Below are 57671 nucleotides of genomic sequence, written 5' to 3'. Positions count from 1 at the left end.
GTCGACCAGGCGCTGGCCGATCTTCACGTCCATCAGCATCGACTTGTGAGCGATCTGCAGCATCAGGGTCTGGCCCTTGACGTCCTCCAGACGCAGAGCACCGGTGCTGGACAGGATGGGCTTCATCGTCCACTGGCGCTTGCCGAAGCTGACGTCGATGTAGCCGTCGTACTTCGGGTTCATCGCCACCTTGACGGTCTGGTTGAACTCGCAGCCGTAGTCGCCGAACAGGGTCATCGCGGCGGCGGCGTTCTGCTCGCCGGTGGCGGCGGGCAGGGGCACCTCGACCGGGGCGGGCGGGGCCTTCTTGCGGACCGGTGCCTTGGCGGCTGGCTTGGCAGCCGGTTTGGCGGGGCTTGCGCCGGGCTGGGCCGCAGCGGCCACGGGGAGCAGGGCGGCCAGGCAGGCCACGGCAGACACAACGACGTACTTCTTCATGGATCGATGGGCAACGATGATGGGGCTGGATTGTCCTCTGCCAGGCTCCGATGCGGTGTCCGGACGTTTCCGGAGTCGCCCGGGCCGCTCAGGTGGTGACAAAGAAGCGCTGCACCACGTCCGGGGACAGGGCGGCGCCAGTGCGGTGGGCGCGCTGCATCACCTGCCAGAAGTAACGGAAGCTCGCACGATCATGCAACTGCTCACGTCCGCCGTGGCGGTGGCGGATGGGCGCCCAGTCGGCGTCCTGGGCGGCCAGGATGATCTCGATGGCCTGCTCGATCTCGTCAGCGGCGGGCGAAAAGGCCTCGACGATGGGGCGGATCTGGTCAGGGTGGATGCTCCACATGCGGCTGTAGCCCAGTTCGCGCGCCGCGCGCCGGGCGGCCTGACGCAGACCGTCCAGGTCCTTGAATTCGGTCACCACGCAGTGCGACGGCACCTTGCCCGCGGCGTGGCAGGCGGCGGCGATCTCCAGCTTGGCGCGCAGCACCAGCGGGTGCTCGAACTGGCCGCGCACGCCCATGGCTGATTGCGGGATCGCGCCGCGGTGCGCCGAGACGAAGTCCATCAGCCCGAAGGACAGGCTCTCCAGCCGGGGGTGCTCGGCCAGCGCCCGCACATCGCGCAGCGCGCCATGCGTTTCCACCAGCGCCTGCAGCGGCAGCGGCCGGCTGAAGCCGCTGCGCGCCAGCGTGGCGTCCACCGCGCGCGCGGCGGCGTCCAGATCGGCGGCGTTGCGCGGCTTGGGGATCATCAGGTAGGCCAGGCGCGCGCCGGCGCGCGGCAGCAGGGCGTCAAGCATGGGCTGGAAGGCTGGGTGATCCACCGGCACCACGCGGGCGCCGACGCGGCCGTGCGCATTCAACGGCGAGTTCACCAACTCGGCGATCAGGTGGGCGTGCTCCACCTCGCCGCCCACGGGCGCGCCATCCTCACCGTCCAGCGTGACATCGAACACCGGGCCCAGCTCGGCCTGCAACTGCAGGCTCTTGCGCATGCGCGCTTCGACGCCGCAGTAGTGGTCGCACACAGGCAGCTCGGGGACGGCATCGCCTTCCTCGAACAGAACGTCGGCGGGGTGGCGCAGGGTGCTCATCGTGACGGGGGACGGGCCAGGACAAAGAAAAAAGCCGGCGGCCTGGAAGGCGCGCCGGCTGTCGAGCTTAACCGCAGGCCGCGGTCAGCCAGGCGACATCACAGCAGGTGCTTGACGCCGTCCTTCTCGCCCTCGAGCTCGGCCAGGGTCTTGTTGATGCATTCCTGGCTGAAGGCGTCGATCGGCAGGCCTTCGACGATCTTGTACTCGCCGCCTTCGCAGGTGACGGGGTAGCCGAACATGGTCTCGGCCGGGATGCCGTACTCACCCTTGGACGGGATGCCCATCGTGACCCACTGGCCATTGGTGCCCAGGGCCCAGTCGCGCAAGTGGTCGATCGCGGCGTTGGCGGCCGAGGCGGCCGACGACAGGCCGCGCGCGGCGATGATGGCGGCGCCACGCTTGCCCACGGTGGGCAAGAAGGTGTTGGCGTTCCAGTCGTGGTCGTTGATCGTGTCCTTGACGCTCTTGCCGTTCACGGTGGCGAAGCGGTAGTCGGCGTACATGGTGGGCGAGTGGTTGCCCCAGACGCACAGCTTCTGGATGTCGCCGACGGCGCAGCCGATCTTGGCGGCGATCTGCGAGGCAGCGCGGTTGTGGTCCAGGCGCAGCATGGCGGTGAAGTTCTTGGCCGGCAGATCCGGGGCCGACTTCATCGCGATGTAGGCGTTGGTGTTGGCCGGGTTGCCGACCACCAGCACCTTGACGTTGCGCGAGGCCACCGCGTTCAGGGCCTTGCCCTGGGCGGTGAAGATCTGGGCGTTGGCGGCCAGCAGGTCGGCGCGCTCCATGCCGGGGCCGCGCGGACGGGCACCCACCAGCAGGGCGTAGTCGGTGTCCTTGAAGGCGGTCATCGGGTCGCTGTGGGCCTCGATGCCGGCCAGCAGCGGGAAGGCGCAGTCTTCCAGCTCCATGATCACGCCCTTGAGCGCGTTCTGGGCCTTCTCGTCGGGAATTTCCAGCAGTTGCAGGATGACGGGCTGGTCCTTGCCCAGCATCTCGCCAGAGGCGATGCGGAACAGCAGCGCGTAGCCGATCTGGCCAGCGGCGCCGGTGACGGCCACGCGAACGGGGGTCTTGCTCATGAGGGGGCTCCGGGAAAAGAGGAGGGAGGTTGCGTTAACCGGCTGACGCGGGCCTGTCGCGCCGGTGGCCGAGCGGGCTTCCGGGCGGGCGCAGGCCGCGCGTAGAGCCGCTGAGTCTAGGGGGGAACCCTGGGTGCGTCAAGATTCATATGTCTTATATAAGACATCAGTTGGTTATTCATGGACGCCCGGGGGGCGCCTGTGCTGCAATCGCCGCCCTATGTCCGCGCAACTGCCTGCCGATCCGCCCGACGCCGACGTCCTGCCGGTGGCTGAAGGTCCTGCCTTCAGCCCGCTGTACCAGCAGATCAAGGCCTTGCTGGTGCGCAGCCTGCAAGATGGCGAGTGGAAGCCCGCCGAGGCGATCCCCAGCGAGACCGACCTGGCCCAGCGCTACAAGGTCAGCCAGGGCACGGTGCGCAAGGCGATCGACGAGCTGGCGGCCGAGAACCTGGTGGTGCGCCGCCAGGGCAAGGGCACCTTCGTGGCCACCCATGCTGAAGAGAACATCCAGTACCGCTTCCTGCGCCTGACGCCCGATGACGGCCCGTCCACTGGCATGGCGCGGCGCTTTCTGGACTGCAGGCGCATGCGCGCACCGGCCGAGGTGGCCAAGGCCCTGGCGCTCAAGCCGGGCGACAGCGCGGTGCTGGTGCGCCGCACGCTCAGCCGCGATGACCATCCGGTGGTGCTCGACGAGATCTGGCTGCCTGCCGGCCCGTTCAAGGGCCTGAGCGCCGAGCGCCTGTCGCAGTACGCCGGCCCGATGTACGGTCTCTTCGAGACCGAATTCGGCGTGCGCATGATCCGCGCCGAGGAAAAGATCCGCGCCGTGGCCGCCGATGCCGCGACGGCCGAGCTGCTGGAAGTGCCGGTCGGCACGCCGCTGCTGAGCGTCGAGCGCCTGGCCCACACTTATGGCGACCGGCCGGTGGAGCTGCGCCGCGGCCTGTACAACACCGCGGCCCACTTCTACCGCAATGAGCTCAACTGAGTCGCGCCATGCCTGTGCGTGTCCGCAATCGCGACGCTGGCAAGGCCACTGAAAGCTTGCTGCAGTGCAATAGAATCTTCGGGTTTCACCGTGGGAACACAGTGAACCGGTAGCCCCCTCCCGACTCCGATCCTTTCCAGAGCGACCACAACAAGGACACCCCTCATGGCCGACACGCTCAAGCAACGCCCGGAGTTCCGCAACATCAATGCGTTGACGGACCTTCGCAACTACCGGCTCCCGCCGGCGGGCATCGTCTCCATCCTGCACCGTATCAGCGGCATGGTCATGTTCCTGCTGCTGCCGCTGGTGATCTGGCTGTTCGACACCAGCGTCACCTCCGAGGTGAGCTTCGACACTTTTCGCAGTGCCTTCGAGGCCGGCCTGGGTCCTGTCCCCGGCGTGCTGGTCAAGCTGGTCGTGCTGGGCCTGATCTGGGCCTACCTGCACCACTTCACGGCCGGCGTGCGACACCTGCTGATGGACGCCACCCACAGCGTCAGCAAGGAGCAGGGCAAGAGCTCGGCCATCATCACGCTGGCCGTGAGCCTGCTGCTGACCGCCGCGCTGGGCGCCAAGCTTTTCGGCCTGTACTGAGCCAACAAGGACAACACGACATGGCAATCGAACACGGTTCCAAGCGGCTGGTCGTCGGCGCCAGCTACGGCCTGCGCGACTGGCTGGCCCAGCGCATCACCGCGCTGCTGATGGCGCTCTTCACCGTCGTCCTGCTGGTGCAGGTGCTGATGCCCGGTGAGATGGGCTACGACAAGTGGGCCGGCATCTTTGCCGCCCAGTGGATGAAGTTCCTGACCTTCTCGGTCATCGTCGCGCTGGCCTGGCATGCCTGGGTGGGCGTGCGCGACATCTGGATGGACTACGTCAAGCCGGTGGGCATCCGCCTGGCGCTGCACGTCTTCACCATCGTCTGGCTGGTCGGCTGCGCCGGCTGGGCCATCCAAGTGCTGTGGCGCCTCTGAGCACGCGCACCCGACTGAGAAGAGACACACCATGACTCAAGTTTCCAAGCGCAAGTTCGACGTCGTCATCGTCGGCGCCGGTGGCTCCGGCATGCGCGCTTCGCTGCAACTGTCGCTGGCCGGCCTCAACGTGGCCGTGCTGTCCAAGGTCTTCCCCACCCGCTCGCACACCGTGGCGGCGCAGGGCGGCATCGGTGCCTCGCTGGGCAACATGTCGGAAGACAACTGGCACTACCACTTCTTCGACACCGTCAAGGGCTCCGACTGGCTCGGCGACCAGGACGCGATCGAGTTCATGTGCCGTGAAGCACCCAAGGTCGTTTACGAGCTTGAGCACTTCGGCATGCCGTTCGACCGCAACCCCGACGGCACGATCTACCAGCGCCCCTTCGGCGGCCACACCGCCAACTACGGCGAGAAGCCGGTGCAGCGCGCCTGCGCCGCCGCCGACCGCACCGGCCACGCGCTGCTGCACACGCTGTACCAGCAGAACGTCAAGGCCCGCACCAACTTCTTCGTCGAGTGGATGGCCCTCGACCTGATCCGTGACGCCGATGGCGACGTGGTCGGCGTCACCGCGCTGGAAATGGAAACCGGCGACATCCACATCCTGGAAGCCAAGACCGTGCTGCTGGCCACCGGCGGTGCCGGCCGCATCTTCGCCGCCTCGACCAACGCCTTCATCAACACCGGCGACGGCCTGGGCATGGCCGCGCGTGCCGGCCTGCCGCTGCAGGACATGGAGTTCTGGCAGTTCCACCCCACCGGCGTGGCCGGCGCGGGCGTGCTGCTGACCGAAGGCTGCCGCGGCGAAGGCGCGATCCTGCGCAACGCCAACGGCGAGCGCTTCATGGAGCGCTACGCGCCCACGCTCAAGGACCTGGCGCCGCGCGACTTCGTCTCGCGCTCAATGGACCAGGAAATCAAGGAAGGTCGCGGCTGCGGTCCCAACAAGGACTACGTGCTGCTCGACATGACCCACCTGGGCGCCGAGACCATCCTCAAGCGCCTGCCCTCGGTGTTCGAGATCGGCCACAACTTCGCCAACGTCGACATCACCAAGGAGCCGATCCCGGTGGTGCCGACCATCCACTACCAGATGGGTGGCATCCCGACCAACGTCAACGGCCAGGTCGTGGTCCCGAAGAACGGCGACCCGCGCTCGGTGGTGAACGGCCTGTACGCGGTGGGCGAATGCTCCTGCGTGTCGGTGCACGGCGCCAACCGCCTGGGCACCAACTCGCTGCTCGACCTGGTGGTCTTCGGCCGCGCCGCTGGCAACCACATCGTGGCCAGCGCGCTCAAGCAGAAGAACCACAAGCCGCTGCCGGCCGATGCGGCCGACGCCACGCTGGCCCGTCTGGCCCGCCTGGACAGCGCCAAGAACGGCGAGTACGCCCAGGACGTGGCCAACGACATCCGCTCGACGATGCAGAAGCACGCTGGTGTGTTCCGCACCCAGAAGTCGATGGACGAGGGCGTCACCGCCATTGCCGCGGTGGCCGAGCGCGTCAAGGCCATCGGCCTGAAGGACAACTCCAAGGTCTTCAACACCGCGCGCATCGAGGCGCTGGAAGTCGACAACCTGATCGAGGCTGCCAAGGCCACGATGATCTCGGCCGCCGCGCGTCCCGAAAGCCGTGGCGCCCACGCCCACGACGACTACCCGACCCGCGATGACGCGAACTGGATGAAGCACACGCTGTGGTACTCCGAAGGCAATCGCCTGGACTACAAGCCGGTGAACCTGCAGCCGCTGACCGTCGAATCCGTGCCGCCCAAGGCCCGTACCTTCTGATCGCCACGAGAGGACAAGCACATCATGGCTGACAAGCGCACGTTTCAGATTTATCGCTACGACCCGGACAAGGACGCCAAGCCCTACATGCAGACCATCGAGATCGAACTCGATGGCAATGAGCGCATGCTGCTGGACGCCCTGGTCAAGCTCAAGGCCGTCGACCCCACGCTGAGCTTCCGCCGCTCCTGCCGCGAAGGCGTCTGCGGTTCGGACGCCATGAACATCAACGGCAAGAACGGCCTGGCCTGCCTGACCAACATGCGCACGCTGCCGCAGACCGTGGTGCTGCGTCCGCTGCCGGGCCTGCCGGTCATCCGCGACCTGATCGTGGACATGACCCAGTTCTTCAAGCAGTACCACTCGATCAAGCCCTACCTGGTCAACGACACGCTGCCGCCCGAGAAAGAGCGCCTGCAGTCGCCCGAGCAGCGCGAGGAGCTCGACGGCCTGTACGAGTGCATCCTGTGCGCCAGCTGCTCCACCAGCTGCCCCAGCTTCTGGTGGAACCCGGACAAGTTCGTCGGCCCGGCCGGTCTGCTGCAGGCCTACCGCTTCATCGCCGACAGCCGCGACCAGGACACCAGCGCCCGCCTCGACAACCTCGAGGACCCGTACCGCCTGTTCCGCTGCCACACCATCATGAATTGCGTCGACGTCTGCCCCAAGGGGCTGAACCCGACCAAGGCGATTGGCAAGATCAAGGAGCTGATGGTCCGCCGCGCCGTCTGACGGCACGCCTGACCACGGTCAAGTTCGAGCAAGCATGGGCATGGACACTGCACCACTGACCCCCACCGACATCAGTCGCCTCAAGTGGCGGTGTCGGCGCGGCCTGCTCGAGAACGACCTGTTCGTGGAGCGCTTCTTCCGCCGCTACGAGAGCACACTCACGCTGCGGCAGGTGGAAGGCCTCCAGACCCTGATGGACCTGGCCGATAACGACCTGCTCGACCTCCTGCTGGCACGCAAGGAGCCGACGGGCGAACTGGACCGACCTGAGGTGCAGGATGTTCTGGTGCAGCTGCGCCAGCCCGGTTGACGCACGATTTGTTTGAAAGGACCCGACGATGACCCCGTCCGACGTGAAAGCCACCCTGTCGTTCTCCGATGGCAGCCCCAGCATGGACCTGCCGATCTACAAGGGCACCATCGGGCCCGACGTGATCGACATCCGCAAGCTCTACGGCCAGACCGGCAAGTTCACCTATGACCCGGGCTTCCTGAGCACCGCGTCGTGCAACTCGACGATCACCTACATCGACGGCGACAAGGGCGAGCTGCTGTACCGCGGCTACCCGATCGAGCAGCTCGCGGTGAACTGCGACTACCTCGACACCTGCTACCTGCTGCTCTACGGAGAGCTGCCCAACACCGAGCAGCGCGGCACGTTCCACTCGCGTGTGATCAACCACACGATGGTCAACGAGCAGATGCAGTTCTTCCTGCGTGGCTTCCGCCGTGATGCCCACCCGATGGCCGTGCTGACCGGCCTGGTGGGCGCGCTGTCGGCCTTCTACCACGACAGCACCGACATCAATAACCCCGAGCACCGCGAGATTGCGGCGATCCGCCTGATCGCCAAGATGCCCACGCTGGTGGCCATGGCCTACAAGTACACCGTCGGCCAGCCCTACATCTACCCGAAGAACGATCTGTCCTACGCCGGCAACTTCATGCGCATGATGTTTGCCACCCCGTGCGAGGAGTACAAGGTCAACCCGGTCATCGAGCGCGCGCTCGACCGCATCTTCATCCTGCACGCCGACCACGAGCAGAACGCCTCCACCTCCACGGTCCGCCTGTGCGGTTCGTCGGGCACCAACCCGTTCGCCGCCATCGCGGCCGGCGTGGCCTGCCTGTGGGGCCCGTCGCACGGCGGCGCCAACGAGGCCTGCCTGAACATGCTGGGCGACATCCAGAAGATGGGTGGCGTGGCCAAGGTCGGCGAGTTCATGAGCCAGGTGAAGGACAAGAACTCCGGCGTCAAGCTGATGGGCTTCGGTCACCGTGTGTACAAGAACTACGACCCGCGTGCCAAGCTGATGCGCGAGACCTGCCACGAGGTCCTGGGCGAACTCGGCCTGCACAACGACCCGCTGTTCAAGCTGGCCATGGAGCTGGAAAAGATCGCGCTGGAAGACGACTACTTCGTCGCCCGCAAGCTCTACCCGAACGTCGACTTCTACTCGGGCATCGTGCAGCGCGCCATCGGCATCCCGGTCTCGCTGTTCACCGCCATCTTCGCGCTGGCCCGCACAGTGGGCTGGATCGCCCAGCTCAACGAGATGATCGCCGACCCCGAGTACAAGATCGGCCGTCCGCGCCAGCTGTTCGTCGGCGCCGAGAAGCGCGACGTCAAGCCGCTGGCTGAGCGCTGATCGACTGACCGGGCGCGCTGGCGTCGGGTCCACGCGGGCCGCCCACCTGGGCGGCCCTTTTTCATGGGCGAGTCGGTGCACAAAGCGGCTGGGGCGTGCGTTGTGTCACACCATCAGTCCCGGTAAGGCCTTGATTCCGGTCGCTTTTCGGCCGACAGCGCAGCGCCCGGGCCCGGCACGATGGGGGTATCTCATTCATGGGGATTCCCTGTGCCGACCACGCCTGCCGTCCGCGACACCGACCAATGGGTCGGTCTGGCGCTGACCGACGCCGACTACGCCCTGGCCGAAGTGCGCCAGATGGCGGGTGAGCGCCCGCGTGTGTTGCGCATGGCGACCGGCCCCCGGCCGCAGAGCTGGAGCCACTGGCAGGCCCTGCGCCGGCGCCATGAACTGGGCGCCGTCCCGGTGGTGTTGGTGCTGCCTGTGGCCGCCTACCGACTGCTGGGCGCCGACGCTCCCGAGCTGCCCCGCGCCGACTGGCCTGATGCGATGCGTTGGCGCATCAAGGATGCGGTGGATTTTCCGGTGGAGGACGCTGCCATCGACGTGCTGGCCGTGCCGCCAGCCGACCCGTCGGCACCGGTGCGCAGCGCCTGGGTGGCCGCGGCGCCAGCCGCCACGATCAAGCCGCTGGCCGAAGACTGCCAGACCGCCCGTGTGCCGCTGGAGGCGATCGACATTGTCGAGACCGCGTTGCGCAATCTGTGCGCGCTGGATGGCGACGCCGATCGTGCCCGTGCCCTGCTGTGGGTCGGCCCGCAGCAGGCCATCCTGGTGGTGACGTTGCGTGGCGAGCTGCTGCTGTCCCGCCGCATCGACATCACAGCCGACCTGCTGGCACATGACGATGCCGGCCTGCGCCAGCAGGCGGCGGACCGCCTGGCGCTGGAACTGCAGCGCACGCTGGACCTGTGCGAGCGCCAGTTCAGCCACGCCAATGTGGCCGGCCTGGCGCTGCTGCCCGGGCCGGCCGCCCAGAGCCTGTGTGACGAGCTGGGTCAGGTGTTGTATGTGCCGGTGAGCCTGATGCCACTGGACGAGCGCCTGGACCTCAGCAGCGTGACCGGCCAGGCACTGCCTGAGCTGCTGGCGCGCCATCTGGTGGCGCTGGGCGCCGCGCTGCGTCAGACGACGGAGGCCCCGGCGTGAGCCGCCAGCAGATCAATCTGTACCGTGGGGCCCTGAGGCCCCAGCGCGTCGGTGTCGGTCTGGATCGGGCGCTGTGGATCTGGGCAGGCACCGTGCTGGTGCTGCTGTCGCTCAGCGCTTGGCTGGCCTGGATGCAGCGCCACCAGCACCAGGCACAGGCCGATACGCTGCGCAGCAGCCAGGCAGCACAGATCCAGGCCTTGAAGTCCGAGCTGGAACAGCGCCGCCGCGGCGTCGACGCCGAGCTCTCGCGCGTGCGTGCGATCGAGCAGGCCATGGCCAAGGTGCAGGCCAGTCTGCGCGGCTCGGCCGACGCCGCGTCGGCGCCGGCCTACTCCGCCTTTTTCGAGGCTCTGGCCAACCAGGCGCACGGCGCCTTGTGGATCACCGGCTTCAGCGTGTCGCCCGACGGCCAGTCGCTGGAGCTGCGCGGTCGGGCATTGGACGCCTCGGCGGTGCCCGACTACCTGGCCCGCCTGAATGCCGAACCGGTGTTCCGCGGGCGCCAGTTCGCTCAGCTGAGCGTGAACACCGTGGGCAATGAGGCCGGCGCCGATGCCGGGGCGGTGCTGACCGAGTTCGTGCTGCGCAGCGGCCTGCCCGGTACCGAGCCCAAGGAGGCACGATGAACCGACGCACCGAGGCCTTGCGCCAGGCCCTTGCCGAGGCCCGGGACCGCTGGCCCGAGCTGACCCGCCGTTTCGATGCGCGCAGCCCGCGCGAACGCTGGGCGCTGATCGCCTGCGGCGTGGCGCTGCTGTGGGCGCTGGCCGACACCCTGTTCCTGGGGCGCCAGCTGCAGCAGTGGCAACGCCAGAGCGCCGAGCAGCGCAGCCAGGCCGTGCAGCGCCAGGCGGCCGATGCCGAGGCCCAGGCGCTGGCACGCGAGATCCGCCAGCTCGCCGAGACCCAGCAGCAGCAGATCGACGCCGCGCGCCGGCATGCCGCAGCCGTCCAGCAAAGCCTGTTGGGCGGACCCAATGGCCTGGTCAGCGCGCAGCAGATGCTGCCGCTGCTGCAGCAGATGCTGCGCCAGCAGGCCTGCGGCGGCGCCACCACCTGCGCTGGCCGGCTGCGGGTGCGCAGCGTGAAGTCACTGTCGGCGGCCGCGTTGGCCACCTCTGCGGCGGCCTCAGGGGCCGGCGGCGAGCTGCCCGGTCTGTGGAAGCAGGGCGTGGAGATCGTGCTGGAGGGCAGCTTCGTCGACCTGGCGACCTATGTGCAGGGCCTGGAACAGCTGCCGCAACGCCTCTTGCCAGGCGGCATGAACTTCGTCGTCGAGCGCCATCCGCGCGCCTCGCTGACCCTGCGGCTCTACACGCTGAGCCTGGACAAGAACTGGATGGAGATCTGACATGACCCGTCGATCCTGCGTCCCCCGCGCCGCCACCCTGGCGGTCGTGCTCGGTCTGGTCCCCGGCCTGTGCTGCGCGGGCATGACCGACCCCACCCGGCCGCTGGGTGGCCTGGCCAGTGGCGACGCCGCCGCCGTGGCGCCTGGCAGTGTCCGAGGCCCTGTGCCCGCGGCGGCCCCGGCAGCCCCGCCGGCCGAGCCGCAGCTGCAGTCCCTGCAATTGCCGCGGGACGGCGTGGCCAGTGCGCTGGTCGACGGCCAGCTGCTGCGTGCCGGCCAGCGCTGGAACGCCTTCGAGATCGTGGCCATTGACGCGCAAGGCGTGCTGGCCAAGGGCCCCGGCGGACCGCAGCGCTGGACCCTGGTTGGCGTGCAGTACCTGGACCCCAAGGCCCGTGCGCGCCTGCCGGCGCCGGTGCCTGCTGCGCCGGTGGCTGCCGCGGTGGCCAGTGCCGTGAGCCTGGCGCCCACCAGCCGTGCTGCGCCGACACCGACCACCAGCCTGCACACGGCGCAGTGGCAGTACACACCCGTCACCTCCAGCGCCCCAGCGCTGCCGCCGGTGACCCGCCTGAGCTGGGCCGATCTGGTCGCGCCCGCCCCGCGGACATCGCCCCCGAAGAAAACGGCAGCGACTGCCGTGCCACGCCCCGTGGCCGCGCAGCGTGTGCCCACAGCCCAGGTGCCAGCCATGCTCGTGGCAGCCGGACCATCGCGGCCGGCACTGTCCCAGGCCCTGGCCAAGGCCCCATCGGGCGAGACGGCGCGCTGGCGCGGCCTGCGTTTCGAGTGGCCGGCCCAGGCGAGCGCGCCAAGCCTGGCGCTCACGCACACATCGGTCCTGCGGCGCACCAAGCAGCGGTCACCCCGCCCGGCGCCTGCGCGGGTCTGGGCCCACCAGACACCGATCCCGCACCACGCGCCGTCCTACGCGCTGCGCTCGCCGCTGACGCGGACCCCGACCCGCCACGCGGGTCCGCACCTGGTGGGCGTGGTCGCCCTGAACAAGGAGACGCCATGATCATCCGCCCCCTCCTGCTGGCCGCCAGCCTGGCGTGCGCCGGCCTGGCCAGCGCCGCGCCGCTGCCCGGGTCCGCACCGGCGGCCATTGCCGACGCGGCCGAGGGGCCGCGCTTCGACGTGGCGATGAACAATGCCCCGGCCTCGGCCGTGTTCGCGCAGCTGGCGGTCAACAGCCGCTTCAACATGCTGGTCTCGCCCGATGTGACCGGCAGCGTGTCGCTGACGCTCAAGGACACCACGCTGATGGAGGCGTTGGCGGCCCTGCGAGACCTCTACGGCTACGAATTCAAGGTCCAGGGCAACCGCATCACCGTCTACTCGAACACCGTGCAGACGCGGCTGTTCCGCATCAACTACCTGCCCGGTCGGCGCCAGGGCGCCTCTGACATCCGAGTCTCGTCCAGCTCCATCACCCAGGCCGGCACCAGTGGTGGCAGCGCGGCCACCAGCGGCGGCGCAAGCAGCACCGGCAGCACTGTCGGCGGTCGGGCGGAAGACTCGGCCCATGTCCGCACCACCTCGGACGCCGATTTCTGGCGCGAGGTGCAGAGCTCACTCAATGCGCTGGTCGGCACCGCCGCCGATCGCCGCGTGGTGCTCAACCCGGCCGCCGGCGTGGTGGTCGTGCGGGCCTCGCCGGCCGAGCTGCGCCAGGTCGAGCAGTACCTGGGTGCGGTGCAGATCAACATCGAGCGCCAGGTGATGATCGAGGCCAAGATCGTCGATGTCGTGCTGGACCAGGAATCGCAGCAGGGCATCAACTGGAGCAGCTTCGGCAAGTTCCTGGGCAAGGGCAAGCTCAGTGTGGGCATGCTGCAGCCCGGTGCCACGATCGGCAACACCGGTGATCTGGTCGACGGCAGCGGCAACCTGGCCACGCCGGGCAGCGCGATGGTGGCCAACGCACTGGGCGGCGGCATGTACGGCATCGCCTTCCAGGCCGGCACCTTTGCCGCCATGCTGAACTTCCTGCAGACGCAGGGCGACGTGCAGGTGCTGTCCAGCCCGCGCATTGCCACGCTGAACAACCAGAAGGCGGTGCTCAAGGTGGGCACCGACGAGCTCTATGTCACCGGCGTGGCCAGCACCAGCACCAGCACCGCCACCAGCTCCAGCAGCACGCCCACGGTGACGCTGCAGCCCTTCTTCTCGGGCATCGCGCTGGACGTGACGCCGCAGATCGACGAGCGCGGCAATGTGATGCTGCATGTGCACCCCAGCATCAGCGTGGTCAGCGAGCGGCAGAAGAACGTCGACCTGGGCTCACTGGGCAGCTACAAGCTGCCGCTGGCGACCAGCGCCGTCAACGAGACCGACTCGATCGTGCGCGTGGCCGACGGCCAGATCGTCGCCATCGGCGGCCTGATGACGCAGAGCCAGACGCTGGACAAGTCGGGCCTGCCGGTGCTGGGCGACATGCCCCTGGTGGGCAAGCTGTTCAGCCAGAAGAACGCGGTGAGCCGCAAGCGCGAGCTGGTGATCCTGATGAAGCCCACGGTGATCCAGGACGGCCGCTGGCCCGAATCGGCCGAGGACGCCCGCGCCCGCCAGGTCAGCCAGCTTGAGGCCCCGGCTCGCTGAGCCACCGGTTGAGCGATGGCCCGTCCTGAACGCGTCCGCCTGGGTGACCTCCTGATCAAGGAGGGCCTGCTCGCGCCCGAACAACTCGAGCGCGCGCTGGAAGAGCAGCGCCGCACCGGTCGCAAGCTCGGCCGCACCTTTGTCGACAATGGCTGGGTCACCGAGGAACAGGTGGCGCGCCTGATCGCGCGCCAGCTGGGCATGCCCTTCGTCGAGCTGCAGCCGCAGTCGCTGCGTCCCGAGCTGATCAAGCTGCTGCCCGAGGTGCAGGCGCGCCGCCTGCGTGCGGTGGTGCTGTCCGAAGAGGGGGCATCGCTGCGCGTGGGCATGGCCGACCCCACCGACATCGGCGCCTACGACGAACTGGGCCGCCTGCTGCGCCGCCCGATCGAGGTCTCGGTGGTCACCGAGGGCGCGTTCCTGGCCGCCATCGAGCGCAGCTACCAGCGCAGCGACGAGATCGCTGGCCTGGCGCGCGAGCTGACCAGCGAGCTGGGCGCCGCCGACACCCGCCTGGCCGACGTGCTGGGCCTGGGCAACCTGGGCGCCGAGGACGCGCCGGTGGTGCGCCTGCTGACCAGCGTCTTCGAGGAGGCGCTGCGCGTGCGCGCCTCAGACATCCACATCGAGCCGCAGGAGCGGCAGCTGCGCATCCGCTTTCGCATCGACGGCCTGCTGCGCGTGCAGACCGAGACCGACGCCAAGATCGCCGGCGCGGTGGCGCTGCGCCTGAAGCTGATGAGCGGCCTGGACATCTCCGAAAAGCGCCTGCCGCAGGACGGCCGCTTCGCCGTCAAGCTGGCCGGTGGCACGGTGGACGTGCGCATCTCCACCTTGCCCACGCAGCATGGCGAATCGGTGGTGATGCGCCTGCTGAACCAGAATGCCGGCCTGCTGGAGCTGGACCGCCTGCACATGCCCGAGCGCGTGCTGGCTGCGCTGCGCCGCGCGATCGCCCGGCCCAGCGGCATGGTGCTGGTCACCGGCCCCACCGGCTCGGGCAAGACCACCACGCTGTACGCCGCGCTGAACCAGCTCAACAGCACCGACCGCAAGATCCTCACCGCTGAAGATCCGGTGGAGTACCGCCTGCCTGGCCTGAACCAGGTGCAGGTGCAGGAGAAGATCGACCTCAGCTTCGAGCGCGTGCTGCGCGCCGCGTTGCGCCAGGACCCGGACGTGGTGCTGATCGGCGAAATGCGCGATCAGGAAACCGCCGAGATCGGCATGCGCGCGGCCATCACCGGCCACCTGGTGCTGTCCACGCTGCACACCAACGATGCGCTGTCCACGCCGGTGCGCCTGCTCGACATGGGCGTGCCACGCTACATGGTGGCGCTGTCGCTGCAGATGGTGCTGGCGCAGCGCCTGGTGCGGGTGATCTGTCCCTCGTGCAAGGCACCCGCCGAGCCCACGCCGGCAGAGGCGCAGTTCATCGAGTCCGAGCTGGGCGACCGTGCGGCTGACACCCCGTTCTGGCGCGGGCGTGGCTGCGCGCTGTGCAACCACACCGGCTACAGCGGCCGCACCGGCATCTACGAGTTCGTCGAGATGACCCAGGAGCTGGTCGAGGCGCTGAACCACGGTGAGGCCCAGGCCTTCACCCAGGCCGCGCGCCGCCAGATGGGCGGCCACACGCTGCGCCGTGACGCGGTGCGCCTGGCCATCGATGGCCGCAGCACGCTGGAAGAGGCGATGCGCGCCACCAACCAGGTGGATGAAGGCTGAGATGGCCGAGTTCGCTTACACCGGCCATGGTCCCGGCGGTGCCGTCTCCGGCACGCTGGAGGCGCCCAGCGCCGGCGCGGTGGCCGAGCAACTGCAGTCGCGAGGCATCACGCCGCTGCGCATCCAGGCCGCCGTGGCGGCACGCAGCCCAGCGCTGCCGCTCCGCCTGCGCCTGCCGGCCTGGCGCCAGCCGCGCGTGGCCACGGTGGACCTGCTGCTGTTTTCGCGCCAGCTCAATACCCTGCTGCGGGCCGGCGTGCCCATCCTGCGCGCGCTGGGCGGGCTGATCGAATCGGCCGCCAATCCGGCGATGCGCGCCACGCTGGCCGCGGTGCGCCAGACGCTGGAGTCCGGCCGCGAACTGTCGCAGGCGCTGGCCTCGCACCCCGCGGTGTTCGACGCCTTCTACATCGCGATGGTTCGCGTGGGCGAGGCCACCGGGCGCCTGGACGAGGTCTTCCTGCGGCTGTTCAAGCACCTGGAGTTCGAGCAGTTCATGCGCCAGCAGGTGCGCTCGGCGCTGCGCTACCCCAGCTTCGTGATCGCCGCGATGGTGGTGGCGGTGGGGGTGATCAACCTCTTCGTGATCCCGGCCTTCGACCAGGTGTTCCGCAACTTTGGTGCCGAGTTGCCGTGGATGACCCGCGTGCTGATGGCCACCTCGGCCTTCACCGTGCAGTTCGGCTGGCTGCTGGCGCTGGGCGCCGTGGCTGGCTTCGTGGGCTTTCGGCGCTGGGCAGCGACGCCCGCCGGCCGCCTGATCTGGGACCGCACCAAGCTGCGCCTGCCGGTGGCCGGCAAGATCGTTCACAAGGCGACGCTGTCGCGCTTTGCCCGCAGCTTTGCCCTGTCATTGCGCTCTGGCGTGCCGGTGGCGCAGGCGCTGGCGGTGGTCTCGCAGACGGTGGACAACCGCTGGATTGGCCAGCGCGTGGAAGGTATCCGCGACAGCGTCGAGCGCGGCGAGACCATTCTGCGCGCGGCCGCACTGGCCGGCATCTTCACGCCGGTGGTGCTGCAGATGATCGCGGTGGGCGAGGAGACTGGCGCGGTCGACGAGCTGATGGACGAGGTGGCCGACCTGTATGCGCGCGACGTCGAGTACGAGCTCAAGACCTTGTCGCAGCAGATCGAGCCGATCCTGATCGTCTTCCTGGGCATCCTGGTGCTGATCCTGGCGCTGGGTGTCTTCCTGCCGGTCTGGGACCTGGGCCGCGCGGCCTTCAAGAAATGAAGCCGCTGCGTCGAACCCACCGCGCGCCGGGCTTCAGCCTGCTGGAGCTGGCCGTGGTCATCGTGATCATCGCCTCGCTGCTGGCGGTGGCGCTGCCGCGCTACCGCGATGCCCAGCGCTACGCGCGCACCGCCACGCTGGACAACATGGCGCTGCTGATGATCCAGGCCGTCGATCAGTTCCACTGGCAATGCCTGGCCGCCCAGGCCCGTGATCGGCGCGAGGACTGCCGTGAGGTGCGCGTCGGCCTGTGGCTGGTGCGCGGCGAGACGGGCTACCCGCAGGCCGGGCTGGACGGCATTGGCCGGCTGGTCGGCCTGGTGCCCGGCGAGCCCGCGGCCGATCAATTCCGAGTGGAGAGCGTCCGGCTGCATGGACAGGCCGGGCTCAAGGTGTCGCTGCGACATGCCGAAAACGGGACGTGCGAGCTGGTCTATCTCGCCCCCGCCGGCGTGGGGCAGCGGCCGGAGATCACCGTCCTGCAGTCCACCTGTTCCTGACCCACCCCGCCTCGAAGGAGATTCCGATGAGATCCACCAAAGGCTTCACGTTGATCGAGCTGATCGTCGTGATCGTCATCCTGGGCATCCTGGCCGCCACGGCCCTGCCCAAGTTCATGGACTTGCGCGGCGACGCCTACGCATCCGCCGCGCAAGGCGTGGCTGGCGCCGGTGCCGCGGCCATGAACCTGAACTACAGCGGCTGCATGCTGACCAACAACACCGTGACCGCCAACAAGTGCGTCAAGGTGGACAACTGCTCCGACGTGGCCAGCCTGCTGCAGGCCGGCCTGCCCAGCGGCTACAGCGTGGCGGCGTCGGGCACCGACCTGGGCACCACCAATGGCGCCACGGGCGACTGCAATGTGTTCTACACCGGCTACCAGGCCGGTGCGCTGGCGAGCTTCAAGGGCGTCGCCGCCGGCAATTGAGTCCCACCGCCCTGCCTGCGCAAGGAGCATGCGATGAAATCCACCCTGCAACGCGGCTTCACGCTGATCGAACTGATCGTCGTGATCGTCATCCTCGGCATCCTGGCGGCCGCCGCCCTGCCCAAGTTCATGGACCTGCGTGACGACGCCTACGACGGCACGGCCGCCGGTGTGGCCGGCGCCGCCGCCGCGGCCATGAACAACAACTACGCCGGCTGCATGTTGACCAACAACGCAGTCACCGCGGACAAGTGCGTCAAGGTCGACGAGTGCTCGGATGTCTCGGGCCTGCTGCAAGGCGGTCTGCCCAGCGGTTACAGCGTGGCCGCATCGGGCTCCGAACCCGGCACGACCAACGGCACCACGGCCGATTGCACCGTCAGCGTGAGCAACAGCAGCGCCAGCTTCAAGGGCATCGCCGCCGGCAACTGATCCGTCCTTCGGGGGCGGCAGCGCAGAAGGGCCAGGCTGAGCCGGTCCCGCCATCGCGGTGGGGTCGGTTCAGCCTGGCCTTTGGGCGTCTTTTCAGCGGTTTGGCGGCGCGGCCGCTTCGCAGAATCGACGCATGTCGAAGTTCGTGCGACTGCTGCTGCATGCCTGGCTCGCCGTCCTGGCGCTGGCCAGCGCACCTGCGTGGTCGGCCACGTACACGGCGGCCAGCTCGACCTACAGCTGGGACACGGTCTCGACCAGCGCTGGCGTGGTGGGTGACGATGTCGCCTCGGCCGCGATCAACCTGCCGTTCACGGTCACCGTGGGCGGTGTCTCGCTGACCAAGGTCTACGTGTCGTCCAACGGGCTGGTGGCCTTCAGCGCGGCCAACACCGCCTATGCCAACACCGCGCTGCCCTCTGGCACCGCGCCGCTGCTGCTGCCGTACTGGGACGACCTGCGCACCGATGTGCTTGGGGCCTCGGTCACCTACGGCACGCTGGGCACCGCGCCGAACCGGCGCTTCGTGATCAGCTGGAACAGCGTGTCGCCCTACAACAACCTGTTGCTGCGGCTGACCTTCCAGGTGGCGATCTACGAGTACGGCAACGTCGAGTTCCGCTATGGCTCGATGGGCGATTCCGGCAGCAGCGCCACCATCGGTGTGCAGCTCAGTGGCACCGATGTCGCCCAGTGGGGTCTGAACAACAACGGCAAAGCCAATTCCTTCAGTGCGGTGACCTTCACGGCGGGTGAGGGCAGCGCGCCGGGTGGCGTCAGTGGCCATGTCTGGTGGGGTCGGGCGGGCACGATCGGCCTGGCAGACGGTGCGGCCATCGGCACCTGGCTCAACAGCGCCAGCTTCGCACGCAACCTGAACGGCAGCACCACGGCGCCGGTCTACCGCAACACCAACGCGCGCAACATCAATTTCAATCCGACGGTGGAGTTCACCAGCACCACCGCCACCGCGGCCGGGGCGCAGTACTTCACCGGGCCCAGTTTCCTGGGAACCGCCACCTGGACCAAGGCTCACTATGTGGCGGTGGGCTATGCCTCGTCCAGCAACGAGTACAACTGGCTGTTCTTTGAGGACACCGCGACACCAGCGGGTTACGTGGATGGCCGTCTGTCGGTTCATTTTCCGTGGAGTCCCCACGTCTATTGGGACGCCGGCAACTGCTGCACCACCAATCGGATGTTCTACACGTCGTCGAAGTTGGTGGACGCGCCGTCGATTTACCTGTTTTCGCTGGATGTCACCTCGACCGGCGCCCCGGGCAGCGGCAAGCAGGGCATCCGCCAGGATGGTGCCGCGGTCATTGCAGCCGGCGACGGCACCTTGAACAATCAGATCGCCTTCACCGGCAACAACGGCGCGTTCCGCGTGGGCTGGCCCGGCTGGGACGGCACCTTCCAGGGCTACCTGGCCGAAGGCATGCTGTTCCTGGGCACGACGATGACGCCCACACTGGCCAGCCAGCTGGAGAGCTACCTGGCGATCAAGTACGGCGTCACGCTGGGCGGCAACGGTGCCGGCAGCACCAGCTACCTGCACAGCGGCGGCGGCACGACCTGGGCGGCCGGCAGCGGCCACCACCACAACGTGGTCGGCGTGGGTCGCGACGACACCAGCAGGCTGGACCAGCGCATCTCGCGCTCGTCCAACAGCGGCCACCAGATCACGCTCACCACCAGCGCCAGCATCCCGGCCACCAGCAGCACGATCGCACCCACCACCGGCACCGCCTTCTCGGCTGACCGCTCCTTCGTGATCGCTGGCGACAACAACGGCACCGTTGAGACCACGGTGTCGATCGGCAGCGGCACGCTGGCGGGGCGGGCCCGCAGCGGCCGGCTGTGGCGCCTGCAGACCACGGGCACCGTGCCCACGCAGTTGACGGTGTGCATTCCGGACGCGCTGATCCCGGCCGGCTTCCTGACAGGCACGCTGAGCGACCTGCAACTCAACCTGGCCAGCGACAGCGGGCTGAGCACCAACGTGGCGTCGGTGGTGATGGCCGCCGCCAACTGTCCGGGCACGGGTGTTGGCGTGACCACCTCGGTGGCGGGCCGCTCGGCCACGCTGTCTGCGGCACAGCTGAGCGCGGTGGGCGGCAGCGGCTACTTCAGCGTCACGCGGCGCCAGCTGGACCACATCGAGGTGACCACCGATGCCACCAGCTCGGTCACCTGTCAGCCCACCACCTACACCATCCGCGCCTGTGCCGATGCGGCCTGCTCGGGCTACTACGTGGGGGGGCTGAGCGGCAACCTGGCGATCACCGGCACCGGTGTAACGGTGACCTATCCGTCAGGTGCCGCCTGGAGCATTGCCGCCGGTTCGTCGACCACCACGATTCAAGCGCAGGTCACATCCACCACCACCGCCACCATCGGCCTGACGGGCCTGTCGGTCACGCCCGGCAATGCCAAGCCGGTGTTTTGCGGGCTCGGCGTGGCCGCCACATCGACCAGCAGCTGCAGCTTCACGCCGGCCAGCAGCGGCTTTCTGTTCGATGTGCCCTCGCACCGCTCGGGCGAGTCGCAGACGGTCTCGATCACCGCGGTCAAGAACAGCGGCGGCAGCTGCGGCGCGGCGTTCAGCGGCAGCAAGAGCGTGACGCTCAAGTGCAGCTACCAGAATCCCAGCACCGGTACCAAGCCCGTGCTGGTCAACCTGGCCGCCCTCAACGCCACGGGCAATTACGGCGGGGCCTGCGACGGCAGCGGCAAGTCCTTCAGTTTGAGCTTCAACACCAGTGGCGTGGCCAACGTCAGCGTGCAGTACCGCGATGTCGGCCAGATGGTGCTGTCGGCCAGCTATGTGGGCAGTGGTGCCGATGCCGGCCTCACGCTCAACGGCAGCGACAGTTTCGTCGCAGCGCCCTACGACTACACCTTCAGTGGCTACCCGACCAGCGTCAAGGCCGGTGATCCGTTCTCGGTGACCGTGACAGCGGTCAACGCGCTGGGGGTGGCGACGCCGAACTACGGCCTCGAGAGCACGCCGCTGAAGCCCGCGATCAGCTTCTACCGCGCCAAGCCCGGCGGCAGCGGCGCGGTGGATGGCAGCTTCACGGTCGGCAACGCCGGCAGCGCCAGCGGCGGCAGCATCACGTTCAGCGGCAATGCCTGGAGCGAGGTGGGCCGGCTGGAGGCCACGGCCCGGCTGGCCAGCAGCAACTACCTGGGCAGCGGCCTCTCGGTGGCCGGGACCACCGGCGCCTGGACCTACTGCGCGCACGAACGCAGCGACTGCACCATCCCGTCGGGCATGACGGCCACTGTGCGCTACATCTCGCGCGGCAAGTTCTACCATGCGCACGGGTTGAGCGGCACCGTGGCGTGCAACAACACGGTCTTCGGTGATCCGGACTACGGCTACGAGAAAGACTGCTACTACGCCATTCAGACCGGCAGCCAGACCACCGATGCCGGCAGTATCGGCGTCATTCCGCACCACCTGGATGTGCAGACCAGCGCCGCCTGTGGCAGCTTCAGCTACGCTGGCCAGCCCTTCGGTGTGACGGTGACGGCACGCAACGCCACCAGCGCCGTCACGCTCAACTACGACGGCAGCGTGGCCACCAGCCCCAACCAGGCCCAGGCGATCGGCTTCAGCGAGACCAGCGGCAACACCACCGGCAGCTTGAGCGGTGCACTGGCGGCCAGCGCCTTCAGTGCAGGCATTGGCAGCGGCACCGGGCCGGTGTTCAGCTTCAGCAACAAGCTCACTGCCGAACAGTCCATCGGTCTGCGCGCGGTCGACGCCAACGGCGTCAGCTCGCTGGGCTACACCGAGGGCAGCATGACCTTGCGCAGCGGGCGGCTGGTGGTGTCCAACGCCTTCGGTACCGACAAGTCCAGCCTGCAGTTGCCGCTGCAGGTGCAGGCATGGAGCGGCCGCAGCTGGGTGCTCAACAGCGATGACAGCTGCACCAGCCTCCCGACCAGCGCCGTGGTGCGGCCCAGTGCCGTCAACCACAACGGCACCGCGGCCAGCTGGACCAGCGCGGTCAGCGCGGTGACGCTGTCGGCCGGGCAGGGCAGCATCACGCTGGCACCGCCCAGCCCCTCGGGCACGGGCAGCGTCGACGTGGCAGTGAACCTGGGCAGCGGCACGGCCGCTGACCAGAGCTGCCTGACCAGCCACGCCAGTTCGGCTGGCGCCGGCCTGGCGTGGCTGCGTTCGCGCAACGGCTCGTGTGCCGCCACCTGGGACCGCGATCCGTCAGCGCGCGCGACCTTTGGCGTCTATGCACCCGAAACGCGCAAGCAGATCCACCTGCGGGAGCTGTTCTGATGCGCCGCGTCCGGGGCTTTACGCTGGTCGAGCTGGTGGTGGTGATCATTCTGCTGGGCGTGCTGGCGGCGGTGGCCTTGCCGCGGCTGGAGGCGGCCAGCGGTCTGCGCGCCGATGCCTACCGCGACAGTGTCGTGGCCGGACTGCGGCTGGCGCAGTCCACCGCACTGAGTCACCGGCGCTTGGTCTGCGTGGCCTTCAGCAGCGGCTCGATGACGCTGCGCATCGCGGCAGCCAACCCGGCCAGCAGCTGCAGCGCCGACCTGAGCGGCCCCGACGGCGCAGCCGCCTGGGCGTCGCCGCCCAGCGGCACATCGATGGTCGGCTCGCCGTCGACCACGCTGTACTTCCTGTCCGATGGCTCGGTCTCGTCCAGCGCCACTGGCAGCGCGACCGACTTCACGCTGACACCCACTGGCCTGTCGGCGATCACCGTGCGGGGGACCAATGGCGTGGTCCGCTGAACGCCGCCAGCGTGGCATGACACTGATCGAGATGGTCATCGCGATGGTGGTGATCGCGATCGGCCTGGCCGGCGTGATGCTGGCCTTCAGCACGGTGGGCGCGGGATCGGCCGATCCGGTGATCGAGCGGCAGTTGCAGGCGGTGGCCGAGGAGATGATGGAAGAGATCAGCCTCAAGCCCTTTGCCGCAGCGTCCAACACACCGTCGGCGGTGTGCGCACGCAACACCTTCAACGACGTCGCCGACTACCACGGCTTCAACAGCAGCGGCCAGGTCTGCACGATCGACGGCACGCCGATTCCGGCGCTGGCCGGCTACTCGGTGCAGGTTAGCGTGGTCAACGGCACGCTGGCCGGGGTGAGCGGCGCGCTGAAGATCAGTGTCACCGTCAGCCGCGGCGGCCTGTCACTGACGCTGGTGGGCTGGCGCACGGACTACGCCTCATGACGCACCACGCCACGCCCCAGTCAGGCTTCACGCTGGTGGAGCTGGTGATGGTCATCGCCGTCACCGGCGTGCTGGCGGCGGCACTCGTGGTCTTCGTGCTGCCCGCCATGGGCCTGTACCTGGCCAGCCGTGACCGCGGCGAGCTGCTGCATGAGGCCGATGCCGCCCTGGCCTTGATGGTGCGTGATGTGCGCCGAGCGGTGCCGAACTCGGTGCGCATCGTTGGCGACCAGTGCATCGAGCTGGTGCCCGCCCATGGCGGTGGCCGCTACCGCGCCGGGCCGGATACCGAGAACGACAGCGGCCCCTCGTGTTCGCCGGCAGCCGACTGTTCGGCCTGGGTGGACACCAGTGCCGCGACCACGGTGTTCGATGTGCTGGGGGCCAGCGGCAACGCCGCTGCGGTGGGCGACTATGTGGTGATCAACAACCAGAACACCAACGACGTCTATGCCGGCAGCAACCGCGCGCTGGTCACCGCGGTGTCCACCCCGGCGGCCAGTTTCGGCACGCAGCGGGTGAGCATCGGCGCGCTGCAGGTCTCGCCCGGCTATGACGGCGGCCGCTTCCTGCTGGTGCCGGCCAGCCGGCAGGCGGTGTTCTTCAGCTGCAGCGGCGCCGACGGCACGCTGGACAGCGAAGGCAACGGCAAGGGCACGCTGCGGCTGTCGCAGGCCTATGGCTTCAACGCGGCAGCGCCCAGCAGTTGCCCCAGCGGCGGCGCGGTGCTGGCCGAGCGCGTGCGCAGCTGCCACTTCGTCTACGACCCGAACCAGGGGGCGACGCAGCAGAGTGGTTTTGTCTGGCTGGACATTGAGCTCGCCCGCGGCGGCGAGACCGCCCACCTGAGCATGGGTGCGCATGTGAGCAACGTGCCATGAGGCTGCGCCGTTCGCCGCAATCCGTGCAACACGGCTTCGGCGCCATCGCCGCAGTGGTGGTGCTGGTGCTGCTGGCGGCGCTGGCGGCCGCGGTGGTGCGGCTGGGCAGCGCGCAGCAGTTGTCGTCCGCCCAGGGCGTATCGGTGGCGCGCGCCAACGTGGCCGCCAGCGCGGGCCTGGAGTGGGGCGCCTGGCAGGCCCTGAAGGGCAGCTGGACCGCCTGCAGCAACGCCAGCCAGACGCTGGACCTGAGCGCCGACGCCGGGGTGTGGGTCACCGTGCGTTGCAACGCCACGGCCTACAACGAAGGCGAAAGCGCCCCTGGCGCGGTCCATGTGGTGCGCAGCATCACGATCACCGCCACTGCCTGCAATTCGGCGGCCGGTTGTCCGGACGACAGTCGTGCCGTCGGGCCGGGCTACGTGGAGCGGGTCCGGCAGGCTGTCCTGGTCGATTAGCCTCCCTTGGGGCGCGTGTTGCGGCGCTTGTTCGGGAAAGCCCGGATGCCTGGATCGATCGCGCGGCCGCCGCGCTAATGCGCGCTAACGCGATCAGGCCGCAGAATCGGGGTTGACACGCCAGTGTGGTGTGGCGCCGGGCCTCTGCGGCGGCCACTGGCGCAGCCAGTCGGCCCCGCCCTGGGACACCGGCGGCTCATGACAACCATCGAGGAGTGCTGGACATGGCGTTGGTGGATGTGCCCGCAGAGCTGGGCAAGGCCTACTGGGACAAGAAGAAGGGGGTGATCCCCGCCGGTGGGCCGCTGGAGAGCCAGCTGAAGGCCTTTGACAAGAAGAGCCAGGCCATCGATTGGCCGGCCTTCGAGCCCGGCTGGGAGAAGAAGGCGTCCTCGCCCAAGGAACTCGACGACCTGTGGGCGGCGCTGGAAAAGACCTACCGTGCGCAGGTGGTGGGCCTGAAGTCCGAAGCCCAGTCGGTGGCGGACGCCGCGCAGAAACTGTCCAAGGACAAGGGTCTGGCCAAGCCCACGCTGGACGCCATCAAGACAATCGCCGACGCTGCCAAGACGCTCGGCAAGGACATCGACCAGGGCTTGCAGACCCTTGAGAAGGCCTACGACAAGGCCGCCACCGCACTGAAGGCCGCGGCCAGTGGTGGGGACGATGAAGAGGAGAGCGGCAGCCAGTTGCTCGATCCCAAGCGGCTGCTGAGCCAGCTGACGCTGTGCAAGCGCAACGCCGAGCGCCGCGTCCAGTTTGGCTTCGTCAACGACAACAAGGCGCCGCCGGTGCTGTGTCTGGCGCCCAAGACCGCCGGTCGTCGTCTGTTTGCCCTGCTGCAGGCCGAAACCGGCATCAAGACGGGCGCCTTCGGAAGCGCCTGGATCGCCGAGGAGGTGCTGTACCTCAGCATGGACAAGCCCTACGGCGGACTGGTCAAGAAGGTCCGTGCACCGTTGAAGGCCGTGGGTTTCCGGGTGCGCAAGATCGTGCTGGCCAGTGAGGATGGCACGGTGGTTGAGCAGGACGAGGACACCGAGGCCGACAGCCAGACCGATGCGCCCGCCGCGGCGGCGCCGGCCGCCGCGCCCGAGGCTCCGGCCGAGGCGCCCGCCGATGCGCCCGCCGTCCCACCGTCGCCGGACGCGGCCTACCTGGCCAAGCTCGCGGCCATGCGGGCCGACATTGCGCGCGGCCTGGCCTCCGGGCATGCCTTGGCTGCCAAGATCCAGCCGCTGCTCGATTTTGCGGCCGGCAAGGTGGCCAGCGGCCAGGCATTGGCCGGGGTGCAGGCCCTGCTGACCCTCGAAAAACTGCTGGCCAGCATCCCGGCCGAGGCCCCGGCCGCCGAGAGCCCGGCTCCGGTCGATCGTGCCAAGGCCTTCAACGCCCGGCTGGCGGCACTGCAGCCCAACATCAAGGCCGGCATGGCCGGTCCGCAGGCCGAGCAGCTCAAGCCGCTGATCGCAGCGATTGGCGCCGCCAAGGGCAACATGGACCTGGCCGAGGCAGCGCTCGACAAGATCGAGGCCGTGTTGGAGCAGTCGGCCTCATCCGGCTCGGGCGACCCTGCCGAGGCCCAGTTTCAGACCCTGCTGGCCAGCCTGGAGGAGCGCTACCTGAAGGTGCTGGCCGGCAACCCGAAGGAGGCCACCAAGCTGCGGGCGGTGATGGGCCTGGCGCAGGACCGGGCCGAGAAAAGCCAGTTCGCCGCGGGCCTCAATGCCCTCAAGCAGCTCGCCACGCTGCTGGACGAGGCGGCCGCCCAGGGCAGCGACAGCGGTCTGCCCGAGGCCGGCATCCGCGCCTACCGGCAGTCGCTGCTCGAATTCAGGACCGCCTACGACGCCGCCACCCGCCAGATCGAGGCGCTGAAAAAGGCGATCCCCGAGCAACTGTCCGAAGAAGCCGACCTGGCCGAGCAACTCGCCGAAGGGCTGCGCGACCTGACCGGCCAGCTGCAGGACCTGGTCGACCAGGCCATGGTGGCGGCCGAGGATGAGCGCGCACCGACCAAGGCGGCGCTGATCGCCGGCCTGAGCACCTGGAAAGGCGACATCGCCAGCAACCCGCTGATTGCGCACGTGGACGGCAACCCGTTTGGCGTCGAGGTGCGCATCGCCGAGCTGCTGGGCACGGCCCTTGGCCGCATCCTGGACAACGTGCCGGGCAGCGCCTGAGCGGCATGCCCTGTTGAACGACCACCGCTGCAGGCCACCCCGCAGCGATCCTTCGGCCCGGCGCCACAGCCGGGCTGAGGGCCGAATTTCACCCTCACCCGACCTGAGAGGCTCCTGATGGCCACCTTGGAAGAACTGATGCAATGGTGCGAGCAGGCGCGCAAGCTGCTGTCGCTGACCGACAAGGAGCGCAGCGCGCTGGCCGACAACTCGCCCGTGGTCAAGAAGCTGCTGGAGCTGATGAAGAAGACGCCGGCCGACTATCCGGGGCTGAGCGACTGGACCCACCGCTTTGAAGTCCATGCCGATGCGGCGCGCAAGGCGCGTGAGGACGTCAAGGCCAAGCGCCTCAAGGAGGCGCAGGGTCGGGATCTGGTGCGCGAGGCCTCGCGGCAATTGCTGGCGCTGCGCCATGAGCTGGAGATGGCGATCGCCGAGAAGGACCCGCGCGCAGCGCCCGAGGTTCGCCAGCGTGTGCTGGACACCGCGCGCCACAAGCCGGTGTATATGGACAAACGCCAGCGCATCACCGAGGCCATCGCCGAGCTGCAAGCCCTGCCCGGCACGGTCACGCAGGTCACCGCGCTGCAGAAGCTGCTGGACGACGCGACACTGGTTGAGCCCGACTACCACGCCGCCTATGAGGCGCTGGAGGGCCTGTCCGGCACGCTGGCAGCGGGCCGCAAGGCCGCGGCGGAGTTCGCGAAGGGCCTGGGCGACCCCAAGTTCAAGACCGCGATGGACGACACCCAGCGCCTCATCGACACCTTCGAGACCAAGCTGGGACTGGGCGCACCGGGCCAGTTGCAGGACTTCCGCCAGCAACGTGCCCTGGTGCTGATGGACATCAGCAAGGCGCCGCAGGGGCAGCGCAGCACCGCCGTCACGACCGGCACCGGCAAACTCAACACCCTGGCCGGCACCATCCAGAACGCGCTGGACGAGGCGGAGCGGCGGCGTCTGGACATGGTTGGGCTGCGCTCGCCGATCATGCGAAAGCTGGGCGAGCTCAAGACCTGCGCGCCGGCCGATGTGGTGCAACCCTGGCTGCAACGGATTGGTGTGGCCGACAACCTGGCCAGCATGCAGCAGTACGCCAAGGCGGCAGAGGCCTTCAAGGCGCTGAAGGATGAGTTCACGCGAGTCCACGAGCTGCACCTCCAGGCGCAAGGGCGCTGGACGGTGGTGGACCAGGCGCTGACGCCGCTGATCGAGGGCGTGCGTCCCTTGCTGGAGGGCAGCCTGGGCCTGAAGTACCCCGCACTCGTCGGCGTGGCCGGCCCGTTGAACACGGCCGTCGTGACCGAGATGCGGGCGGGTCTGGTGCCGCAGCATCGCTATGTCGAGGCGGTGGCCATGGAAGAGCGCCTGGTGGTGCGTACACGCCTGCAGCAGGTGATCGACGCCCTGAAGGCCTTGGACGAGGGCAAGACGCCGGACCTGGATTTCAAGGACGCCGGCACCAACCAGCGCGTGGCGCTGGGTGAGCTGGACCGCCAGGTCAACGAGGCCGTGGCACGCGCCAACGCGGTGATCGGGCGGCTTGAGAAGGCCGCTGGCGAGGTCACCGCCTTCCGGGAGCAGGTCAGCACCCAGAAGTCGGGCTGGAGCCAGGCGCGCCAACCGTTCTACCAGGGCGAGGGCGGCGCCGATGCCACCAACGAGACGCGCGACAAGGCCCTCAAGCAGCTGAAGCTCGATGTGACGCGGGTGGTGGAGGCGCTTGACAAGATCACCCAGGCGGTCGAGGACCTGCTGGGCGACAGCGGCCAGCTCACGGCCAACCAGGAACAGAAGAAGGCGGCCGATGCCCTGGCGGCCTACCGGTTGAAGGCCGCCGAGGCAGCACGCGGCCTGAAGTACCTGCACGGGTTTGGACTGCCCGCGGGTCATGTGCTGATGACCACGGCGCCCACGCTTGATTCGCTGGAGGCGCAGTACAAGCACCTGGACGACGAAGCTGCCGCAGGTCGGGCCGACGAGGCCCTGCTGGGTACCCTGATCCAGCAGATCGCGGCCAAGCGCCTGTCGATCGAGAACAGCATGAACCAGGCCCGTGCGTCGGCCTTGCAGGACGCCAAGACCCTGGGCGACGACCTGGGCAAGCTGAGCAAGGCCGACAAGGGCGACAAGGCCCGTGAGGCCTTCCATGAGAAGCAGACCGAGCGGCTGAACGACCTGCTGGCGATGGTCCAGTCCAGCGTGCCTGCGGTGTCCGAGGAGGGCGTGCGGCTGCTGGCGCTGTTCAAGACCGAGGTCGCCAACTTCGCGCTGGAGGCCGGCAAGAAGACCGGCGGTGTCAACTACGCCGCGGTGGACACCGCGATGAAGGCGCTGAAGACCGAGGTGACCCGCAAGGACTTCAAGACCTGGCTGCCGACCCAGCAGGGCCCGCTGGAGGGCGAGTTCAACCAGCTGCTGCCCACCAAGCTGACAGGCCAGTCGCCGGCTGAGGCGCTGGCGCTGATCAACGAGCTGCGCACGCGGGTCGATGAGGCGATCGTCAAGGCCGAGAAGCTGATGGCCAAGCAGGCCAACCTGACCAAGCTGCTCAACGAGGCCAAGCAGGCCCTCGAGTCCAACCCGGTCAAGACCCGCCAGCCCAAGGTCTACGCCGACCTGAAGGCCCGCCTGAAGGCCCTGGAGAATGCGCCCGAGTACGACATCGACATGACGATCGCGTCGGTCAATGCGACCCGCCAACTGATCGACGCCGCCGCCGAGCCCCAGCGCGCACAGAAAATGGCCGACCGGCTGGACGCCGACGCCTTCCAGGCCGAGAAGGACCGCCTGGCCTACGAGGCCGAGGCCGACGTATTCGAGAAGAACGACCTGCGCAAGATCACGGCGCTCAAGCAGAACTTCTCGTCGGATCTCAACCGCTTCAACACCAGCCTCTTCGATCAGATCGGCGCCCACCACGACGCGGCCAAGAAGGACGCCAAGGCCGGCAACTACGCCGGTGCGCGCGAGCGTCTGCGACTGGCCCGGGCCACCGCCGCCGAGCTGGTCAAGCAGCCGCTGGCGCCGCAGGTGGCGTCGGGCGAGTCGCTGGTGGCCTGCGCGATGAACTGGGAAAACGCGGTGGGGCAGCACCTCGCTGCGCTGGAACGTGTCGAGAAGGCGATGACCGCGGCCTGGAATGGCGACGGCAGTGTCACGGACGACGCCAAGAAGGAGACGCTGGATCTGGTGCGCGGCGCGATGGCCTTGCTCAACGCGGCGCAGTTCCGGGCGATCGTGCTGAACCTGTCCAAGGGCGCCAAGCCCGAGCTCAAGGAACAGGCCTTGGCCAGCCTGCGCCAGTCGGAGCGCATCGTCAACGAGAACCTCGTCCTGGACGCCCTGCGCTCCAACCCCTTCTCCCCGTACAACACGGCGGCCCTCTCCGCGGCCCTGCGTGACATGAAGGGCGCACTGCTGGCCGCCTGAGGCTGCACCGCGCCGACGCTGAACAAGGAAGCACCATGCTGACAGACCCGCAGAAGACCTGGCTCAATGAGTTGACCGGCTCGTCCGCCGAGCAGAAGAAAGTCGATGCGCGACACCAGCGCAAGCAGGCGGTGATCGCCAAGATCATCAGTGACCGCCAGAAGGCCAATGCCACGCTGAAGGAGGGCGCATCGGTCCAGGTCAGCAAGGGCAGCGAGAAGTCCTTGATGAAGACGGTGGACGAGGTCAACCACGACCAGACCACGGTCTTCGACCTGGACGAAGAGCGTGACGGCTACCGGCTGGCCAAGGCCTCCGGCCAGATCGAGGAATGGGATCCGGCCACGGGCTCGCAGGAGGAGTTCCAGAAGCACCTGGCGGCGGCCCGACAGGTCGACGAGATGGTGCGCCAGCTGGAATCCGAGATGGTTGACGGCGACCCGCTGTTCACCCCCGAGGAGATCGCCGCCGAGGTCTACCAGCCGCTGATGCGCCAGGGTCTACTGTCGGAGACCAGCGTCCCTGACAAGTACAGCCAGACCAAGAAGATGCTCGATGGCAGCTTCGACGCCTACGCCAAGCGTCTGGAGCTGGACAAGAAGAGCACCGCCAAGCGGCTGTTCGATGAGAACTTTGCGCTGGGCAAGAGCCTGGTCAACTTCATCGCCACCGAGAGCTCGGTGGGCATCCAGAGTGAATCGCTGAAGAGCGCCAAGGCTGACGACCTGGTCAGCAAGGCCAGCCCGGGCGAGAACATCCAGTCCTGGCGCGAGAACCTGGGACTGCAGGCCAAGGATGATGGCAGCTGGGCCGGTGACCTGGACAAGGCCGGCGCCGGCATGAACATCGTCGGCCAGAGTCTGACTTTTATTTTTGACGACGCGATTGATGGCGGCAAGGACCTGTCGGACCAGCTTGGCGGCACCGAGCTGAGCGACGACGAGAAGAAGGCGCTGCAGGTGGCGCGGCTGGCGCCGCTGGTGGTGGCCGGGGTCTCGTCGGAGCTGGGCAAGGTCTTCAATGCCAACAACCGCGGACTGGGTGTGGCGGCCAGCGCCAGCTTCGGCACGAAATGCAATGCCAAGCTGGTGGCGGCCCAGCTCCGGATCCGGCCGTTCACCGCGGTCCAGGTCAGCGCGATCTCAAACCTGCTGGCCAACGCGCTGAGCGACACGATCAAGGCGCTGGACCCGGCCGTCAGCGGCACCACCCCCGGCGTCACCAAGCTGGCCTCTGACGTTCAGTCCGCCATGGCGGGCCAGCCGGCTGACCCGGCGGCCGTGGTCACCGCCTGTGAGGCGGCCGATGCCGGTGCCCTGCAGCAGCTGTTCGCACAGGGCGCCGCCACGGCGCTGACCGGCGTGTCCCTGGCCGACTTCGACACGCCAGCCGCCCAGGACCGGGCGAAGCGCAAGGCCAGCGACCTGATGACCGAGGACTTCAGTTCCGTGCGGGATGATCCGCCCGAGGACGATCCCAAGGGGGACGAGTCGCTGGACATCTTTGTCGGCGCGCTGGACCGGCGCATCGCCCAGCTCGACCGTGACCAGGCGATCCTGAAGTGGGCCGTCAATGTGGTCAACATGGGCCTGGACACCGCCACCAACTTCATTGCGCCGCTGGCCATCGCCGGCTGTGCGGTGAAGATGATGAAGAACGTTTACGAGGCCGGCTGCCGCACCCGCGACACCTACGTCTTCTGCCAGAAGCGCCAGGGCATGTTCAATGCCGCGAGTTCGTACTCGTCGGCTGTCTCGCAGTTCATCTACAACGGCGGCATGCAGGCCACGCATTACCAGCTCAATGCGGCCTTCGAATGCGCCAAGATGATCGGCGCCATCCTGCAGTGCGCCGGTCCCTTCACCGCGCCGGCCGGGGCGATTGTCACGGCGGCGGCCAGCGGCACGCAGGCGCTCGAGCAATTCCTGTACGAATGCAAGAAGCGCTACGACCTGACCGCCGCCTGGGAAGCCTACAAGCTGGCCTTGTCGCGGCCGGCCAACCGCAAGCTCGGCCTGATCGCGCTGAAGAAGAACCCGACGCTGGCCAAGTACTCGGTGGCCTGGGGGGCCTTGATCGAGAAAGATGTGTTGGTGGCCGACTTCATGAGCGCCTGTGGCCTGACCGCCGAGACGCTGAAGGACCCCGATGCCGAGCTGGACAAGGTCGTCAGCTATCTGGAAAAGCGCATGCCGGACGACAACGTCGTCACCGGCCGCACGGTGAAGTCGGTGGCAGGCTGGGCGCCGTCCACGGTAGAGCTGAGCGCGGCGAGCTGGCTGGCCGTGAAGCAGCGGGCCGAGACCAAGGGCGGTCTGGCTGTGGTGTCGACACGTGAGCTGGAGCTGCTGCTGCACCGCACCGCCACCGACTGGGAGCCGCTGAAGGCCAAGGCCGAAGCGAAGCCGAGCTCGACGCTCAGCGCCGACGAGCGGAACGCCTACATGGCCCTGCTGAAGGAGCTGATCGGTGAGCTGCGCTCGACGCCCTACGAACTCGCTGACGGCTCCGGCCCGAGCACCGAGATGCTCAACACGCTCGACGGCTTCATCGATCAGGCCGATGAGCGGCTGACGCTCGTCAAGGCCTGGGCCACTGTCTGAGGCGCTGACCGCGCATTCAGACGGTGGCGGCGGCCAGGCCGTTGTCGAAGTGGGCGCGCATCAGGCGCGCCGCCTCGCGCGGGTCGCGCGCTTCCAGCGCGGCCATCACCGCACGGTGCTCGGCCAGCGACTCCGCCAGGCGGCCGCTCTTGAACAGCGAGTGGTGCCGGTTGAGCTTCATGACCTTGCGCAGGTCGCCCACGATCTGCTGGCGCCAGCGGTTGCCGGCGATCGTCATCAGCCGGCTGTGGAACTGCTCGTTGGTGTCGAAGAAAGCGTCGCGCTGGCTGACCTGCGCTTCCAGCGCCTCGTGCAGCGCGCGCAGCTCGCGCACCTGGGCCTCGGTGGCGCGCTCGGCCACTTCGGCGGCGGCGTCGCTCTCCAGCAGGCCCAGCAGGCGGTAGACCTGGCGCACATCGTCGGTGGACATTTCGGTGACGTAGGCGCCGCGGCGCACCTTCATGGTCACCAGTCCTTCCACGGCCAGCACCTTCAGCGCCTCGCGCAGCGGCGTGCGGCTGATGCCGTAGTCGGCGGCCAGCTTCTGCTCGTCAATCCAGCTGCCGGGCTCCAGCGCGCGGGCAAAGATCTGCTCACGCAGGCGCTCGGCGACCTGCTGGTACAGGGCGCGCGGGGCGAGCAGGGTGTCGGCGTCGGTGGGCACGGGACGAGGGGCTGAGCAGGCGGGCCGTCAGGCCACGTTCAAGTTTGTATTCATAATTATGCATCATGTATGATGTGAGGCAAGCGCAGCCCAGGTGGGGGTCATCCCTCGGGCGGTGCCGTGTCTGAGCCCTGGAGCCCTGTGATGTCGAACGCACACGAATTCAACCCCGCCAGCCTCGAGCAATGGGCCAAGGCGGCCGCCAAGTCGGCCGGTGGTGACCTGGACAAGCTGAACTGGCACACGCCCGAAGGCCTGGTCGTCAAGCCGCTCTACACCGCCGAGGACACGCAGGCGCTGCCCTTCACCAACACCTTGCCGGGCTTCGAGCCCTTCCTGCGCGGCCCGCAGGCCACGATGTACGCGGTGCGGCCCTGGACCATCCGCCAGTACGCTGGCTTCTCCACCGCCGAGGAGTCCAATGCCTTCTACCGCAAGGCGCTGGCCGCGGGCGGGCAGGGCGTGTCGGTGGCCTTCGATCTGGCCACCCACCGCGGCTATGACAGCGACCATCCGCGCGTCACTGGCGATGTCGGCAAGGCCGGTGTGGCGATTGACAGCGTCGAGGACATGAAGATCCTGTTCGACGGCATTCCGCTGGACAAGGTCAGCGTGTCGATGACGATGAACGGCGCGGTGCTGCCGGTGCTGGCGGGCTACGTGGTGGCGGCCGAGGAGCAGGGCGTCAGCCAGGACAAGCTGTCCGGGACCATCCAGAACGACATCCTCAAGGAGTTCATGGTCCGCAACACCTACATCTACCCGCCCGAGCCGAGCATGCGGATCATCGGCGACATCATCGAGTACACGGCGCAGAAGATGCCCAAGTTCAACTCGATCAGCATCTCCGGCTACCACATGCAGGAAGCCGGCGCCAACCAGGCGCTGGAGATGGCCTTCACGCTGGCTGACGGCAAGGAGTACGTGAAGACCGCGCTGGCCAAGGGCCTGGACGTGGACGACTTCGCCGGCCGCCTGAGCTTCTTCTGGGCGGTGGGCATGAACTTCTACCTGGAGATCGCCAAGATGCGTGCCGCCCGCCTGCTGTGGGCGCGCATCATGAAGGGCTTCAACGCGAAGAACCCCAAGAGCCTGATGCTGCGCACGCACAGCCAGACCAGCGGCTGGAGCCTGACCGAGCAGGACCCGTACAACAACGTGGTGCGCACCACGATCGAGGCGATGGCCGCGGTCTTCGGCGGCACGCAAAGCCTGCACACCAACAGCTTCGACGAGGCGATCGCGCTGCCCACCGAGTTCTCGGCCCGCATCGCCCGCAACACGCAGCTGATCATCCAGGAAGAGACCCACATCACCAACGTGGTCGACCCTTGGGCCGGCAGCTACCTGATGGAGACGCTGACCCAGCAGATGGCCGACAAGGCCTGGTCCATCATCGAGGAGGTCGAGGCCATGGGCGGCATGACCAAGGCGGTGGACTCGGGCTGGGCCAAGCTGAAGATCGAGGCCAGCGCGGCCGAGAAGCAGGCCCGCATTGATTCGGGCAAGGACGTCATCGTCGGCGTCAACAAGTACAAGCTGGCCAAGGAAGACCCGATCGACATCCTCGAGGTCGACAACGTCAAGGTGCGTGAGTCCCAGATCGCCCGTCTGCAGGCCCTCAAGGGTGCCCGTGATGGCGCCAAGGTCCAGGCGGCGCTGGACGCGCTGACCGCTGCCGCACAATCGGGCCAGGGCAACCTGCTCGACCTGTCCATCCAGGCGATCCGCCTGCGCGCCACCGTGGGCGAGGTCAGTGATGCGCTGGAAAAGGTGTACGGTCGCCACCGTGCGGACATCCAGAAGGTGACCGGTGTGTATGCAGCTGCCTATGACTCGGCCGAGGGCTGGGACAAGCTCAAGGGTGAGATCGACGCCTTCGCCGAGCAGGCCGGCCGCCGCCCGCGGGTGATGATCGCCAAGCTGGGCCAGGACGGCCACGACCGCGGCGCCAAGGTGGTGGCCACGGCCTTCGCCGACCTGGGCTTCGACGTCGACATGGGTCCGCTGTTCCAGACGCCCGAGGAATGTGCCCGCCAGGCGATCGAGAACGACGTGCACGCGGTGGGCGTGTCCACGCTGGCCGCCGGCCACAAGACCCTGGTGCCGGCCATCATCGCCGAGCTGAAGAAGCAGGGCGCCGAGGACATCATCGTCTTCGTCGGCGGCGTGATCCCGGCGCAGGACTACGGCTTCCTGTTTGATGCGGGCGTCAAGGGCGTCTACGGCCCCGGCACCCCCATCCCGGCCAGCGCCAAGGACGTGCTGGAGCAGATCCGCGCCGCACAAGGGCTCTGAGCCGCGTCATGCCGCACCCGCACCGCGCCCCGGACGGCCTGGTCCTTTCGCCCGCTGGCGAGGGCGACTTCGAGGCCCTGCTGGCACTGCGCATGGCCGCGATGCGCGAGAGCCTGGAGCGCGTGGGCCGCTTCGATCCGCAGCGCGCCCGCGAGCGCCTGTCGCGCGGCTACCTGCCGGCCTACACCCGCCACATCCGACTGCGTGATGAACTGGTGGGCTTCGTCGTGGTGGTCCCGCGCGAGAAGGACTTCCTGCTTGACCACCTCTACATCCACCCCGCGGCCCAGGGCCAGGGCATCGGCGCCTGGGTGTTGGCCCAGGTGCTGGACGAGGCCGACGCGCAGCGCAAGGCGGTCAGCGTCACCGCGCTGAAGCACTCGGATGCCAACCGCTTTTACCTGCGCCATGGCTTCGTGCTGCAGGCCGAGGGCGAGTGGGACCTGTACTACCTGAGACCGGCACGGGCCTGAGGTGCTGGCGATGAACGCGATGACCGAGACGCCGCTGGTGGCCGCCGACGCCCTGCTGCTGGAGCAGGTCACCGCGGGCACGGCCGCGCCACGCCGACGTGCCATCGCCAAGACGATCACGCTGCTGGAAAGCACCCGCGCCGACCACCGCCTGCGCGCCGATGCCCTGCTCAATGCACTGCTGCCGCACAGCGGCCGCTCGCTGCGGCTGGGCATTTCGGGCGTACCCGGCGTGGGCAAGAGCACCTTCATCGAAGCGCTGGGCCTGCACCTGATCGCCCAGGGCCACCGCGTGGCGGTGCTGGCGATCGATCCGTCCAGCAGCGTCTCGGGCGGCTCCATCCTGGGCGACAAGACCCGCATGGAGCAGCTCAGCGTACAGGAGGCGGCCTACATCCGCCCCAGCCCCAGCAGCGGCAACCTGGGCGGCGTGGCCGAGCGCACCCGTGAGGCGATGCTGGTCTGCGAGGCCGCCGGCTACGACGTGGTCATCGTCGAGACCGTGGGCGTGGGCCAGAGCGAGACCGCCGTGCATGGCATGACCGACATGTTCTGCCTGCTGCAACTGCCCAATGCCGGCGATGAACTGCAGGCGATCAAGAAGGGCGTGATGGAGCTGGCCGACCTGGTGGTGATCAACAAGGCTGACCTGGATGAACACGCCGCCATCCGCGCCCGCGCACAGATCACCAGCTCGCTGCGCATCTATGGCCAGCACGGCCATGCCGACCACCTGGACGAGACGCGCTGGCAGCCCACGGTGCTGCAGATGAGCGCCCTGAAGTCCACGGGCATCACCGAGTTCTGGCAGACCGTGCAGCGCTACCGCGACCTGCAAACGGCCAGCGGCCGGCTGGCGGCGCGCCGCCATGCCCAGGACGAGGCCTGGATGTGGGAGCGCATTGAAAGCGGCCTGCGCGAGCGCTTCCGCCAGCACCCTGCGGTCCGCCAGGCGCTGACCGACACCACCGATGCCGTCCGCCAGGGACGCGCGGCCGCCAGCGTGGCGGCGCGTCGCCTGCTGGACCTGTTCAAGTTGACCTGAGAGTTTTGACCGAGGAGCACATCCCCATGCATGACATCCAGCAGATGCTCGAAGAAAAGCGCGCCAAGGCCCGGCTGGGCGGCGGGCAAAAACGCATCGACGCCCAGCACAAGAAGGGCAAGCTCACCGCGCGCGAGCGGCTGGAGCTGCTGTTCGATGAGGGCACATTTGAAGAGTGGGACATGTTCGTCGAGCACCGCTGCGTCGACTTCGGCATGGAAGGCACGAAGATCCCGGGTGACGGCGTGGTCACCGGCTACGGCATGATCAACGGCCGCCTGGCTTTTGCCTTCAGCCAGGACTTCACGGTGTTCGGTGGTGCGCTGTCGGAGTCGCATGCCGAGAAGATCTGCAAGGTCATGGACCAGGCGATGAAGGTGGGCGCGCCGGTGATCGGCCTGAACGACTCGGGCGGCGCGCGCATCCAGGAGGGTGTCGCCTCGCTCGGCGGCTATGCCGAGGTGTTCCAGCGCAATGTGATGGCCTCGGGCGTGATCCCGCAGATCAGCATGATCATGGGCCCCTGCGCTGGCGGTGCGGTGTACTCGCCGTCGATGACCGACTTCATCTTCATGGTGAAGGACAGCTCCTACATGTTCGTCACCGGCCCCGAGGTGGTGAAGACCGTGACGCATGAGGAAGTCACCGCCGAGGAGCTGGGCGGCGCCAGCACCCACACCACCAAGAGCGGTGTGGCTGACCTGGCCTTCGACAACGACGTGGAAGCGCTGCTGATGCTGCGCCGCTTCTTCAACTACCTGCCGCTGAACAACCGCGAGAAGCCGCCGGTGCGCCCCAGCGGTGATGCGGCCAACCGCCTGGACTACTCGCTCGACACCCTGGTGCCGGACAATCCCAACAAGCCCTATGACATCAAGGAGCTGATCGTCAAGACGGTGGACGACGGCGACTTCTTCGAGCTGCAGCCCGACTACGCCGCCAACATCGTCATCGGCATGGCCCGCATGGAAGGCCAGACCGTGGGCATCGTCGCCAACAACCCGCTGGTGCTGGCCGGCTGCCTGGACATCAAGAGCAGCATCAAGGCTGCGCGTTTCGTGCGCTTCTGCGACGCCTTCAACATCCCGGTGGTCACCTTCGTCGACGTGCCCGGCTTCATGCCCGGCACCAGCCAGGAGTACGGCGGCATCATCAAGCACGGCGCCAAGCTGCTCTACGCCTACGCCGAGTGCACCGTGCCCAAGATCACCGTGATCACCCGCAAGGCCTATGGCGGCGCGTACGACGTGATGGCCTCCAAGCACCTGCGCGGCGATGTGAACTTCGCCTGGCCCAACGCCGAGATCGCGGTGATGGGCGCCAAGGGCGCGGTGGAGATCATCTTCCGCGAGGACAAGGGCGACCCCGAGAAGCTCGCGGCCAAGGAAGCCGAATACAAGGCCCGCTTCGCCAACCCCTTCGTGGCCGGCGCGCGCGGCTTCATCGACGACGTGATCCAGCCGCACGAGACGCGCAAGCGCATCTGCCGCAGCCTGGTGATGCTGCGCGAAAAGAAGTTGGAGAACCCGTGGCGCAAGCACGGCAACATCCCTCTTTGACCCCCACGCTCCCTGCCGGTCGCTGCCCCCCGAGGGGGCTCATGCAGCGGACCGGCAGAGCCGGATCCGCGCATGCGGCTTGACTTAACACCAGCGGCGCCCAGGGCGTCGCGTTGATCGAGGATCAACACATGTTCAAGAAGATTTTGATTGCGAACCGCGGCGAGATTGCTTGCCGGGTGATCAAGACCGCCCAGAAGATGGGCATCCAGACCGTCGCGGTCTATTCCGAGGCCGACAAGGACGCGCGCCATGTGGAGCTGGCCGACGAGGCCGTGCTGCTGGGCTCGGCGCCCTCGCGCGAGTCCTACCTGGTGGCCGACAAGATCATCGCCGCGGCCAAGGCCACCGGTGCCGAGGCCATCCATCCCGGCTACGGCTTCCTGTCCGAGAACGAGGCCTTTGCCAAGCGCTGCGAGGATGAAGGCATCGCCTTCATCGGCCCGCGCCACTTCAGCATCGCGGCCATGGGCGACAAGATCGCCTCGAAGAAGCTGGCGAATGAGGCCAAGGTCAACACCATCCCCGGCTACAACGACGCCATCGACACGCCCGAGCAGGCGGTGGAGATCGCCAAGGGCATCGGCTACCCGGTGATGATCAAGGCCTCGGCCGGCGGCGGCGGCAAGGGCCTGCGCGTGGCTTTCAACGACAAGGAGGCCTTCGAGGGCTTCTCGTCGTGCCGCAACGAGGCCCGCAACAGCTTTGGCGACGACCGCGTCTTCATCGAGAAGTACGTGCTGGAGCCGCGCCACATCGAGATCCAGGTGCTGGGCGACAGCCACGGCAACGTGGTCTACCTCAACGAGCGCGAGTGCTCGATCCAGCGCCGCCACCAGAAGGTGATCGAGGAGGCGCCCAGCCCCTTCATCTCGGACGCCACCCGCCAGGCCATGGGCGAGCAGGCCGTGGCGCTGGCCAAGGCGGTGAAGTACCAGAGCGCCGGCACGGTGGAGTTCGTGGTCGGCAAGGACCAGGACTTCTACTTCCTGGAGATGAACACCCGCTTGCAGGTGGAGCACCCGGTCACCGAGTGCATCACCGGCCTGGACCTGGTGGAGCAGATGATCCGCGTGGCGGCTGGCGAGAAACTGTCCTTCTCGCAGGCCGACATCAAGCGCGAGGGCTGGGCCATCGAGTGCCGCATCAACGCGGAAGACCCGTTCCGCAATTTCCTGCCGTCCACCGGGCGCCTGGTGAAGTACGCGCCGCCGGCCGCCGACCTGGAGCAGGGCACCGAGACGCTGCAGGGCGCCGCCTATGCCGACGGCCGCTTCGGTGGCGTGCGCGTGGACACTGGCGTCTATGAAGGCGGCGAGATCCCGATGTTCTATGACTCGATGATCGCCAAGCTCATCGTGCACGGCCGGGACCGCAACGACGCCATCGCCAAGATGCGCGCGGCGCTCAACGCCTTCGTGATCCGCGGCATCAGCAGCAACATCCCCTTCCAGGCGGCGCTGCTGGCGCACCCGAAGTTCGTCAGCGGCCAGTTCAACACTGGCTTCATCGCCGAGCACTACGCCAAGGGCTTCCGCGCCGAGGACGTGCCGCACGACGATCCGCTGTTCCTGGTGGCCATCGCCGCCTTCGTGCGCCGCAAGGCGCGTGAACGCGCGGCCGGCATCAGCGGCCAACTGCCGGGCCACGAGGTGGCGCACAAGAACGAGCTGGTGGTGGTGCAACTGGGCGCCGAGGGTCAGCACGTCTACCACGACGTCACGCTGGGCGAGTTCGATCCGGCCAGCGGCCGTGCCGATGTCACGGTGGCCGGCAAGACCTACGCCATCCAGAGCCACACCCAGCTGGGTGAGGTGCTGATGGTGGGCACGGTCAATGGCCTGGCCTTCAGCGCCCAGGTCGAGCGCGGCTCGGCCAAGCAGCCGCTGTCGATGCGCATCGCCCACAACGGCACAGCCATCGACGCGCTGGTGCTGCTGCCGCGCGCCGCCGAACTGCACAAACTGATGCCCTACAAGGCGCCGCCGGACCTGTCGAAGTTCCTGCTGTCACCGATGCCAGGCCTGCTGGTCGACGTGGCCGTCAGCGTGGGCCAGAAGGTGCTGGCCGGCGAGAAGCTGGCGGTCATCGAGGCGATGAAGATGGAGAACATCCTGGTGGCCACACAGGACGGCGTGGTCAAGGAGATCCGCGCCAACAAGGGCGAGAGCCTCAGCGTGGACCAGGCCATCCTGTCCTTTGAATGAGGTGGACACGATGAGCAAACCCTTCAAGATCCTCGGCATCCAGCAGATCGCCATTGGCGGCCCCAGCAAGGACAAGCTCAAGAGCCTGTGGGTGGACATGCTCGGCCTGACGGTCAAGAGCAGCTTCGTCAGCGAGCGGGAGAACGTTGACGAGGACATCTGCGCGCTCGGCAGCGGCCCTACCGCGGTCGAGGTCGACCTGATGCAGCCGCTGGATCCCGACAAGAAGCCGGCCGTGCACACCACGCCGCTGAACCATGTGGGCCTGTGGGTGGACGACCTGCCCCGGGCCGTCGAGTGGATGACGGCCAACGGCGTGCGCTTTGCCCCTGGTGGCATCCGAAAAGGGGCTGCCGGCTTCGACATCTGCTTCATCCACCCCAAGGGCAACGACGAGTTCCCGGTGGGCGGTGAGGGCGTGCTGATTGAGCTGGTGCAAGCCCCCCCTGAAGTGGTGGCCGCACTGGGCTGAAAACGCCCCCGATTGACAGTGCAGCGTCAGGCTCTGGCGCTGCAATTCGGGGTGTCGCCCGGCGCCGATGCCGGGACCCCGAACAAGGCACCGAGGAGACACCCATGACCAGCTACGCAGAGTTCCACCGCCGCTCCATCACCGACCGCGACGGCTTCTGGCGCGAACAGGCCGCACTGGTCGACTGGCACCAGCCCTTCGACCAGGTCTGCGACTACAGCAACCCGCCGTTCGCCAAGTGGTTTGCCGGTGGCCAGACCAACCTGTGCCACAACGCGGTCGACCGCCACCTGAAGGACCGCGCCGACCAGAACGCGCTGATCTTCGTCTCCACCGAGACCGACACCGAGAAGGCCTACTCGTTCCGCGAGCTGCACACCGAGGTCAACCGCATGGCGGCCATCCTGCAGGGGCTGGGCGTGGGCAAGGGCGACCGCGTGCTGATCTACATGCCGATGATCGCCGAGGCCTGCTTCGCGATGCTGGCCTGCGTGCGCATTGGCGCGATCCACTCGGTGGTCTTCGGCGGCTTCGCCAGCCATTCGCTGGCCAGCCGCATCGACGACGCCAAGCCGGTGGCCATCATCAGCGCCGACGCCGGCATGCGCGGCGGCAAGTCGGTGCCCTACAAGCACCTGCTGGATGAAGCCATCAATCTGGCCGCACACAAGCCGGCCAAGGTGCTGATGGTCAACCGCGGCCTGGCCGAGTTCGCCCGGGTGGCCGGCCGCGACGAGGATTACGCCACGCTGCGCGCCGCCCACCTGGACGCCCAGGTGCCTTGCGAGTGGGTGGACTCCACCCACCCCAGCTACATCCTCTACACCAGCGGCACCACCGGCAAGCCCAAGGGCGTGCAGCGCGACACCGGCGGCTACACCGTCGCGCTGGCCGCGTCGATGAAGCACATCTACATGGGCAACCCCGGTGAGACCTACTTCAGCACCAGCGACATCGGCTGGGTGGTGGGCCACAGCTACATCATCTACGGCCCGCTGATTAACGGCTTGGCCACGATCATGTACGAAGGACTGCCGATCCGCCCCGACGCCGGCATCTGGTGGAGCCTGGTCGAGAAGTACAAGGTCTCGGTGATGTTCTCGGCGCCCACCGCCGCGCGGGTGTTGAAGAAGCAGGACCCGGCCTTCCTGACCAAGTACGACCTGTCCAGCCTGAAGGCGCTGTTCCTGGCCGGCGAGCCGCTGGACGAGCCCACCGCCACCTGGATTGCCGGCGCGATCAACAAGCCGATCATCGACAACTACTGGCAGACCGAGACCGGCTGGCCGATCATGGCCATCTGCAACGGTGTTGAGACCGCGCCCACCAAGTTCGGCTCGCCGGGCAAGGCGGTGTACGGCTACGACGTCAAGCTGATCGACGAGACCACCGCCGAGGAGATCACCGAGCCCGGCAAGAAGGGCGTGATCGCGGTGGAAGGCCCGCTGCCCCCGGGCTGCCTGCAGACCGTGTGGGGCGACGACGAGCGCTACGTCAAGACCTACTGGTCCAGCATCCACAACAAGGTCATGTACAGCACCTTCGACTGGGGCATCAAGGACGAGGACGGCTACTTCTTCATCCTGGGCCGCACCGACGACGTGATCAACGTGGCCGGACACCGCCTGGGCACGCGCGAGATCGAGGAGAGCATCTCCAGCCACCCGAACGTCGCCGAAGTGGCGGTGGTGGGCGTGGCCGACCAGCTCAAGGGCCAGGTGGCCGTGGCCTTTGCGGTGCTGAAGGATCCCAGCGTGGCAGCCACCGACGCCGATGCACTGAAGCTCGAGGGCGCGATCATGAAGGTGGTCGACGAGCAGCTCGGCGCCGTGGCCCGTCCGGCCCGGGTGCGCTTTGTCAGCGTGCTGCCCAAGACCCGCTCGGGCAAGCTGCTGCGCCGCGCCATCCAGGCCGTCTGCGAGGGCCGCGACCCGGGTGATCTGACCACGATGGAGGACCCGGCTGCGCTGCAGCAGGTCAAGGACCTCGTGGCCCGCTGAGCCGCGATCCGTCCCACTCCGTCCAGGCCGCCCTCCGGGGCGGCCTTGTCCTTGGGGCGGCCAAAAAAGTCGGCGACTCTTTCGCATCATGAAATATCGATGCAAAAAGTGGGGTCAGGGTCAGACCCTCGAAAGCAAAATGCCGCATCGTTCCCGGTTGTCCGCGATGCCCCCTCGCGGTCTTTGCATCCACCAACATCGATCCAGGAGATAAGCGATGAGCGACCCCAAGTCCACGATCATCTACACGCTGACCGACGAGGCGCCGCTGCTGGCGACCGGGTCCTTCCTGCCGATCATCCGCACCTTCACCGCCCCGGCCGGCGTCAATGTGGCTACCAGCGACATCTCGGTGGCCGGCCGCATCCTGGCGCAGTTCCCCGAGTGCCTGACCGAAGAGCAGCGCGTGCCGGACAACCTGGCCGAGCTGGGCAAGCTGACACTGCGCCCCGAGGCCAACATCATCAAGCTGCCCAACATCAGCGCCTCGATCGCCCAGCTGAAGGCGGCCATCAAGGAACTGCAGGACAAGGGCTACAAGATTCCCGACTACCCCGAGAACCCGCAGAACGAGGAAGAGCAGTCGATCAAGGCGCGCTACTCGAAGTGCACCGGCTCGGCCGTCAACCCGGTGCTGCGCGAAGGCAACTCCGACCGCCGCGCGCCGCGCGCCGTCAAGGAGTACGCGCGCAAGAACCCGCACAGCATGGCCGAGTGGAGCCAGGCTTCGCGCACCCACGTCTCGCACATGCACGCCGGCGACTTCTACCACGGTGAGAAGTCCATGACGCTGGACCGCGCGCGCAACGTGAAGATGGAGCTGATCACCAAGAGCGGCAAGACCATCGTCCTCAAGCCCAAGGTGGCGCTGCTCGACCGCGAGGTGATCGACAGCATGTTCATGAGCAAGAAGGCGCTGCTGGCCTTCTACGAGAAGGAGATCGAGGACGCGCGCAAGACCGGCGTGATGTTCTCGCTGCACGTCAAGGCGACGATGATGAAGGTCTCGCACCCCATCGTCTTCGGCCACTGCGTGAAGATCTTCTACCGCGAGGCCTTCGCCAAGCACGCCGAGACCTTCAAGGAGCTGGGCGTCAACGTCAACAACGGCATGGTCGATCTGTACACCAAGATCGAGAAGCTGCCGGCCTCGCAGCGCGACGAGATCAAGCGCGACCTGCACGCCTGCCACGAGCACCGCCCCGAGCTGGCGATGGTGGACTCGGCCAAGGGCATCACCAACTTCCACTCGCCCAACGACGTGATCGTCGACGCCTCGATGCCGGCGATGATCCGCTCGGGCGGCAAGATGTACGGCGCCGATGGTCGCCTGAAGGACGTCAAGGCCGTGATGCCCGAGTCGACCTTTGCCCGCATCTACCAGGAGATGATCAACTTCTGCAAGTGGCATGGCGCCTTCGATCCGAAGACCATGGGCACGGTGCCCAACGTCGGCCTGATGGCGCAGCAGGCCGAGGAATACGGCTCGCACGACAAGACCTTCGAGATCACCGAGGACGGCGTGGCCAACATCACCGACCTGGAGACCGGCGAAGTGCTGCTGAGCCAGAACGTGGAAGAGGGCGACATCTGGCGCATGTGCCAGGTCAAGGACGCCGCGATCCGCGACTGGGTCAAGCTGGCGGTCAACCGCGCCCGCAACTCGGGCATGCCGGTGGTCTTCTGGCTCGACAGCTACCGCCCCCATGAGGCGCAGCTGATCCGCAAGGTCAAGATGTACCTGCACGAGCACGACACCAATGGCCTGGACATCCAGATCATGAGCCAGGTGCGGGCGATGCGCTACACGCTGGAGCGCGTGATCCGCGGCATGGACACGATCAGCGCCACCGGCAACATCCTGCGCGACTACCTGACCGACCTGTTCCCGATCATGGAGCTGGGCACCTCGGCCAAGATGCTGTCGATCGTGCCGCTGATGGCCGGTGGTGGCATGTACGAGACCGGCGCCGGCGGCTCGGCGCCCAAGCACGTGCAGCAGCTGGTGGAAGAGAACCACCTGCGCTGGGACAGCCTGGGCGAGTTCCTGGCGCTGGCGGTGAGCCTGGAGGACATGGGCCTGAAGAACGGCAACAGCCGCGCCAAGCTGCTGGCCAAGACCCTGGATTCGGCCACCGGCAAGCTGCTGGACAACCGCAAATCGCCCAGCCCCAAGACTGGCGAGCTCGACAACCGCGGCAGCCAGTTCTACCTGGCCATGTACTGGGCGCAGGAGCTGTCGGCACAGACCGAGGACGCCGAGCTGGCCGCCAAGTTCGCGCCGCTGGCCAAGGCTCTGGCTGACAACGAGGCCCAGATCGTCGCCGAACTGGCCGCGGTGCAGGGCAAGCCGGCCGACATCGGCGGCTACTACAAGCCTGACGCTGCCAAGTTGAGCGCGGTGATGTGCCCCAGCGCCACCTTCAATGCCGCGCTGGCGTCTCTGAACGGCTGAGCCCCGGGCGGGGACCGCGGCCTGTTCAGTCGGGCCGCGGCGCCTCAGTCGGTGGCAGATCCAGTTGCCGCCGCAGCGCCATGAACGAGCGCGAGATCGTGCTGGCGCTGATGCTGTAGGCGCCGCGCTGCAGCCGGTTCATCTCGTGGATGCGGCCGCTGCGCTGCAGGCTCAGCAGGTTGGACGCTGCGTGGTGAAAGCTGCGGTGGCTGTCCACCAGCTGGCGAAAGGCCGGCAACTGGCCCACCGAGGCCTTGCCATCGGCCTGCAGCCAACGCCCCAGCACGCAGCGGTCGTCGAAGCAGATGTCCTCGGGCTGCATGCCGGCATCAGCCAGGCCGCTGAGCTGGCCCTCGAAGCGGATCTTCCAATGGTCGTGGGCCGCCTGGGCTGCCAGCAAGTCCAGCAGGCGGTGCAAGGCGTCGTCCTCGGGTTCCGTGGGCGGCGCAACACCGAAGCGGTGAATCAGGCGGGTGAACAGTCCGGTGAGCATGGGTCGGCGCAGGGCAGTCGACCAGCTTATCGGCCATTGCGCAGCGAACTTCAGTCCCGCGCAAGGCTTCGTGAGCACGTCACGGCGGCGGCCCCCGCTGTGCCCTGGCCGCCACGCCGTGCCCAGGATCGTTGTTCAGGTCTGGGCGATCGCCTGGGCCAGTCGCCACAACAGCTCGCGGTGGGCGGCCACCAGATCGTCGGCCGCCTCGCTGGCGGCGGGCGCGCGCAGGCTGATCTCGCGCACCGCGGGCGCCTCGCGGCCCTGCGGGTCCTGCAGCCACCAGCGTGCGCTCAGCACCACGGCGCGGCCGTCGGCCTCGGGGTCCAGGCGCTGGATCTCGACGCGCAGCTGGCGGCTGGCGCTGGCGCCTGGCGGCACGCTGCCGGCGAAGATGCTGGCCGGGCCGCGCAAGCGCGCCAGGTCGGCCAGTAGCAGGCGCGGCACGGCGTCGCGCAGCGGCTCGGCCCAGCGGGCCGAGGGCAGGGCGCTCAGCGCCGCGCGGCCGCTGGGGCGCAGCACCGATTCGCGGTCCAGGTAGGCGGGCACTTGCACCCCCAGCAGCTGCCAGACCGGGCTGTCGGCCCGTAAAGCGGTGACTGGCTCGGGCGGCTCGGCGCGCAGCTGGTACCAGGTGATCGCCGGCGAGCTGCTGCAGGCGGCGAGCAGGCCCGCCAGGGCGAGGGAAGCAAGGCGCAGGCGCATGGCGACGGGCTTTCTCATTGGCGGCCGCGCAGCACCGATTCGGGCTGCTGGTTCAGGGTGTCGGCCAGTTCGCGCAGCGAGCGCGCGGCGCTGGCCAGGTCGCTCAGGGCGCGCTGCAGGTCGCGGTTCAGCGGCGCATCGGTGCCCACCGACTCGCGCAGCACGACGCCGGTACGGGCCATCTCGTCGGCGGCGCCCCGCAGCTTGGTGGCCAGCGCGCCATCAGGCTGGAAGGTGGTGCCCACCCGACGGGCCGAATCGGTGACGGCGCTGGCCGCCACGCGCAGGTCCTCGGTGGTCTTGCGGGCGGCGTCCAGCGTGCTCTCGGCGCGGTCGAGCAGCGGGCCGCTGCGCTGGTCCAGGCGTGCGCTGAGGCTGGCCAGGTGGCGCGTGATGTCATCGAGGTCCTTCAGCGCACGCGACAGCTCGGGCGCGCCCACCATCGCCCGGGTGGTGCTGGCGATCGCGCCGATGTCCTCGATCAGGCGCTTGACGTCGATCTGGTCGATCTGGTTGCGCAGCTCCTGGAACACCGTGGCGACCGTGGGAATCTCGGGCTGGCGCGTGCCGCCCTGGCTCATCGAGGGCTTGTCAGGGCGGAAGTCCAGGTCAATGTAGAGCTGGCCGGTGAGGATGCTCTGCATCGCCAACTGGGCCCGCAGGCCGCTGGCCACCAGCGTCTGCACGGTGGCGCGCAGATCGGCATCGGTGCTGCCGCCGCCGACGTTGCGCAGCGCATCGGCGTCCAGCTCGGCCACCACCGGAATGCTGACGTGGTGGCCGGCGGCGTCCCACTTGACGCCCACCGAGCTGACGCTGCCCAGACGCACGCCACGGAAGACCACCGGAGCACCCACCTGCAGGCCGTAAATGCTGCCACCGAAGTACATCACCACCGCCTGCCGGGTGGCAAAGAGCCGGCCGCCGGCCACCGTGAACACGGTGGCGAACAGCAACACCAGCGCACCGACGACGAACAGACCCAGCAGCGCTGGATGGCCGTGGCGGCGGATCATGGCCGGGCCCGTCCCTGCAGGAAATGCCGCACGGGCTCGGGGCCGTGCAGCAGCAGAGCGCGGGGCGCATCCAGCGCGGTCATGGTCTTCTCCTGGGCATCGAGGAAGAGGGCGCGGTCGGCGACCGCAAAAATGCTGTCAAGCTCGTGGGTCACCATCACGATGGTCGTGCCCAGATGATCGCGCAAGTGCAGGATCAGCTCGTCCAGCCGGGCCGAGGTGATCGGATCCAGCCCGGCGCTGGGCTCGTCCAGGTACAGCAGCGGCGGGTCCAGCGCCATGGCGCGGGCAATGGCGGCCCGCTTCTTCATGCCGCCCGACAGGTCGGCCGGCGAGGCGTCAAAGGCGCCTTCCAGGCCCACCAGCGCCAGTTTGAAGCGGGCCAGGGTCTCGATCTCGGCCGGCGCCAGCGTGGTGAGTTCCTGCATCGGCAGCATGACGTTCTCACCCACGCTCATCGAGCTCCACAGCGCGCCGGCCTGAAACATTACACCGAAGCGCTCGCGCAGCTGATCGCGCTGCGTTTCGTCGGCGCTGGCGAGGTCGATGCCGCCGTAGCGAATGCGGCCGCGGGCCGGCACCTGCAGGCCGATCAGGTGGCGCAGCAGCGTGCTCTTGCCGCAGCCGCTGCCACCCATCAGCACCAGCACCTCGCCGGGCCGGACATCGAAGTTCAGGTCGCGCTGGATCACCCGCTCGTCCCAGGCCAGCGTCAGCTCTTCGACATGGACCAGCGCCTCGCCCATCACCACCCCAGGCGCTGGAAGCTGATCGTCAATGCCGAGGCCGCCACCACGATCCAGACGATCGCCTGCACCACCGCCGCGGTGGTGGCGTCGCCCACGGCCTGGGCGCTGCGGCCGGCGTGCAGACCCTGGCGGCAACCGGCCAGCGCGACCAGCAGGCCGTAGACCGTGGCCTTGAGCAGGCCGATCGACACATGCGCCAGGGTCAGCGAGTTGAAGCTGCGCACCAGGTACTCCAGCGGCTCGACCGCGAAGATGCCCACCGCCACGAACATGCCGGCCACCATCGCTACCAGTGCAGCATAGACGGTGAGCAGTGGCGCCATCAGCGTGAGGGCCAGGGTGCGCGGCAGCACCAGGTGCTCCACCGGGTCCAGGCCCAGGGTGCGCAGCGCGTCGATCTCCTCGTTGGCCTGCATGCTGCCCAGCTGCGCGGCAAAGGCGGCGCCCACCCGGCCGGCCAGGATCACGGCGGTCATCAGCGCGGCGACCTCGCGCACCTCGCCGATGGTCACCAGGTCGGCCATGTAGATCTGCGCGCCGAAGCGCTGCAGCTGGGCGGCGCCCAGGTAGGCAATGATCAGGCCGACCAGCGCGCTGACCAGCGAGACGATCGGTAGGCTGGCCGGCCCGGTGGCCCACAGCTGGTGCAGCAGGTCCTGGCCGCGCATCGCGGTGCGGCCGCGCAGCAGGCGCCCCAGGGCCATCAGCGTCTCGCCGACAAAGCCCAGCGTCACCGTGGCGCGTTCCAGCGACCGTGCCAGCAGCAGGCCCAGGCGCGCCAGGCCGTCGGGCTCGGGCGGCCTGGCCGGGCGGGTGCTGGAGGCGCTGGCCAGCGACAGCACCTCGCGCAGACCGCCGGGCAGCGTCGTCAGGTCCAGTGCCAGGGCGGGCTGGCGCTGCGCCAGCTCGGCGCCCAGCTGCCACAGGCGCGCGGCCAGGCGGCTGTCCCAGCCCTGCAGACCGGCGCCCAGCACCTGCACGCGCTGCACTGACGCCGGCACCTCAGCGGGCACCGACCAGGCTGCCGCGGTGTCGGCCGTGCGCCAGTCGCCCTGCAGTTCCAGGGTGGCCTGCGACCCATCGAACCGCCAGTGGGCGGCAGCGGGTGATCGGGCGGCGGATTCAGCCATCCGTGCCACTGTAAGGCCATTGCGGCGCAGCCCGGATGGGTGGGTGTATCGTTCGCGCCAGGCGAATGCTTGCTTGTCAAACCCCGTGTGCGCCGGCCTGAGCCTTCGTGCAACATCCGTCTCAGCGATGCGGCTGTTGGTGCTGGACTCACCGGTCCTCTCCCAGCCGATCCCTGGCCGCCTGACCATGGCCACCCGGGGACGGTGCATGCAGCGGTCGCCCCCCATTCCTGTGCTGCGATGCGTTTCGACCTCATCACGCTGAACCTGGTGCTCGCGATCTCCGAGACCCGCAACCTGACGCGGGCGGCGGAGCGCGAGCATCTGGCGCTGGCCGCCGCCAGCAAGCGCCTGAAGGACCTGGAGACCCGCCTGGGCGTGCAGCTGTTCGTGCGCCGCGCGCGGGGCGTGGAGCCCACCGAGGCCGGCCGCGCGCTGGTGCGCCACATCCGCGGCCTGCATGCCTCGCTGCATGCGCTGGAGAGCGAGGTGGTCGAGTTCAGCCGCGGCATCAAGGGCCACCTGCGCATCGCCGCCAATGCCGGTGCGATCGCCGAGTGCCTGCCGGCCGACCTGGCCGCGTTCTCGCGCGAGCATCCGCAGATCCGCATCAGCCTGGAAGACCTGACCAGCGCCGAGGTCCAGGCCGCGGTGGCCGATGGCCGCGCCGATGTGGGCATCTTTGCGCAGCCGCTGTCCGATCAGCGCCTGCGCGCCTGGCCCTACCGCGACGGCCGGCTGGCGGTGATCCTGCCGCGCGGCCACGCGCTGGCGGCCGAGCCGGGCGCGCTGGCCTTTGAGTCGCTGCTGGACTACGACATCGTCGGCCTGCACATCGGCGCCTCGGTGCACGAGCTGATGCTGCAGCGCGCGCTGGAGCGCGGCCGCACGCTCAACGCCCGGCTGCAGGTGCGCGGCTTCGACGCCATCGCCCAGCTCGTCGATGCCGGCCTGGGCGTGGCCCTGCTGCCGGCGGCAGTGGCCGAGCGTTTCGCCCGGCTCTTTGCCATCGAGGTGCGGCCGCTGCTCGATGCCTGGTCGCAGCGCACCTACCTGATCGCTGCGCGCGACCAGGAGGTGCTGCCTGCCGTGGTGCAGCGCTTCGTCGATGCCCTGACACGCGACGTGCCGCTGGTCTCGCCGGCCGGCGGCGCATCGCCGACAATCCTTGTCCCGCGCGCACCCCGCGCGACGATTCCTTCCTGACCTTCTCCGGCCTGCCATGACCGCACGCACCCTGTACGACAAGCTGTGGGACGAACACGTCGTCCACACCGAGGAGGACGGCACCGCCGTGCTCTACATCGACCGCCACCTGGTGCACGAGGTCACCAGCCCGCAGGCCTTCGAAGGCCTGCGCGAGGCCGGCCGCACGCTGTGGCGCACCAGCTCGGTGGTGGCCACCGCCGACCACAACACGCCCACCGACGGCTGGGAGCTGGGCCTGGATGGCATCCGCGACCCGATCTCCAAGGAGCAGGTGGTCACGCTGGACGCCAACATCAAGGCCTTCGGCAGCGCTGCCTACTTCCCGTTCATGAGCCAGCGCCAGGGCATCGTCCACGTGGTCGGCCCCGAGAACGGCGCCACGCTGCCGGGCATGACGGTGGTCTGCGGCGACAGCCACACCTCCACCCATGGCGCCTTCGGCGCGCTGGCGCATGGCATCGGCACCTCCGAGGTCGAGCACGTGCTGGCCACCCAGACCCTGCTCGCCAAGAAGGCGAAGAACATGCTGGTGCGGGTGGATGGCGAACTGGCCCGCGGCCTGACCGCCAAGGACATCGTGCTGGCGATCATCGGCCGGATCGGCACGGCGGGCGGCACCGGCTACACGATCGAGTTCGGCGGCTCGGCCATCCGTGCGCTGAGCATGGAAGGCCGGATGACCGTGTGCAACATGGCCATCGAGGCGGGTGCGCGCGCCGGCCTGGTGGCCGTGGACGACAAGACCATCGACTACGTCCAGGGCCGACCCTTCGCGCCCCAGGGCGTGGAGTGGGACCTGGCGGTGGCGCACTGGCGCACCCTGCACTCCGACGCCGGTGCGCACTTCGACAAGGTGGTGGAACTGGATGCCGCGCAGATCAAGCCGCAGGTCACCTGGGGCACCAGCCCCGAGATGGTGCTGGCCATCGACGAGCGCGTGCCCGACCCCGACAAGGAGAAGGACAGCGTCAAGCGTGCCGCGATCGAGCGCGCGCTGACCTACATGGGCCTGGAGCCGAACAAGGCGATCGACGACATCCGCGTCGACAAGGTCTTCATTGGCTCGTGCACCAACAGCCGCATCGAGGACATGCGCGAGGCTGCCGCGGTGGTGCAGCGCGTGGGCGGTCGCATCGCCGCCAACATCCGCCAGGCGCTGGTGGTGCCGGGCTCGGGCCTGGTCAAGGCCCAGGCCGAGGCCGAAGGCCTGGACAAGGTCTTCATCGCCGCCGGCTTTGAATGGCGCCAGCCCGGTTGCAGCATGTGCCTGGCGATGAACGCCGACCGGCTGGAGCCGGGCGAGCGCTGCGCCAGCACCAGCAACCGCAACTTCGAGGGTCGCCAGGGCAACGGCGGCCGCACCCATCTGGTCAGCCCCGCGATGGCCGCCGCCGCCGCGATGGCTGGCCATTTCGTCGACATCCGTCGCATCGCCTGAACGCAAGGAGTCACCGCATGAAGACCGTGTTCGCCCTGATCGCCGCGCTGTTCGTCCTGGCCGGCTGCAACACCTTCGAGGGCATGGGCAAGGACATCCAGAAGGCCGGCGAGACCATTGAAGGCGCTGCCAAGAAGAAGTGACCATGGACCAATTCACCGTACACCAGGGCCTGGTGGCCCCGATGGATCGCGCCAATGTCGACACCGACGCGATCATCCCCAAGCAGTTCCTGAAGTCGATCAAGCGCACCGGCTTCGGCCCCAACCTGTTCGACGAATGGCGCTACCTGGACAAGGGCGAGCCCGGCCAGGACCCGGCCAGCCGCCGGCCCAACCCGGACTTCGTGCTGAACCAGCCGCGCTATGCCGGCGCCAGCATCCTGATCGCCCGCGACAATTTCGGCTGCGGCTCCAGCCGCGAGCACGCGCCCTGGGCGCTGCAGCAGTACGGCTTTCGCGCCATCATCGCCCCCAGCTTCGCCGACATCTTCTTCAACAACTGCTTCAAGAACGGCGTGCTGCCGATCGTGCTGCCCGAGTCGCAGGTGGCGAAGCTGTTCGACGAGGTGGCGGCCTTCCCGGGCTACACCCTGACCATTGACCTGCCGCGCCAGGTGATCGTCAAGGGCGACGGCAGCGAACTGCCCTTCGAGGTGCAGGCCTTCCGCAAGTACTGCCTGGTCAATGGCTTCGACGACATCGGCCTGACGCTGCGCCACGCCGACAAGATCAAGGCCTACGAGGCCGAGCGCCTGGCGAAGATGCCCTGGCTGGGCACCTCGATGCCGCAGCTCTGATTTCCCGACATTGCAAGAAAGAACACGATGAGCATGAAGATCGCCGTGCTGCCGGGTGACGGCATCGGCACCGAGATCGTCGCCGAGGCGGTCAAGGTCCTGCAGGTGCTGGACCTGCCGCTTGAGATGGAGCAGGCCCCGGTAGGCGGTGCCGCCTATGAGCTGCACGGCCACCCGCTGCCCGACAGCACGCTGAACCTGGCCAAGGCCGCCGACGCCATCCTCTTCGGCGCCGTGGGCGACTGGAAGTACGACAAGCTCGACCGCCCGCTGCGCCCCGAGCAGGCCATCCTGGGCCTGCGCAAGCACCTGGGCCTGTTCGCCAACTTCCGCCCGGCGATCTGCTACGAGCAACTGGTGGGCGCCTCCAGCCTGAAGCCCGAGCTGGTGGCCGGCCTGGACATCCTGATCATCCGCGAGCTGACCGGCGACATCTACTTCGGCCAGCCCCGGGGCCGCCGCACCGCGGTGGACGGCCTGTTCCCCGGCGCCGATGAGGCCTTCGACACGATGCGCTACTCGCGCCCCGAGATCGAGCGCATCGCCCATGTCGCCTTCCAGGCGGCCCGCCAGCGCGGCCGCAAGGTCACCAGCGTCGACAAGGCCAATGTGCTCGAGACCTTCCAGTTCTGGAAGGACGTGGTGACCGAGGTGCATGCCCAGTACCCCGACGTGGAGCTGCAGCACATGTACGTCGACAACGCGGCGATGCAACTGGTCAAGTCGCCCAAGTCCTTCGACGTGGTGGTCACCGGCAACATGTTTGGCGACATCCTCTCGGACGAGGCCTCGATGCTGACCGGCTCGATCGGGATGCTGCCCTCGGCCTCGCTGAACGACCGCAAGCAGGGCCTGTATGAACCCAGCCACGGCAGCGCGCCGGACATCGCTGGTAAGGGTATTGCAAACCCGCTGGCTACAATCCTGTCTGCTGCCATGATGCTCCGCTTCTCACTCCAAGCACCCGAGGCTGCCGACCGCATCGAGTCGGCCGTCAAGTCGGTGCTGGCCGCCGGCTACCGCACGCCGGACATCTGGAGCGAAGGCACCCAGAAGGTGGGCACGCGTGAGATGGGTGACGCCGTGGTTGCGGCGATCACCGGCAAAACCATTAAGAGCTGACAGCTCGGTTTTGCTTCGCCCCACCTCCAGGACCCCGGCGAGCAAGCCGGGGCAGGTCAGGGGTCCGGGAACACGCTACACACAAGGAAACTGGAAATGGCACTCGTAGGTCTCGTCGGTTGGCGCGGCATGGTCGGCTCGGTCCTGATGGACCGCATGCAGGCCGAAGGCGACTTCGCGCACTTTGAACCGCTGTTCTTCTCCACCTCCAACGCCGGCGGCAAGGCCCCGGCCCAGGCGAAGAACGAAACCACGCTGCAGGACGCCTTCGACATCGCGCAGCTCAAGCGCTGCGACATTGTCATCACCTGCCAGGGCGGTGACTACACCAGCGAGGTCTTTCCCAAGCTGCGCGCCGCCGGCTGGAGTGGCCACTGGATCGACGCCGCCTCGACGCTGCGCATGAAGGACGATGCGGTCATCATCCTCGACCCGGTCAACATGCCGGTCATCAAGGACGCGCTGGCCCAGGGCGGCCGCAACTGGATCGGCGGCAACTGCACCGTCAGCTGCATGCTGATGGGCGTGGGCGCGCTGTACAAGGCCGGCCTGGTCGAGTGGATGTCCACCCAGACCTACCAGGCCGCCTCGGGCGGTGGCGCGCAGCACATGCGCGAGCTGCTCACCCAGTACGGCACCCTCAACGCCGAGGTCCGGGCCCTGCTCGATGACCCGAAGAGCGCCATCCTCGAGATCGACCGCAAGATCATCGCCAAGCAGCGCTCGCTGAGCGCCGCTGAAACGGCCAATTTCGGCGTGCCGCTGGGCGGCTCGCTGATCCCCTGGATCGACAAGGACCTGGGCAACGGCACCTCCCGCGAAGAGTGGAAGGGCATGGCCGAGACCAACAAGATCCTCGGCCAGGGCGAGGGCTTCGGCACCGCCGCCACGCCGGTCGATGGCTTCTGCGTGCGCGTGGGCGCGATGCGCTGCCACTCGCAGGCCCTGACCTTCAAGCTGAAGAAGGATGTGCCGCTGGCCGACATCGAGGCCATGATCGCTGCCGACAACGCCTGGGTGAAGGTGGTGCCCAACACCCGCGAGGCCACCATCCAGGACCTGACGCCGGTGGCCGTCACCGGCACGCTGACCATCCCGGTGGGCCGCCTGCGCAAGATGGCCATGGGTCCCGAGTACCTGGGCGCCTTCACGATCGGCGACCAGCTGCTGTGGGGCGCCGCCGAGCCGCTGCGCCGCATGCTGCGCATCCTGCTGGAACAGTGATCGTCGAGGGCCTGATGGCCCGCTCGATCCGCCGGCCGTCCGGTCCCGACCCTGGGGCGGATGGCCGTTTCTGTTGCAAGTCGTTGCCACTCGTTGCCCCTTGGCAACGATGAAGTCGGGCCAGGGCGGGCAAACAGCGCGACCGGCATCAACTCAGGTTTTGGATGAGCTTGCGAGCCTATATGCTTGCTGCTATGGTGTTTTCTCGCCTTGGTGCGACCAGGGGGTCGTGCGGGGCTGCAGAAAACCATCGATGACGGCGCAGCCGCCCAGGCGTCTGTGCCCAGCGTTGTCGGAGACGCCTTGAAGAACACCACCACAACGTCCGCGGGAACGGCCCTGTCCAGCCTGGCGATCGCGGCCTGGCTGGCGCTGAGCGCGCCCGCCGCCGAAGCCCTGGGCCTGGGGCGCCTGAGCGTGCGCTCCGCGCTGGGCGAGCCGCTGCGTGCTGAAATCGACATCAGCAGCATCACCCCCGAAGAGGCCGACACGCTCAAGGCCGTGCTGGCCTCGCCCGAGTCCTTCCGCTCGGCCGGGGTCGAGATGAACCCGGCCTTGCAAGGCGTGCAGGTCACGCTGGTGCGCGGCGCCGATGGCCGCCCGGTGCTGCGCATGGCCGGTGACCGCGCCGTCAGCGAGCCCTTCCTGGATGTCATCCTCGACCTCAGCTGGGCCTCAGGCCGTCTGCAACGCTCCTACACGCTGCTGATCGATCCGCCGATCAAGCCGGCCCCGGCACCTGCCCCGCAAACCGCGCCGGTGATGTCCAACGCACCGGCGCAGGCGCCGGTGGCCCGCCCGGTGCGGCCACAGCCCGCGCCCAGCGCCGAGCCGGTGGCGCCGACGGCGGCCTCGGCCCCCGCAGCCCGTCCGCCGGCACCGACCCCGCCCAGCACCCCGGCGGCACCGGCGGCGCCGGCCCAGGGCTACCGGGTGAAGAGCGGCGACACGCTGTCCAGCATCGCCAACGCCAACGCCCGACCGGGCGTGTCGCTGGACCAGATGCTGGTGGCGCTGTACCGCGGCAACCCGGACGCTTTCATCGGCAGCAACATGAACCGTCTCAAGGCGGGCGTCGTGCTCGATGTGGCCGAGGCCCAGGCCCGTGCCGGTGATATTCCGGCGGCTGAGGCCCGGCGCGTGTTTCAGGCGCAAAGCGCTGATTTCGCCGCCTTCCGCCAGCGCCTGGCCGGTGCCGCACCGGTGGTCAAGTCAGCCGAGCCGCCGCGTCAGGCCCAGGGCAAGGTCGAGGCCGCCGTCAAGGACCGCAAGACCGACGGCGCGCCGACGCCCGACCAGCTCAAGCTCTCCAAGGGCGGTCTGAAAGCCGCCAGCGCCCCCGAGGCCAAGATCTCGAAGGACACCGAGCGCAAGGCCGCTGAGGCGCGCATGTCCGAGCTCACCCGCAACGTCGAGGAGCTTAAGCGCCTGTCCAGCGCCTCGGCGGTTGGCGGCAAGGCCGCCTCGGCGCCTGGGGTGCCGCCGGTGGCGGTGACCAAGCCGGTGGCGCCGCCGCCGCCTCCGCCGCCGCCCCCTGCGCTCGCCGCGTCGGTGGCGCCGCCTGCCGTGGTGGCCAGTGCGCCCGCTTCGGCCGCGCTGCCGGCCTCGGCGCCCGCGGCGGTGGCCTC

General features: G+C 68.3%; 49 protein-coding genes (1 of these 49 running past the window's edge). 40 read left to right on the top strand and 9 right to left on the bottom strand.

Annotated elements, in window-relative coordinates; all coding sequences use genetic code 11:
* The 3 genes from KAK06_RS07695 to KAK06_RS07685 form a co-directional block, all read right to left on the bottom strand.
* A protein-coding gene (locus KAK06_RS07695) for a hypothetical protein (protein ID WP_210801357.1) crosses the window boundary here: on the bottom strand, positions 1-438 show its 5' portion. The gene continues 114 nt to the left of window position 1, outside the view; 438 of the gene's 552 nt are visible here — the first part of the coding sequence; it begins with the start codon at positions 436-438; the stop codon falls past the left edge of the window.
* 88 nt (positions 439-526) lie between these two features.
* Positions 527-1537, bottom strand: coding sequence for an HpcH/HpaI aldolase/citrate lyase family protein (locus KAK06_RS07690; protein WP_210801356.1), 1011 nt, complete (start codon positions 1535-1537; stop codon positions 527-529).
* Between the two features lie 98 nt (positions 1538-1635).
* Positions 1636-2622, bottom strand: coding sequence for a malate dehydrogenase (locus KAK06_RS07685; protein ID WP_210801355.1), 987 nt, complete (start codon positions 2620-2622; stop codon positions 1636-1638).
* A 220-nt stretch (positions 2623-2842) separates the two neighbouring features.
* On the opposite strand from KAK06_RS07685, the gene KAK06_RS07680 reads away from it, so the two are divergent.
* From KAK06_RS07680 to KAK06_RS07560, 25 genes are all read left to right on the top strand, one after another.
* Positions 2843-3616: a GntR family transcriptional regulator gene (locus tag KAK06_RS07680; RefSeq protein ID WP_210801354.1), complete on the top strand. Its 774-nt coding sequence runs from the start codon at positions 2843-2845 to the stop codon at positions 3614-3616.
* A 165-nt stretch (positions 3617-3781) separates the two neighbouring features.
* Positions 3782-4213 carry a succinate dehydrogenase, cytochrome b556 subunit gene (sdhC, locus tag KAK06_RS07675; RefSeq protein WP_210801353.1) on the top strand — a complete coding sequence of 144 codons (432 nt, stop codon included), beginning with the start codon at positions 3782-3784 and terminating at the stop codon, positions 4211-4213.
* A gap of 20 nt (positions 4214-4233) precedes the next feature.
* A complete protein-coding gene (gene sdhD, locus KAK06_RS07670) occupies positions 4234-4596 on the top strand; it encodes a succinate dehydrogenase, hydrophobic membrane anchor protein (RefSeq protein WP_210801352.1) in 363 nt (120 codons plus the stop codon).
* A gap of 31 nt (positions 4597-4627) precedes the next feature.
* Positions 4628-6394 carry a succinate dehydrogenase flavoprotein subunit gene (sdhA, locus tag KAK06_RS07665; protein ID WP_210801351.1) on the top strand — a complete coding sequence of 589 codons (1767 nt, stop codon included), beginning with the start codon at positions 4628-4630 and terminating at the stop codon, positions 6392-6394.
* A 24-nt stretch (positions 6395-6418) separates the two neighbouring features.
* On the top strand, positions 6419-7126 hold the full coding sequence (locus tag KAK06_RS07660) for a succinate dehydrogenase iron-sulfur subunit (protein WP_210801350.1): 708 nt from the start codon (positions 6419-6421) through the stop codon (positions 7124-7126).
* A gap of 40 nt (positions 7127-7166) precedes the next feature.
* Positions 7167-7436, top strand: coding sequence for an FAD assembly factor SdhE (locus tag KAK06_RS07655; protein ID WP_210801513.1), 270 nt, complete (start codon positions 7167-7169; stop codon positions 7434-7436).
* A gap of 28 nt (positions 7437-7464) precedes the next feature.
* Complete coding sequence (gene gltA / locus KAK06_RS07650) at positions 7465-8775, top strand: citrate synthase (RefSeq protein WP_210801349.1); 1311 nt, start codon at positions 7465-7467, stop codon at positions 8773-8775.
* 210 nt (positions 8776-8985) lie between these two features.
* Positions 8986-9927 carry an agglutinin biogenesis protein MshI gene (locus KAK06_RS07645; protein ID WP_210801348.1) on the top strand — a complete coding sequence of 314 codons (942 nt, stop codon included), beginning with the start codon at positions 8986-8988 and terminating at the stop codon, positions 9925-9927.
* Positions 9924-10556 (top strand): PilN domain-containing protein, encoded by a 633-nt coding sequence (locus tag KAK06_RS24535; RefSeq protein ID WP_210801347.1) that lies wholly within the window; start codon positions 9924-9926, stop codon positions 10554-10556. Before KAK06_RS07645 ends, KAK06_RS24535 begins: the two co-directional genes overlap by 4 nt.
* A complete protein-coding gene (locus tag KAK06_RS07635) occupies positions 10553-11281 on the top strand; it encodes a type II secretion system protein M (protein ID WP_210801346.1) in 729 nt (242 codons plus the stop codon). Before KAK06_RS24535 ends, KAK06_RS07635 begins: the two co-directional genes overlap by 4 nt.
* A 1-nt stretch (position 11282) precedes the next feature.
* Positions 11283-12302 (top strand): hypothetical protein, encoded by a 1020-nt coding sequence (locus KAK06_RS07630; protein ID WP_210801345.1) that lies wholly within the window; start codon positions 11283-11285, stop codon positions 12300-12302.
* Positions 12299-13885 carry a pilus (MSHA type) biogenesis protein MshL gene (mshL, locus tag KAK06_RS07625; RefSeq protein WP_210801344.1) on the top strand — a complete coding sequence of 529 codons (1587 nt, stop codon included), beginning with the start codon at positions 12299-12301 and terminating at the stop codon, positions 13883-13885. Before KAK06_RS07630 ends, mshL begins: the two co-directional genes overlap by 4 nt.
* Positions 13886-13900: 15 nt before the next feature.
* Positions 13901-15613, top strand: a complete 1713-nt coding sequence (locus KAK06_RS07620; protein ID WP_210801343.1) for a GspE/PulE family protein — start codon at positions 13901-13903, stop codon at positions 15611-15613.
* 1 nt (position 15614) lies between these two features.
* Positions 15615-16847, top strand: a complete 1233-nt coding sequence (locus tag KAK06_RS07615; protein ID WP_210801342.1) for a type II secretion system F family protein — start codon at positions 15615-15617, stop codon at positions 16845-16847.
* A complete protein-coding gene (locus KAK06_RS07610; RefSeq protein ID WP_210801341.1) occupies positions 16844-17347 on the top strand; it encodes a type II secretion system protein in 504 nt (167 codons plus the stop codon). The genes KAK06_RS07615 and KAK06_RS07610 overlap by 4 nt, the downstream gene beginning before the upstream one ends.
* A gap of 26 nt (positions 17348-17373) precedes the next feature.
* Positions 17374-17778, top strand: coding sequence for a type II secretion system protein (locus tag KAK06_RS24530; RefSeq protein ID WP_210801340.1), 405 nt, complete (start codon positions 17374-17376; stop codon positions 17776-17778).
* 33 nt (positions 17779-17811) lie between these two features.
* A complete protein-coding gene (locus KAK06_RS24525) occupies positions 17812-18210 on the top strand; it encodes a type II secretion system protein (RefSeq protein WP_210801339.1) in 399 nt (132 codons plus the stop codon).
* 133 nt (positions 18211-18343) lie between these two features.
* Entirely contained in the window at positions 18344-22516 is a 4173-nt protein-coding gene (locus KAK06_RS07595; protein ID WP_210801338.1) for an NIDO-like domain-containing protein, read from the top strand.
* Positions 22516-22980 (top strand): type II secretion system protein, encoded by a 465-nt coding sequence (locus tag KAK06_RS24520; protein ID WP_210801337.1) that lies wholly within the window; start codon positions 22516-22518, stop codon positions 22978-22980. Before KAK06_RS07595 ends, KAK06_RS24520 begins: the two co-directional genes overlap by 1 nt.
* Positions 22964-23428 carry a prepilin-type N-terminal cleavage/methylation domain-containing protein gene (locus KAK06_RS07585; protein WP_210801336.1) on the top strand — a complete coding sequence of 155 codons (465 nt, stop codon included), beginning with the start codon at positions 22964-22966 and terminating at the stop codon, positions 23426-23428. Before KAK06_RS24520 ends, KAK06_RS07585 begins: the two co-directional genes overlap by 17 nt.
* The gene (locus KAK06_RS07580; RefSeq protein ID WP_210801335.1) at positions 23425-24309 is read left to right on the top strand and encodes a type II secretion system protein; all 885 of its coding nucleotides are present in this window, start codon (positions 23425-23427) and stop codon (positions 24307-24309) included. Before KAK06_RS07585 ends, KAK06_RS07580 begins: the two co-directional genes overlap by 4 nt.
* Positions 24306-24767 (top strand): MSHA biogenesis protein MshP, encoded by a 462-nt coding sequence (locus tag KAK06_RS07575; RefSeq protein ID WP_210801334.1) that lies wholly within the window; start codon positions 24306-24308, stop codon positions 24765-24767. The genes KAK06_RS07580 and KAK06_RS07575 overlap by 4 nt, the downstream gene beginning before the upstream one ends.
* Before the next feature lie 224 nt (positions 24768-24991).
* Positions 24992-26950: a hypothetical protein gene (locus tag KAK06_RS07570; protein ID WP_210801333.1), complete on the top strand. Its 1959-nt coding sequence runs from the start codon at positions 24992-24994 to the stop codon at positions 26948-26950.
* Between the two features lie 117 nt (positions 26951-27067).
* The gene (locus KAK06_RS07565; protein WP_210801332.1) at positions 27068-30382 is read left to right on the top strand and encodes a hypothetical protein; all 3315 of its coding nucleotides are present in this window, start codon (positions 27068-27070) and stop codon (positions 30380-30382) included.
* Positions 30383-30417: 35 nt separating this feature from the next.
* Positions 30418-32985, top strand: a complete 2568-nt coding sequence (locus KAK06_RS07560; RefSeq protein WP_210801331.1) for a hypothetical protein — start codon at positions 30418-30420, stop codon at positions 32983-32985.
* Positions 32986-33001: 16 nt separating this feature from the next.
* On the opposite strand, the gene KAK06_RS07555 is transcribed toward KAK06_RS07560, so the two are convergent.
* A complete protein-coding gene (locus tag KAK06_RS07555) occupies positions 33002-33649 on the bottom strand; it encodes a GntR family transcriptional regulator (protein ID WP_210801330.1) in 648 nt (215 codons plus the stop codon).
* Positions 33650-33793: 144 nt separating this feature from the next.
* Between KAK06_RS07555 and scpA the strand changes: the two genes are divergently transcribed.
* The 8 genes from scpA (at position 33794) to KAK06_RS07515 (ending at position 46158) form a co-directional block, all read left to right on the top strand.
* The gene (gene scpA, locus KAK06_RS07550; protein WP_210801329.1) at positions 33794-35947 is read left to right on the top strand and encodes a methylmalonyl-CoA mutase; all 2154 of its coding nucleotides are present in this window, start codon (positions 33794-33796) and stop codon (positions 35945-35947) included.
* Between the two features lie 8 nt (positions 35948-35955).
* A complete protein-coding gene (locus KAK06_RS07545; protein WP_210801328.1) occupies positions 35956-36420 on the top strand; it encodes a GNAT family N-acetyltransferase in 465 nt (154 codons plus the stop codon).
* Positions 36421-36439: 19 nt separating this feature from the next.
* Positions 36440-37465 carry a methylmalonyl Co-A mutase-associated GTPase MeaB gene (gene meaB / locus KAK06_RS07540; RefSeq protein WP_210801512.1) on the top strand — a complete coding sequence of 342 codons (1026 nt, stop codon included), beginning with the start codon at positions 36440-36442 and terminating at the stop codon, positions 37463-37465.
* Positions 37466-37491: 26 nt separating this feature from the next.
* Entirely contained in the window at positions 37492-39024 is a 1533-nt protein-coding gene (locus tag KAK06_RS07535) for an acyl-CoA carboxylase subunit beta (protein WP_210801327.1), read from the top strand.
* Between the two features lie 131 nt (positions 39025-39155).
* Positions 39156-41231, top strand: coding sequence for an acetyl-CoA carboxylase biotin carboxylase subunit (locus KAK06_RS07530; RefSeq protein ID WP_210801326.1), 2076 nt, complete (start codon positions 39156-39158; stop codon positions 41229-41231).
* Positions 41232-41241: 10 nt separating this feature from the next.
* Positions 41242-41703 carry a VOC family protein gene (locus KAK06_RS07525; RefSeq protein ID WP_210801325.1) on the top strand — a complete coding sequence of 154 codons (462 nt, stop codon included), beginning with the start codon at positions 41242-41244 and terminating at the stop codon, positions 41701-41703.
* A gap of 104 nt (positions 41704-41807) precedes the next feature.
* Complete coding sequence (locus tag KAK06_RS07520; protein ID WP_210801324.1) at positions 41808-43703, top strand: propionate--CoA ligase; 1896 nt, start codon at positions 41808-41810, stop codon at positions 43701-43703.
* Positions 43704-43920: 217 nt separating this feature from the next.
* A complete protein-coding gene (locus tag KAK06_RS07515; protein WP_210801323.1) occupies positions 43921-46158 on the top strand; it encodes an NADP-dependent isocitrate dehydrogenase in 2238 nt (745 codons plus the stop codon).
* 25 nt (positions 46159-46183) lie between these two features.
* Here the strand turns inward: KAK06_RS07515 and KAK06_RS07510 are convergent, their stop codons facing one another.
* The 5 genes from KAK06_RS07510 to KAK06_RS07490 form a co-directional block, all read right to left on the bottom strand.
* Entirely contained in the window at positions 46184-46651 is a 468-nt protein-coding gene (locus KAK06_RS07510) for a CZB domain-containing protein (protein WP_210801322.1), read from the bottom strand.
* A gap of 135 nt (positions 46652-46786) precedes the next feature.
* Positions 46787-47356: a PqiC family protein gene (locus KAK06_RS07505; RefSeq protein WP_210801321.1), complete on the bottom strand. Its 570-nt coding sequence runs from the start codon at positions 47354-47356 to the stop codon at positions 46787-46789.
* Positions 47357-47370: 14 nt separating this feature from the next.
* Positions 47371-48372 carry an MlaD family protein gene (locus KAK06_RS07500; protein WP_247652717.1) on the bottom strand — a complete coding sequence of 334 codons (1002 nt, stop codon included), beginning with the start codon at positions 48370-48372 and terminating at the stop codon, positions 47371-47373.
* On the bottom strand, positions 48369-49118 hold the full coding sequence (locus KAK06_RS07495) for an ABC transporter ATP-binding protein (protein WP_210801320.1): 750 nt from the start codon (positions 49116-49118) through the stop codon (positions 48369-48371). Before KAK06_RS07495 ends, KAK06_RS07500 begins: the two co-directional genes overlap by 4 nt.
* On the bottom strand, positions 49118-50251 hold the full coding sequence (locus KAK06_RS07490; protein WP_210801319.1) for an MlaE family ABC transporter permease: 1134 nt from the start codon (positions 50249-50251) through the stop codon (positions 49118-49120). The genes KAK06_RS07495 and KAK06_RS07490 overlap by 1 nt, the downstream gene beginning before the upstream one ends.
* Before the next feature lie 240 nt (positions 50252-50491).
* On the opposite strand from KAK06_RS07490, the gene KAK06_RS07485 reads away from it, so the two are divergent.
* The 7 genes from KAK06_RS07485 to KAK06_RS07455 all read left to right on the top strand — a co-directional run.
* Positions 50492-51457, top strand: a complete 966-nt coding sequence (locus KAK06_RS07485) for a LysR family transcriptional regulator (RefSeq protein WP_210801318.1) — start codon at positions 50492-50494, stop codon at positions 51455-51457.
* A 16-nt stretch (positions 51458-51473) separates the two neighbouring features.
* Positions 51474-52898 (top strand): 3-isopropylmalate dehydratase large subunit, encoded by a 1425-nt coding sequence (gene leuC, locus KAK06_RS07480; RefSeq protein WP_210801317.1) that lies wholly within the window; start codon positions 51474-51476, stop codon positions 52896-52898.
* A 17-nt stretch (positions 52899-52915) separates the two neighbouring features.
* Positions 52916-53041, top strand: coding sequence for an entericidin A/B family lipoprotein (locus KAK06_RS07475; RefSeq protein ID WP_210801316.1), 126 nt, complete (start codon positions 52916-52918; stop codon positions 53039-53041).
* A gap of 2 nt (positions 53042-53043) precedes the next feature.
* Entirely contained in the window at positions 53044-53697 is a 654-nt protein-coding gene (gene leuD, locus KAK06_RS07470; protein ID WP_210801315.1) for a 3-isopropylmalate dehydratase small subunit, read from the top strand.
* 33 nt (positions 53698-53730) lie between these two features.
* On the top strand, positions 53731-54819 hold the full coding sequence (gene leuB / locus KAK06_RS07465; RefSeq protein WP_210801510.1) for a 3-isopropylmalate dehydrogenase: 1089 nt from the start codon (positions 53731-53733) through the stop codon (positions 54817-54819).
* 96 nt (positions 54820-54915) lie between these two features.
* Positions 54916-56043 (top strand): aspartate-semialdehyde dehydrogenase, encoded by a 1128-nt coding sequence (gene asd / locus KAK06_RS07460; RefSeq protein WP_210801314.1) that lies wholly within the window; start codon positions 54916-54918, stop codon positions 56041-56043.
* Between the two features lie 303 nt (positions 56044-56346).
* Positions 56347-57671, top strand: a 1325-nt coding sequence (locus tag KAK06_RS07455; protein ID WP_210801313.1) for a type IV pilus assembly protein FimV, incomplete at its 3' end; no start/stop codon positions are given.

Source organism: Ideonella aquatica, from assembly GCF_018069755.1.
In the GTDB taxonomy this organism is placed as follows: domain Bacteria; phylum Pseudomonadota; class Gammaproteobacteria; order Burkholderiales; family Burkholderiaceae_C; genus Ideonella; species Ideonella aquatica.
The sequence above is the reverse complement of the archived record's forward strand: the minus strand, read 5'-3'. Positions and strand labels throughout refer to the sequence as shown.

What these genes read in the sequence shown, in the direction of transcription:
- sdhA (WP_210801351.1), top strand. Translation starts at nt 4,628, where the DNA reads ATGACTCAAGTTTCCAAGCGCAAGTTCGACGTCGTCATCGTCGGCGCC.
- KAK06_RS07575 (WP_210801334.1), top strand. Translation starts at nt 24,306, where the DNA reads ATGAGGCTGCGCCGTTCGCCGCAATCCGTGCAACACGGCTTCGGCGCC.
- KAK06_RS07505 (WP_210801321.1), bottom strand. Translation starts at nt 47,356, where the DNA reads ATGCGCCTGCGCCTTGCTTCCCTCGCCCTGGCGGGCCTGCTCGCCGCC.
- KAK06_RS07475 (WP_210801316.1), top strand. Translation starts at nt 52,916, where the DNA reads ATGAAGACCGTGTTCGCCCTGATCGCCGCGCTGTTCGTCCTGGCCGGC.
- KAK06_RS07520 (WP_210801324.1), top strand. Translation starts at nt 41,808, where the DNA reads ATGACCAGCTACGCAGAGTTCCACCGCCGCTCCATCACCGACCGCGAC.
- KAK06_RS07560 (WP_210801331.1), top strand. Translation starts at nt 30,418, where the DNA reads ATGCTGACAGACCCGCAGAAGACCTGGCTCAATGAGTTGACCGGCTCG.
- KAK06_RS07515 (WP_210801323.1), top strand. Translation starts at nt 43,921, where the DNA reads ATGAGCGACCCCAAGTCCACGATCATCTACACGCTGACCGACGAGGCG.
- KAK06_RS07535 (WP_210801327.1), top strand. Translation starts at nt 37,492, where the DNA reads ATGCATGACATCCAGCAGATGCTCGAAGAAAAGCGCGCCAAGGCCCGG.
- KAK06_RS24520 (WP_210801337.1), top strand. Translation starts at nt 22,516, where the DNA reads ATGCGCCGCGTCCGGGGCTTTACGCTGGTCGAGCTGGTGGTGGTGATC.
- leuD (WP_210801315.1), top strand. Translation starts at nt 53,044, where the DNA reads ATGGACCAATTCACCGTACACCAGGGCCTGGTGGCCCCGATGGATCGC.
- mshL (WP_210801344.1), top strand. Translation starts at nt 12,299, where the DNA reads ATGATCATCCGCCCCCTCCTGCTGGCCGCCAGCCTGGCGTGCGCCGGC.
- KAK06_RS07490 (WP_210801319.1), bottom strand. Translation starts at nt 50,251, where the DNA reads ATGGCTGAATCCGCCGCCCGATCACCCGCTGCCGCCCACTGGCGGTTC.
- KAK06_RS07500 (WP_247652717.1), bottom strand. Translation starts at nt 48,372, where the DNA reads ATGATCCGCCGCCACGGCCATCCAGCGCTGCTGGGTCTGTTCGTCGTC.
- KAK06_RS07530 (WP_210801326.1), top strand. Translation starts at nt 39,156, where the DNA reads ATGTTCAAGAAGATTTTGATTGCGAACCGCGGCGAGATTGCTTGCCGG.
- KAK06_RS24525 (WP_210801339.1), top strand. Translation starts at nt 17,812, where the DNA reads ATGAAATCCACCCTGCAACGCGGCTTCACGCTGATCGAACTGATCGTC.
- KAK06_RS07570 (WP_210801333.1), top strand. Translation starts at nt 24,992, where the DNA reads ATGGCGTTGGTGGATGTGCCCGCAGAGCTGGGCAAGGCCTACTGGGAC.
- asd (WP_210801314.1), top strand. Translation starts at nt 54,916, where the DNA reads ATGGCACTCGTAGGTCTCGTCGGTTGGCGCGGCATGGTCGGCTCGGTC.
- KAK06_RS07680 (WP_210801354.1), top strand. Translation starts at nt 2,843, where the DNA reads ATGTCCGCGCAACTGCCTGCCGATCCGCCCGACGCCGACGTCCTGCCG.
- KAK06_RS07635 (WP_210801346.1), top strand. Translation starts at nt 10,553, where the DNA reads ATGAACCGACGCACCGAGGCCTTGCGCCAGGCCCTTGCCGAGGCCCGG.
- leuC (WP_210801317.1), top strand. Translation starts at nt 51,474, where the DNA reads ATGACCGCACGCACCCTGTACGACAAGCTGTGGGACGAACACGTCGTC.
- KAK06_RS07495 (WP_210801320.1), bottom strand. Translation starts at nt 49,118, where the DNA reads ATGGGCGAGGCGCTGGTCCATGTCGAAGAGCTGACGCTGGCCTGGGAC.
- KAK06_RS07630 (WP_210801345.1), top strand. Translation starts at nt 11,283, where the DNA reads ATGACCCGTCGATCCTGCGTCCCCCGCGCCGCCACCCTGGCGGTCGTG.
- scpA (WP_210801329.1), top strand. Translation starts at nt 33,794, where the DNA reads ATGTCGAACGCACACGAATTCAACCCCGCCAGCCTCGAGCAATGGGCC.
- sdhC (WP_210801353.1), top strand. Translation starts at nt 3,782, where the DNA reads ATGGCCGACACGCTCAAGCAACGCCCGGAGTTCCGCAACATCAATGCG.
- KAK06_RS07620 (WP_210801343.1), top strand. Translation starts at nt 13,901, where the DNA reads ATGGCCCGTCCTGAACGCGTCCGCCTGGGTGACCTCCTGATCAAGGAG.
- KAK06_RS07525 (WP_210801325.1), top strand. Translation starts at nt 41,242, where the DNA reads ATGAGCAAACCCTTCAAGATCCTCGGCATCCAGCAGATCGCCATTGGC.
- KAK06_RS07485 (WP_210801318.1), top strand. Translation starts at nt 50,492, where the DNA reads ATGCGTTTCGACCTCATCACGCTGAACCTGGTGCTCGCGATCTCCGAG.
- KAK06_RS07580 (WP_210801335.1), top strand. Translation starts at nt 23,425, where the DNA reads ATGACGCACCACGCCACGCCCCAGTCAGGCTTCACGCTGGTGGAGCTG.
- KAK06_RS07615 (WP_210801342.1), top strand. Translation starts at nt 15,615, where the DNA reads ATGGCCGAGTTCGCTTACACCGGCCATGGTCCCGGCGGTGCCGTCTCC.
- gltA (WP_210801349.1), top strand. Translation starts at nt 7,465, where the DNA reads ATGACCCCGTCCGACGTGAAAGCCACCCTGTCGTTCTCCGATGGCAGC.
- KAK06_RS07585 (WP_210801336.1), top strand. Translation starts at nt 22,964, where the DNA reads ATGGCGTGGTCCGCTGAACGCCGCCAGCGTGGCATGACACTGATCGAG.
- KAK06_RS07655 (WP_210801513.1), top strand. Translation starts at nt 7,167, where the DNA reads ATGGACACTGCACCACTGACCCCCACCGACATCAGTCGCCTCAAGTGG.
- KAK06_RS07510 (WP_210801322.1), bottom strand. Translation starts at nt 46,651, where the DNA reads ATGCTCACCGGACTGTTCACCCGCCTGATTCACCGCTTCGGTGTTGCG.
- meaB (WP_210801512.1), top strand. Translation starts at nt 36,440, where the DNA reads ATGACCGAGACGCCGCTGGTGGCCGCCGACGCCCTGCTGCTGGAGCAG.
- KAK06_RS07610 (WP_210801341.1), top strand. Translation starts at nt 16,844, where the DNA reads ATGAAGCCGCTGCGTCGAACCCACCGCGCGCCGGGCTTCAGCCTGCTG.
- KAK06_RS07545 (WP_210801328.1), top strand. Translation starts at nt 35,956, where the DNA reads ATGCCGCACCCGCACCGCGCCCCGGACGGCCTGGTCCTTTCGCCCGCT.
- KAK06_RS07565 (WP_210801332.1), top strand. Translation starts at nt 27,068, where the DNA reads ATGGCCACCTTGGAAGAACTGATGCAATGGTGCGAGCAGGCGCGCAAG.
- KAK06_RS07595 (WP_210801338.1), top strand. Translation starts at nt 18,344, where the DNA reads ATGTCGAAGTTCGTGCGACTGCTGCTGCATGCCTGGCTCGCCGTCCTG.
- sdhD (WP_210801352.1), top strand. Translation starts at nt 4,234, where the DNA reads ATGGCAATCGAACACGGTTCCAAGCGGCTGGTCGTCGGCGCCAGCTAC.
- KAK06_RS07660 (WP_210801350.1), top strand. Translation starts at nt 6,419, where the DNA reads ATGGCTGACAAGCGCACGTTTCAGATTTATCGCTACGACCCGGACAAG.
- KAK06_RS24530 (WP_210801340.1), top strand. Translation starts at nt 17,374, where the DNA reads ATGAGATCCACCAAAGGCTTCACGTTGATCGAGCTGATCGTCGTGATC.
- leuB (WP_210801510.1), top strand. Translation starts at nt 53,731, where the DNA reads ATGAAGATCGCCGTGCTGCCGGGTGACGGCATCGGCACCGAGATCGTC.
- KAK06_RS07690 (WP_210801356.1), bottom strand. Translation starts at nt 1,537, where the DNA reads ATGAGCACCCTGCGCCACCCCGCCGACGTTCTGTTCGAGGAAGGCGAT.
- KAK06_RS07685 (WP_210801355.1), bottom strand. Translation starts at nt 2,622, where the DNA reads ATGAGCAAGACCCCCGTTCGCGTGGCCGTCACCGGCGCCGCTGGCCAG.